The sequence below is a fragment of the Desulfurivibrio dismutans genome (assembly GCF_029210385.1).
Lineage (GTDB): Bacteria > Desulfobacterota > Desulfobulbia > Desulfobulbales > Desulfurivibrionaceae > Desulfurivibrio > Desulfurivibrio dismutans.
In genome coordinates this window covers 1-57671 of record NZ_JARGDQ010000005.1, presented here as the reverse complement: position 1 = coordinate 57671, position 57671 = coordinate 1, and the positions used below count along the sequence as shown (strand labels likewise).

The window sequence follows — 57671 nt, the reverse complement described above, 5'->3', positions numbered from 1 at the left end:
CCGCCAAGCCGGGAGGTGGAGAGCGATAATAAGCGTCACCCGGCCTTCTCCTTTGAGGCTGATTTTCTGCGCTGGATGCTCTCCGACGGCGCCGGCGCCATGCTGCTGGAAAAACAGCCGACCGCCGACGGGATCAGCCTGCGCATTGACTGGCTGGAAATTATCTCCCAGGCCCACCGCCAGGAAACCTGCATGTACGCCGGGGGAGTAAAGGAAGAAAACGGCGCCGTCAGAGGATGGCGGCAGTACGGTAACATTGAAAAGGCCCTGGCCCAAGGAGCGTTTGCCGTCAAGCAGGACGCCCGACTGCTCAACCGGGAGGTGATCAAGACCCTGGTGGGCGACAGCCTCCCTCCACTGCTGGCCAGACATGGCCTTAAAGCGGAGGAGATCGACTGGTTTCTGCCCCATTACTCCTCAGAGTACTTCCGGGCGCCACTGCACGATCAACTGGCGGCCATCGATTTCCCGCTGCCCTACGAAAAATGGTTCACCAACCTGGCCACCAGGGGCAACACCGGGGCGGCCTCATTTTACATCATGCTGCAGGAACTGTTTGCTTCCGGTCGTTTAAGGACGGGGGAAAAGATCTTCTGTTTCATCCCGGAAAGCGGCCGTTTTGCCGTGGGCTACATCCTGCTGACGGTGGTTTGACCAACTGCTTTGTTAAACAGTCCGGTGCCGACGGATAAACTCCGCCAGGGAAGCCAGCGAGGCCATGATCCGCTGACCGCTTTCCACCGACTCGATCCGCACCCCGTAACGGTTCTGGACCGCCACCACAATCTCCACTGCATCCAGGGAATCAATTCCCAGTGGCGAGTCCGGACCGACCAGGGACCGATTCATAATTTCCGCCACCTGCAGTTCCCTGGCCGGCAACCGGCAGGTCTCGACAATAAGGGGCAGCAGTTCCTCCGCCAGCGCCCTATCCTGACTTTCCATAACCCCTTCTCCCGCAAAAACGCTCTTGTTAAAAAATATCTAAGTAACCGCTCATCCGGCCAGCCAACCTGCGGACTTAACGGACTATATCCATTCAGCGGGACCGCCGGGCCGGCCAAGCCTTACGACGTGGTCAGACGCCAGGCCAGCAAGAGGTTGCCTAAGCCGAAAAGCAGCAGCCCCACCAGCTGACTGGCGGCCTCGGCCAGGCCATGGCCCCGGACCAGAACCTCATGAAAGGCGGTCAGACCCCAGTTGAGGGGCGACACCACCGCAAGCTGCTGCATAAACTCGGGCATGGCGTACACCGGCACCATGATCCCGCCCACAGCAGCGGCCAGGACAATGGAGATGGCACCGAACATGGTAACCTGCTCATAGCTGCTGCAGACGCTGCCCAACATCAAGCCGTAACCGCAGGCGGCCAGGCTGACCACCAGCACGATCAGGCCGATCTCAAAAAACACCCCCGCAATGGTGAAAGCCGGCAGGTCCAGCAGGGGAAAAAGACGGTTACCAATCAGGTAAATCAAGGCAAACTGGAACAGGCCGACCAGCATATAGGCCAGCATCTTGCCTCCCAAAAGGCTGCCAATGGCCAAAGGCATACTGCGAAAACGGAGCCAGACCCCCGCGCGCCGCTCCCAGAGCAGCCCCCCCCCAAGCGGCAGCACGGTAAAAAACATGCCGAACAGGGCCCAGGCCGGAACATTTTGCTGCACCACTCCGGGCTGCTGTTTTCCCGCCCCTTCCGCCCACTCCCGGAGCCGGAGCAACTCCTCATCCAGGGTCTCGATCCCAAAGGTCTCGTGCCGCAGGAACTCCCCGGGAATCCCCAACTGCTCCAGCCGGCTGCGAATGGTGCCGACCAGCAATTCCAGCTTCCAATCCAGTTCCACCCGGGCCATGGCCAGGCGCACCAGGGCGCCTATCTCCTGGCGAAACCCCGGCAACAGGGTCGGATCAAAATAGAGTTGCAACTCCGGCAGGGCTCCGGCGCGCTCCTCCTGGTTAACCGTCTGGCCGTCAGCTTCCTGGTCGGCGGCCACCGCAGCCAGGCGCTCCAGCCGGGCCCACAAAGCCTCGCCGGTACCGGCGGGCAGGATCAGCAGACCGCTGTGCTTGCCGGCGACCACGGCGGACCGGGCCTCGGCCGCCCGCTCCGCTGGCCAGACCAGCAGCTCGATCCCCCGATGCTGCCGCAGCAGGGCCTGCAACTCCGGCCCCAGCTCTCCTTGATCCTGGTCAATAAAAAGCATGCTCCCGGTTCGCTCCCCGGTAAGCTCCATGACATTCTGCTGCACCAGGGTGATCACCAGCACCAGGGCCGCCGGCAACAAGAAAAGGCTTAACAGCCCGGCATGATCCCGGGAGAGCAGCAACAGTTCTTTCCACACCACCGCCAGCGTCCGGCCCATGCCTCAGTCCCTCAGTTCCTTGCCGGTAAGGGCGAAAAAAAGTTCACCCAGACTGCTGTAGCCACCTTCCCGCAGCAACTCCCGGGGGCTGCCGCAGGCCATAATCCGCCCTTCGTCGATGATCGCCACCTGCCGGCAGAGCCGCTCCGCCTCTTCCAGGTAATGGGTGGTGTAAATAATGGTCATCCCTTGGGCGGCCAGGGCGACAAGTTGTTCGTGAATCAGTTGCCGAGACTGGGCATCGATTCCCACCGTGGGTTCATCCAGACAAAGAATCTGCGGCTCATGCAACAGCCCCGCTGCCAGGTTCAACCGCCGCTTCATGCCTCCGGAATAGGTGGCCACCCGCTGTTGCGCCCTGACTTCAAGACCAGCCAGTTGCAGGCCGTAGGCCACCCGCTCCTGCAGGCGCGCTCCCCGCAGACCGTACAGGCGGCCGAAAAAAATCAGATTTTCCCGGCCGCTTAAATGATCATAAAGGGCCAGATCCTGGGGAACAAAGCCCAGGATCTGCTTGGGAGGTAACGAGCCCGGGCCGGGGGCAAGCCCCGGGAAGGAGATGGTGCCGCCGTCGGGCCTGAGCAGCCCGCAAAGCAAGGCGATAGTGGTGGATTTACCGGCGCCGTTGGGCCCCAGCAGCCCGAACAGCAGTCCCCGGGGAATACGCAGGCTAAGTTGATCGACAGCGGGCCGCCGCTGGCCGGGATAACTTTTACGCAATTCCACCAGTTCAATGGCGGCCGGCAGGGCGGCAGCCGGGGCCGCTGGCGGTACTTTCCTCCGGCTCATGGCAGGGTTCCCAGCAGGGTTCGAAGGCGGCGAAAAAACTGCTCCTCCAGGGCGGCACACTGCTCAAGCCCGTCGGCCAGCGCCTGGTAGTCATCCCCGGCAGCGGGGCGGCCTTTACAAATACGGGCTGCCATCACGGCAAAATCACGCCACCGGTCACCGGCAACGGTTAAATCCCGACCAACCGCCGCCAGGGGGTCGTGGCGTAACAGCTCCCCTGCCTCCCGCAGAAAATCGGCATAAAGAAAACGAAAACCGCCGCCGCCGGTGCCGATCTCCTCCTGCATTCGCACCACGTGCCCCAAGTGCAGTTCAGCTTTGGCCGGCCCCAACCGCTGGGGCCAGCGCTTAAGCCGCCGGGCCAGGAAACGGATGCCACGAACCCCGGTCAGGGGGAAGGGCTGCAGCATGCCGCGCACCACCACCTGCAACCCAGCCTTGATGCCGGTCCGGAAATCGGGTTTTGCCGCCAGGGGATTAAGTCCATACATCCGGCCCTTGGGCGCCAAAGCGCCGGCGGCGAAGCGGGCCCGCTGCAAATCTTCAGCAGGACAGGTAACCGGGCCGGGAAACACCGGGTCGCTGATCAGGTAATCATCGCCTCGTTTGCCGTAAACCACCAGGTTGTGACCGTTGAAATGAAAGCGGTAGGCCTTGGGAAAATAGGGCAGCCAGAACACCCCGGTCTGCAGACCAACCGGCACCCCCTGGGCCAACAGGTCGTCCAGGGCCGCCATCGCCTGCGCGGGGTGGCGGAAGGTCCGCTGCCATGTTCCGAGGCCCAGGTTCTGGGTAAGACGCTTAATGATCCGGCCGACGGCCACCCGGTAGGTAACCAGCGGCAGCCCGTTAAGCCTGATGAAAGGGAAGTAGCCAAAAAAAAGACCGCCGCCAATGCCGAAGGCCATGGGCTCGGAAAGGGGAATCCCAATGTGACTGACCAAACTGGCTGCCACCCCGCTTTCGCAGTGCGCCGCCTGTCGATGCTGAAAATCAAGCTCCCGATTCACCTGCACCCTTCCCACCCTGCTGTTCATAGGCCGCTTCAGCTTCCCGCTGCTGCTGGTTATCGTAAACTGCGGCCCACAGCACCCCCCGACGCAGATCATGCTCCGTCACCCGGAAAAGCCCGGCATAACGCCGCAGCATGGCCGACTGCAATCGCCGGAATCCCATGGGGCGTAAATGCCACCTGACCCGCCAAACCGCAATACCCATATATTTTCCCAGCAGAGCAGGATCCATCTGGTTAACCACCATATAGTAATAGATAGGACTGGCTTTGCCGGCCTCAACCCGCCGGCGGGCAGCACTGATCTCCACTGCCAGGGCCTGCCAGGCCTGCTGATTAACCACATCAACGATGGCGGTGTCGGCACTGCTGATACGACAACACCCACCATCCTCCTTCCTGGCGTATTGCACCAAAGGTAAACCGCCGGTAACACCGGAAGGCCGATTATTATCCTGCACCATCAGCTAACCATCGCCTCGCTTGTAAGCGATCACGGGCACCGCATTTGCCGGCGATCAAGGCGGCACAAGTACTGATGTACGCACCGCGCCGTCCCAGCAGCCGCAACCTGCGGCACCCAGTTACCGATTACTCCATGATGGCCCCTGTGATCACCTGACCCCGCTTTAGTGACCGGTGGCCACAACCAGTAAGACATCACGAAAAAACAACTACATAACCAGATCAGAGCACAAAAGCAGCCCCAAGATAGCCGAAAACCATCGTCAAGACAAGGGCGCAGCCCCCTCAAGGACCATTGCAAAAAACAAACGGGCGGGTGACCGCCGCGCCATGCTTTTACCAAGCATGCACGACCATCACCCGCCCGTCAGTACGGCCCGGCCGCAGCAAAAAGCAGACTTATGCTAACAGATGTTTTAAAAAAATAAACCCGCCTTAAGCCCGGGCCGCGGCATTCCGAGCAGAAGCTTTTTTGACAGTCGACTTACGCACCGCCGTCCGGACTCCGGTTTTGTTTTTGGAGGCTTTACCTTTAACGTTGCCGGCTTTGACTCTGGCAACGGCCGGCTTCATTGCGGCTTTTTTGCCGGCCTCCTTGCTTTTGCCCCGTAGCGGCGATGGCTTCTTCAACCCCAGGCGCTCAGCCTCCTTCTGTTGCCTGACCTGACAGGCCAGCTCAAAGGCCTTCTCTTTGCCATGCTTACGGATGGAAACAGAGGTTTTACCCTGCCGACCCTCGGGATTAACCCAACTGACCTCGTAACGATTCAGCTTCTCATTGAGCCGCACCCCCACCACACCGCTTTGGGTGTTACTCACGGTAACAATGTGCCGATCGGTCCGGACCTTACCCAGGCTGATCTCAGTTTGATCCCGCCAGGCCAGAGCCGCCAGCAGACTGGAATAACGTCCGCCGTATTTGCCATCGGAAAAGAATTTTGAATGGGTCTTGCCCATAAAACGCACCCGCACGTACCAGCCATGGGTCCGTTTGCTATCCTGGTCAATCCTGGCGACATCTTTGTGTTTTTCAAGCATCTTTTTGGCTACCATAAACAGTTTTTCCTCTCAATACTGGTAATGATATCGGACCACAACGGCCCCTTTTCCAAACATCGTAATCTGACAGAACATTGCAGCACCAAGTGCTTCACCCAGAGATCACTGCAATTACCAGACCAAAGCCGCGCATCCCCTGCAAAAAACCATCAACTCTTTGAAATTACAACATTAACAAAAAAACATATGCCTGGCCAATAGCTGCCGGGACCACCTGACGCACCGCCGATGTCGCGTGTCGCGCGACATCGGCGGTGCGTCAGGTGCGACATCTTGTCGCACCATGTGGTGCCGGCCAAGTAACGGCAAAGTCATCCTACCCATGTAAAGTGGCCCCGAGAACAGTGACGTTAACGAATCCCGGCGGTATCCCATGGACAAGGCTTGCTTCTCTTTATTCGAGGTAGTACTATCTCGGTTTTGAACATCAAACAGAGCCCCAAGCAAGCCCATGTCCACCCACCAGAACATCCCGTTATCCGACCTACAGCCTCCCGAGGAGGCCCTGCTGCAATTGACCGGCCTGATCGCCCGCCTCAGAAGCCCACAGGGCTGCCCGTGGGACCGCAAACAAACCCCAGCAAGCTTCAAACGCTACCTGCTGGAAGAGGCCCACGAACTGCACGAGTCACTGGACGGCGACGACCTTGAGCATATTTGCGAGGAGTTGGGCGACCTGCTTTTTCAGGTTCTGTTTATTGCCGAAATGTACCGAGAACAGGGCGCCTTCACCTTAAGCGAGGTGATCAACGGCATTATCGGCAAAATGGTTCGCCGCCACCCCCACGTTTTCGGGGACCGACAAGTGGCTTCGGAGGATGAGCTGCGCCGCCAGTGGGAAGCAATCAAGGAAACCGAGAAAAAAGACAAGGGCCCACTGACTACTTGACATTACGGCCATCTTCATGGTAAGTGGTTCTTCTTTTTGAACAGCGGCCGTCAGCGGCCGCACAAGATCACCTCTTTGCCCTGGCTAAACAGGGCCGCATGCCCAAAAGGAGGAACCACGTGCGTAATTACGAGAGTGTCATTATTGTCAGGCCCAGCGCCGGCTCCGAAGCCGAGCTGACCGGAGTCATCGACAAGTACTCCGGGGTCATCACTGCCCACGAGGGGGAAATCGGCGGCATTGACCGCTGGGGGTTAAAAAAGCTCGCCTACCCCATCAGCAAGGAGACCCAGGGGGTCTACCTCCTGTTCCGCTTCACCATGTCTCCCGATGGGGTCAAAGAATTGGAACGTCTGCTGCGCATCGACGACCGGATCCTCAAATTCCTTACGGTCAAGCTCACCGGCGCCGAAGCCCCATTCACCCCCTCGGACGACGAAGAGGGCGACGATCATGAAACGGCCGACAACGAAGAGCAGAACAATGACAATGATAACGGCGAAAAAGACGCTTGATCGGTCTTTTTCCCCTTTAACCCTGAGGATATTGCAAGATGATTAAGCGTAAAAAATATTTCGGACGCCGCAAGGTCTGCCGTTTCTGCAGCGAGAAAAGCCTGGTCATTGATTACAAGGACATTAAAACCCTGCGCGGGTTCCTCACTGAACGGGGCAAGATTATTCCCCGGCGGATTTACGGTAATTGCGCCAAACATCAGCGCCAGTTGTCGGAAGCAATCAAGCGGGCCCGCCAGATCGCCCTGCTGCCATACAGCGGCAACCCGTATCTTTAGCACGGCTGGGAGCCCGGTTTGAGCAACAACAGCGGCAGACCGGCTTTCCCTGCCGGACAGCTACCGGCCTTGGCGGTTACCGCCGCCCCACTGGTGCTGCCCCTGCTGAGCCCCGGGCTTATCTGGCTGCACAGCCTGATCCCCATGGTGACCGCTTTCCAGATGGTAACCATGGGATACCAGCAGGGCCGAGCGGTGGTGATCATGGCCATGCTGGTGGCGGGGGTGGTGGCCCTGTTCAGCGGCAGCCTGCTGGTTCTGTTTTTCGGAGTGAGCATGATACCGCTGGGGTACATTCTGGCTCGGGGCATCGCCCTGGGTGAGCCCCCCAACTGGACCGGGACCAAAGGGCTGATTTACCTGATCTGTTTTTGGCTGCTGCTGGGCAGTTTTGCCGGGATCACCGGCAGCCCCGGCCCGGTTCGGGTGATCCAGGAGAGTATTGATCATACCTTGGCGGCGGTGGTGGAAGAGGAAGAGGCCGCCGCCGTGGCCATGGAGAGCCTGCGACGGGTGTTTGATCGCACTTGGCCGGCGCTGTTCACCATCTCGCTGCTCAGCCTGGTCTGGCTGAACCTGATGGCCAGTCACTGGCTACTGCGCCGCAAAGATCCGGCCTTGAGCCCCTGGCCGGAGTTCAAACACTGGCGATTGCCGGACCAGTTAGTCCTGGTGGCCGCCCTGGGGCTGTTGTTGTGGTTGAGCCGTCTTGAACCTGTGGCCTCCATCGGGCTCAATATGACGATCATTCTGGGCATGCTTTATTTCATGCAGGGCCTGGGGATCATGAGCTACATGCTGGCCCGCTGGCAGTTGCCGCCGCTGTTGCGGGGCATCTGCTACGCTCTGGTCCTGTTGCAATTATACGGCCCAGTACTGCTGGCCGTTTTGGGGCTGGCCGATGTCCACTTGGACTTGCGCCGCCGTTATACCGATAACACTGCTTAAATCCACCGGTTGTGCGTTGGCGCCAACCGGATCGCAACCTAGTATGGAGACGTGAAAAATGGAAGTAATTCTCAAGGAAACCATCGATACCCTGGGCGAGATCGGCGATGTGGTTAAAATCAAGCCCGGTTATGGCCGCAATTACCTGATTCCTCAGGGCAAAGCAATGCTGGCCAGCAAAGGCAACCTGGCCGTGCTGGCCAAACAGCAGGCGGCCATTGCCGCCCGCAAGGCCGAATACCGGGCGGTGGCGGAAAAACTGGCCGCCGGCATCGGTGCTGCCACTATTACCATTGCCCAGCGCACCGGGGAAGATAACAAGCTCTACGGTTCGGTTACCAGCGGTGATATTGCGTCTGCCCTGGCCGCCCAAGGGATTGAAGTAGACAAGAAAAAAATCATGCTGGAAGACCCCATCAAGACCCTGGGCACCCACACCATCCCCTACAAAGCCGGTTACCAGGTAACTGCCGAGATCAAGGTGGAAGTGGTCCCCGAGGAAAGCGGCCAGTAACAGAGCGGAATTCCATTTAACATGGACCACGCCCCCGGCTCCGCCATCCACCGTCTGCCACCTCAAAACGTCGAGGCGGAGCAGTGTGTGCTGGGCTCTGTCCTGCTGCAGGAAGGGGCCATGTCCAAAGCAGTGGAGGTGCTTACCCCGGAGGATTTTTACCGGGAAGGGCACCGCCACATCTTTACCGCCATGGTGGCTCTCTTTGAAAAAAGCGAGCCCCTGGACCTGATCACCGTCACCAGTTTCCTCAAAGATAGTCGTCATTTGGACCAGATCGGCGGGCCGGCCTATCTCGCCTCGCTCACCGACCAGGTGCCCATGGCGGCCAACATCACCTTTTATGCCCGCATCGTCCGGGACAAGGCCATCCTGCGCCGCCTGATTCAAACCAGCAGCGAAATCGCCGGCCGCTGTTATGAAGAGCAGGACGATATTGACGCCCTGCTGGACGAGGTAGAACAGACCGTCTTTGAAATCTCCCGCTCCAAAAGCGGCCAGTCCTACTGGCCCATGAAGACGGTGATCAACGAGACTTTCAAGATGGTGGAGTCCCTCTATGAGCGCAAGGAACACATCACCGGTCTGCCCACCGATTATCACGACTTCGACAAAATGACCGCCGGGCTGCAGCCGTCTGACCTGATCATCCTGGCGGCCCGGCCCAGCATGGGGAAAACCGCCCTGGCCATGAACATGGTGCAGCACATCGCCCTGGTCAATAAAACCCCGGTGGGGGTCTTCAGTCTGGAGATGTCCAAGGAACAGTTGGGCATGCGGATGCTCTGCTCGGTTAGCCGGGTGGACGCCCAGCGGCTGCGGACCGGTTTTTTAAGAGATCAGGACTGGCCAAAACTGACCCGGGCTTACAACATGCTGCTGGACGCCCCGGTTTACATCGACGACACCCCGGCCATTTCGGTGCTGGAGATGCGGGCCAAGGCCAGGCGGCTCAAGACCGAACACGACATCGGCCTGATCGTGGTCGATTACCTGCAACTGATGCGGGGCCGCAGCAATGTCCAGTCCCGGGAGCAGGAGATCAGCGAAATTTCCCGTTCTCTCAAGGCCATGGCCAAGGAGTTGCAAGTGCCGGTGATGGCCTTGAGCCAGCTCAACCGGAGCCTGGAGAGCCGCCCCAACAAGCGCCCCCAGCTCTCGGATCTGCGCGAATCCGGCGCCATCGAACAGGACGCCGACGTGATCTGCTTTATCTATCGCGACGAGGTGTACAACAAGGCCGAAGACAACCCCAAAAAGGGACTGGCCGAACTGATCATCGGCAAGCAGCGTAACGGCCCCACCGGTATGGTGGAACTGGCCTTCCTGGATCAGTACACCACCTTTGAAAACCTGGCCCGCCACGATTACGCCACCCAGTAAACAACGAGCCCAAGGAGCACGAGATGAGAAAATTAATTACCGCCGCCCTGGCCGCCCTGGCCTTGACCGGCGCCCAGTCGGCCCAGGCCGCCTCCTTTGACCTGAATCTGAATGATTACTCCCTCCAGGCCAAACTGGCCGGCCCGGTAAGCAGCGGCGCCCACGGTGATTCCTTAATGCACCTGCGCTTTCTCTACAATGAAAAGAAAAGCTTGACCATGACCTCCGCCGACCTGGAGTTCCAGGCGATGATCGAGAACGTGCCGGGGTTCGGCCTCGGCCTGGGGGTCGGGGTGGTGGGCGGCCGCAAGAAGAGCTCCCGGGCCAACCAGGATATCTTCGGCGTCCCGGTGGGGCTGCGCCTGTACTTTCAGCCGGCCGGAGCGGAGAACCTGGAGTTCCAGGGCAAAGTTTTCTATACCCCCAAGCTGCTCTCCTTCGCCGATCTGGACCGGATGCTGGAACGAAGAGTGCGGGCCGGCTATGCCATCAGCCCGGCAGTGCAGATCTACATCGAATATCAGCACATCCGGGCCAACTTCGACGACCTTAACAGCCGGACAATCGACGACAATGTCCGGGTGGGCTTCAAGGCCCGGTTTTGATGACCGTCCATATGTAAACTCGCAACAAGCCCGCCCAGGGATTTGTTGCTCTCCGGCATGCGCAAACGCGGCTGCCGCCTGCCCTGCAAATCAACAACCTGCAAGGCAAACTGTTGCTTGCGCGTCCGTCCTGGGCACGTTACGGACTTCCGGCGCCGTCCACATCATAATAGCGGCGGCGCAGGCGATCGCGGGGCACCCCGTGATCAGTTACGCCGCGGCACCAAAGGGGAGTGCCATCGAATTAAGCAATGCCTCGCTCCCGGGTGGGTGGAGATAAAAAAGGGGTCGGCTTGCTGCCGACCCCTTCGTTATTTGACCGGGCGTCAACACCCCATGGTTGAAGGGTTATGTCAACCCCGGGCAACCATCCGGGGTAAGGGGTGGGGTTTTTCCCTCAATAGTCTTCAATGGTGACAATATGCCCGGAAACGTTGTCATAGGAGCCGGACAGGGTTAAGTCCGCGTTGGCAAAAGTTGCCTCAATGTAACCACCGCTAAAGACAAAGCGAATCATCCCCTGCTCGGCCCCGCCAGGCCCATCGTGGATAGCCTGCGGGGTGGAGACCGTAACCGCGCCAAAGTTAACCGGATCATTATAGGTGCCACTGACCGTCTTGGCTTCAACATTGTTACCCAGATCTTCAACGGCAACAGTTGTGTTGGTATGATAGTCGTCCCCGGCGTAGCCAACCGTGATATCGACGGTATTGCTGAATTTTGTGTCACTTTCACGCACATGATCTACCGTACCGTTTAAGGTCACGGTAAAGGAATCACCATCGTCAAAATCCAGCCGCACCTGACTGAAAGTAAATTCGATTTCTTTGGGGTCATCTCCAAAGGTACCGTCAACTTCAGCCACCACGTCAACCGACCCCGAAACCACGGTCACCCCATCATCCGCAGCAAAATTATTAAATGACAAATAGGCGTCAATCACCCCTTCGACCTGGCTGATGGTAACTGACAGTCCACCTTCGCTGAAAGTTTGTGGCGTTGCCGTAACCTCCTCATTCTCCATCACCCCGCCGACAATGGCGGCAATCCCACCGGGCACCGCATCCATCTGCTCGGCAATCCAGAAAAAATCCTCCGCTAGCCGCACCGCCTTCATTTCAGCGTCGGTGAGATTGTCGTAAGCCGTATCACCGGTTCCGTTATCGTCACCATCTTTTTTACTGCTGCTGCTACTGCTGCTGCAAGCCGCCAGAGCCACCATCAGCGCAGCGCTGACCAGGGTCATCAGAAACTTGTGGGGCAATAATTTGTCGACATACATAGGCTCCTCCTTCCCGTTCACAATTACAAAAAACAGTCAACCGACACCAAACCAGCTTAACGACTGCAAATCATAATCAACTTATAGCGCCGAACGAGGCTGAAAGTCAAGACCATATCACACTGCATACCGCATACCGGGGCGGCAAAAACGGTTCCCGGCGACTCAGGCGTAGAGTTGATGCCGATCGATATAAGCGGCCACCGGCGGCGGGACCAGGGCGGAGATGTCTTCGCCGGTCTTGACCTTGCAGCGGATGGTGGTGGAAGAAACCAGAAAGGCGTTGACCGGCAGCGGGTAGAGACAGGCGCCGTGGGGGTGGGTCCAGCGGTTATGAGCCGGCTCATACTGGAAACCACCCGGCAGGCGGGTGATCAGCTCGTTGAGCTGGCCGGGGGCGCTGTCGGGGCGCTCGGCCACCAGAAAATCGGCGTAACGAAAGAGATCGGAAAAGTTTTTCCAGGTGGCCAGCTCGACAAAGGCGTCGGAGCCGATGATGAAGTAGAGGGCACAGTCGCGGTCCAGCTGCCGGCGCAGCTCCCGCAGGGTATCGACGCTGTAGGAAGGGCCGGGGCGCTGTTCCTCCATGCGGTTGACCATAAAAGCCGGCTGATCGGCCAGGGCCAGTTCCAGCATGGCGGCCCGATGGGCAAAGGGGGTAACCGGTTCGCCCAGCTTATGGGGCGGTTGGGCGGCGGGAATGAACCACACCCGGTCCAGGGCGAACTCCTGCCAGGCCGCTTCGGCCAGCACCAGATGCCCGTTGTGGACCGGGTCGAAGGTGCCGCCCAGCACCCCGATCCGCCGGAGGCGCTCAGTCATGGCCTGCCCTCCTCCCGGCACAGTTTCTCCTACTCCCGAATCTCGCCATCCCCGTAAACAATAAACTTGCAGGTGGTCAACTCCCGCAGGCCCATGGGACCGTACGCATGAAGCTTGGTGGTGCTGATGCCGATCTCGGCCCCCAAACCGTACTGGCCGCCGTCGCTGAAACGGGTGGAGGCGTTGACCATCACCGAGGAAGCGTCCACTTCGCGCAGGAAGCGCTGGGCATGGTCGTAACGGTCGGTAATGATGGTTTCGGTATGCTGGGAACCGTACTGCTCAATATGGGCCATGGCCTCGTCCAGGTCGGCCACCACCCTGACCGCCAGGATCAGGTCGAGAAACTCCATACCCCAATCGTCCGCCGTGGCGGCCTTGGCCGCCGGCAGCAGGGCCTGGGTCTGCGGGCAGCCGCGGATTTCCACCCCGGCAGCGGCCAACTGCGCCCCCACGGCGGGCAGAAAGGTTGCCGCCGCCGCTTGATGAACCAAAAGGGTTTCCAAGGCGTTACAAACCCCCGGCCGCTGGGTCTTGCCGTTGATGACAATGCGGGCGGCCATCTCCTGATCGGCACCGGCATCAACAAAGGCGTGACAGACTCCCTTGTAGTGCTTTAGTACTGGAATTCGGGAGTTCTGGGCGACAAAGCGGATAAGCCCCTCACCACCTCGGGGGATGATCAGATCGATCTCCTCCTCCCGCTGCAACATACAGGTCACCGCCTCGCGATCAGTGACCGGAATCACTTGCACGGCGGCTGCATCGATATGCTCCGCCGCCAGACAATCCTGCAGCACCCTGGCCAGGGCCAGGTTGGAATGAAGCGCTTCGGAGCCACCCCGCAGCAGCACCCCGTTGCCGGCCTTAAGACACAGGGAGGCGGCATCGACGGTAACGTTGGGGCGTGATTCGTAGATCATGCCGATGACTCCCAGGGGGATCCGCATCCGGCCCACCATAATACCGCTGGGCCGCCGCTGCATGTCGGAGATCTCCCCCACCGGGTCCGGCAGTGCCGCCACCTCCTTAAGCCCGGTCACCATGGCGTCGATCACCTTATCGCTCAAGGCCAGGCGGTCCAGCATGGCTGCCGACAGCCCCTTTTCCCGGCCGGCGGCCAGGTCTTTCTCGTTTTCCTGCTGAATATAGGCCTTGCGGGCCAGCAGCTCGTCGGCCATGGCCAGCAGCACCCGGTTTTTCACCGTGGTGGAAAGATTCGCTACCTGCCGGGCGGCCCGCCTGGTCTCCCCGGCCAGGGTGGCAATGGTATCCTCCAGGGTCATAACTCTCCTCCTGTCGCTCTTAAATGTTGTTCAATCGTCGCTGGTTATTTAGATCGTCCCCGCACTGTAATCGTTCAGCAGTGCCGCAGATTCAGGCAAGCGGTTCGGCGCCGCGTACCCCAGGTACGCAAGCCGGACCGATCGCCTGAAAGTGCGGTGCTACTGGACGATTACAAGATCACCAGGTTGTCGCGGTGGATGACCTCGTCACTGTCTTTGTAGCCGAGAATATCGGCGATGGCCGTGGTTTTCACCCCCATAATGCGCCGGATGGCGGCGGCATCATAAGAAACGAGGCCGGCGGCCAGGGGTTTGCCGGACCGGTCCAGGCAATGCACCGGATCGCCCAGCCCGAATTCACCCCGCACCTCGATGATGCCCGAGGGCAGCAGGCTTTTGCCGCCGCCCAAGATGGCCCGGCAGGCCCCGTCATCCAGCACCAGGTAACCTTTGGGGCGCAAGGTATAAGCTATCCAGTGTTTACGGGAAGGGATTTTCTGGGGAGCAGGCAGAAAAAAACTGCCCAGTTCCTCGCCGGCAAAGAGCCGCAGCAGCACGTCGGGCTCCCGGCCGGGACCGATGACGGCCGAACCGCCGTGGGAAACCACCATCCGGGCCGCCTTGACCTTGCTCAGCATGCCGCCGGTCCCCACCGCGCTGCCTCCGCCGCCAGCCATCCCTTCGATCTCAGGGGTGATGGCCGGCACGATCCGCAGGGGGCAAGCGCCGGAATTGCAGCCGGGGTCGGCACTGTAAAGGGCATCCACGTCGGTGAGGCAGATAAAGAGATCAGCCTCCAGCAGGTTGGTCACCATGGCCCCCAGGGTGTCGTTATCGCCGAACCGCAACTCCTCCACCGACACGGTGTCGTTTTCGTTGATTACCGGCACCAGGTTCCACTGCAGCAGGGTAAAGATGGTATTACGGGCGTTAAGATAGCGGTCGCGGCGGGAAAAGGCATCGTGGGTGAGCAGCACCTGGGCCACCTTGGCGCCCAGTTGCTCAAAGATTTTTTCGTAAGCCCGCATCAGGCTGCTTTGGCCCACGGCGGCGGCGGCCTGCTTCTCGCGCAGGCTTAAAGCGCGGTTACCAAGTCCCAGCTTGCGCCGGCCGGCGGCCACCGCCCCGGAACTGACCAGAATGAACTCCCGGCCACCCCGCCGCAACTGCTCGATCTGGGCGGCCAGATTATCCAGCACCGCGTAGTTGAGCCCCTCACCAGTGGTCAACACCGCCGACCCGACCTTAACCACCACCCGCCGGGCCTTATCCAGATAACAGCGCCGCTGCTGCAGCTCTGCCCCACTTGCCGTCTGCCGACTCATCTTGGCGGGAACTCCATCACTGATCCTGCCCCCCCTGCTCTTCCTGTTCTTTTTGTTCTTTTTGCCCTGCCGGCACGCCGTCCCCGCCTTCCTGCTTCGGTGCCCGCGATTCCGTCAATGAGGCCGTTGTTTCATCATCGGCCACCGCCGACAACCCGTAATCAATGGCCTTTATCAACTCCTCCAGTCCCTCTCCGGCAAGGGCGGAAACCGGCAGGATCCGGATATTTTCTGCGGCAAAACGTTGAATCAGTTGAGCCAGCTTCTCATTCCTCCCGGCTTGGTCGTCTTCCCCGGAGCTCAACAGATCGACCTTGTTCAAGACCACCAGTCGCGGACGCTGCGATAAATCCTGCTGATACAGTTCCAACTCACGATTCAACAGATGGTACTGTTCCAGAGGATCGTCGGCAGGGTCACCAGCTGTATCGCCGGCCGCCGTTCCGCCCGGTGGCGCGGCGGCTATCACCTGCAGCAGCATGCGGGTGCGCTCAATATGGCGCAGAAAGGTATGCCCCAGGCCGGCGCCCTGGTGAGCATCTTCGATCAAACCGGGAATATCGGCCAGAGTACAGGGGCGCTGACCGGGCAACAGCAGCACCCCCAACTGGGGAGACAGGGTGGTAAAGGGATAATCGGCGATCTTGGGCGTGGCGGCGGTCAGTCGGGCCAGCAAGGTGGATTTACCGGCATTGGGCAAGCCGATCAGACCGACATCGGCCAGCAGCTTCAACTCAATCCGCAGCCAGCGCTCCTCACCCGGAGTGCCCTTGGTGGCCGTCCGCGGCGCCCGGTTGGTGGCCGAAGCAAAATGAACATTGCCCCGACCGCCATGGCCGCCGTGAGCGACCAGCATCTGCTGGCCTTCTCTCACCAGATCGGCCAGCACCTCACCGCTTTCCGCGTCGCGGATGACCGAACCCACCGGCACTTTCACCCGGCAATCGGCTCCGCCGCGGCCATGCATCTTTTTGCCCCGGCCATGGGCACCATTTGGGGCGATAAAGTGGGAACGGTACTTGAAATCGAGCAGGGAATCCAGACGACCGGAAGCTTCCAGGATGACATCGCCGCCACGGCCGCCGTCGCCGCCGTCGGGACCTCCTTTGGGGACAAACTTCTCCCGCCGGAAGCTGACACAGCCATTGCCGCCGTTGCCGGCCCGAACCAAAAATTTCGCCTCATCTATAAAAGACATGGTGGGGGCCCGACAACAACCGGTTGATATAAAAAACCTAACCGCTAATCAGCAGCGCCAGTTGCCTGCTGATTAGCGGTCCGTAAACTCTCAGTCGTGCTGCTACACAATTTTACGTTACCTTCAGGCGGGATAAATGCTGACCCTTTTGCGACTGCGGCCATTGCGGCGGAAGTCTTCAAAGGTCACCACCCCGTCGACCTTGGCAAACAGGGTGTAATCCCGACCCACGCCAACGTTGCTGCCGGGATGAATTTTGGTACCGAGCTGACGGACCAGGATATTGCCGGCCTTGACCACCTGGCCGCCGAAGCGCTTGACGCCGCGGCGCTGGGAATTACTGTCGCGACCGTTTTTCGAGCTGCCGCCCGCTTTTTTATGTGCCATGACTCAAATCCTCGCAGTATCTACAGAATTTCTTTGATCTCAAGAGCGGTATAAGGCTGCCGATGCCCCTTCTTCAGGCGGTAACCCTTGCGCCTTTTTTTCTTGAAGACCAATACTTTCTTGGCTTTATCCTGCTCGACGATCCGGGCGGTTACCCGGGCGCCCTCCACCACCGGCCGGCCGACCTTGACCTCATCGCCGTCGGCAACCAGCAGTACATCTGCCAACTCCACCGTATCTCCAACTTCGCCGGCGAGCTTTTCCACCCGCAGGCGGGAGCCTGCGGCCACCTGATACTGTTTGCCGCCGGTGCGAACTATTGCGTACATAACTTCCTCCCATGCCTGGTAGAATAGATTGCAAAAAGAAACCGCCATTTATAGCCCTACCTGGCTTCTTTGTCAAGTCTTACTGCCAACTGAACTCATATTTCTCGGGGTGCAAACCCTTGATGGGCATGATCTGGATCCGTTTGCCGCATTTTTTTTCCAGATAATCAACGGTGTGGGCCTCCTCCCGGAGGAGAAGTTCGGCCACCCGGGGATGCACCCGCACGATCACCGTCTCGGCCTGCCGGCGGCAGGCCTCCCGCTCAATCTGGCGAAAAATGTCGTAACATAAGCTGCGGCTGGCCCGAATCACCCCGGTGCCGTGGCAGCAGTCACAAGGTTCACACATCAGATGCTCCAGATCCTCGCGGTTGCGCTTACGGGTCATCTGCACCAGACCGAACTCGGAAACCCGCAGGATATTAAGGCGACTCTTGTCCTTCTTGGCCGCCTCCTTAAGGGCGGTGAACACCGCTTCACGGTGTTCCTCGTCTTCCATATCGATGAAATCGACGATGATGATGCCGCCGATATTGCGCAACCGCAACTGGTAGGCAATTTCCTTGGCCGCTTCCATGTTGGCCTTGAAAATCGTCTCTTCCAGACCGTTTTTGCCCACATAACGACCGGTATTGACATCGATCACGGTAAGGGCCTCGGTGGGTTCGATGATGATATAGCCACCGCAGCGCAACCAGATTTTCCGCTCCAGGGCCCGGTTAACCTCCAGTTCAACCCCGTAGGCGTCGAAAATGGGCGGGTCTTCCGGTCCCAGTTCAACCCGCCCCTTGAGGTGCGGGGCAAAGGTTTCAACGAACTGCAGAACCCGCTGGTAGGTCTCCGGCTCATCCACCACCACCTGGTCCACCTCCGGTGAAAACACATCGCGCACCACCCGCAGGGTGATGTCCAGATCCTGGTAGATCAGTCCCGGCACCGGCGCCGTGACCGCCCGGGCCTGGACCTCTTCCCAGGTGTGCAGCAGAAACTCCATATCCGCTTCCAGCTCTTCATTGGTGGCCGTTTCCGCCACCGTGCGCACGATAAAGCCGGTGCCGGCGGGCCGCAGGGCCTCGATATCCCGCCGCAGCATCAGCCTGACATCCTCGTCTTCGATTTTACGGGAAATCCCGATATGGTCGGTCCGCGGCATGAAAACCAGATTGCGGCAAGGCAGGGTGATATGACAGGTCAGCCGGGCTCCCTTGCTGCCCAGGGGCTCCTTGCAGACCTGGACCATAATGTCCTGTCCTTCACTGAGCAGATCCTCGATGTTCTGGCCCGGATGACGCCGACAAAGGGGGTCGGTATCGTGCCCGCAGCAGGTTTCTCCACCGGTACCATCGCCGCGATCGCAGCGGGCCAACCGTTTTTCCACCTCGTTGGAGGTCACCAGCACGTCATCGACATAAAGAAAACCGGTGCGCTCCAGGCCGACGTCAACAAAGGCGGCCTGCATACCGGGCAGCACCCGCACCACCCGGCCCCGGTAGATATTGCCCACCAGCCCCTTTTCCGCGGGGTGCTCAAGGTAAAATTCGGCCAGATTGCCGTGCTCCAGCAGGGCGATACGGATTTCGTAAGGGGTGGCGTTGATCAGCAGTTGCGTTGACAAAACATGATTCCTCAGTAAATTTGATGGGCTCGCAAACCCCCCTCAGACTTATTGGTCGGCAATGCGAAAACAAGTAGTTACAAAGCGTGCCCAGTCGGCGGCGCGGCTTTTTGCGACGCCGACAAATTTGCCGGACCATCACCCCTGAGCGGGGCGAGTCCATAATTTCATTAGCCGGGCGTCAGCCAGTTGTTCGGGTGCCAGCGCACAAGCGGCGGCCACCACCTCCAACGGCTTAACCGTCGGCCGGCCGGCTTCCTGGACCAGCACCAGTTCCAAATCCCCGGATGCCTGCAGGGTAAAATCCTTAACCGCCGGCCGGATATCCAGGGTGCGGTCTGCCCCTTTACGACGCACCGTCATAACAAATTCCTTGGCCGCCAGCAAGGCCGGCGGAGTTTGCGGGTCAATCATCTCGGACAGCCCGGGCAGCCTGATGCGGTACGCACTGAGCAGGCTTGGCGGCTGTTGCCGACCGCCGGGTTCCAGAGAGAGCACGGTCAGGCCGGCGGGCAACTGCTGGCTCAAAGCCGAGCGGGCCTCTTCCAGGTCGCCTAACGGGGCGGTCAATTCCAGCCAGAGAAATTCGTCCCGACTTTCAGTTCCCAAGGGCAAAGCTGGTCCGAAGGAAACTTTGGGCGAGGGATTGAAGCCTCGGCTGAAGGCCAGCGGCCAACCCACCCGGCGCAGGGCCCGGAAAAAAACCTGCAGCACCTCCAGGTGCCCCATAAAACGGGCCTCATCCAGCCGGGAATAACTCAGGCGATAGCCCGTTCCCCGCTCCGGCTGGGGCAAGCTGGGGGCGGAACGGGAAGCAGGTACTGCATCGGAATTGTCGTAATTGGGACCAGACAGCAATTCCGGCACCCCGGGTTGAGCCCGGTGATCTGTTACGGCACCACTGTCGGCAGCGGGCCGGCGAAAAACCACCGGTTTGACGGTTTTAAAATCGCACAACCCGCACTTGCTGCAGCCGTGCACCCGGCAATCAGGGGTGTAATCCTCACTGATGGCCCGCTGATATTCCGCCGCCAGGAAATCCCGGCTGACCCCCGCATCAAGATGATCCCAGGGCAAAGGTTCCGATGCCTCCCGGCGCCGCAGATAGTGGTCAAGGTCCAGGTTGAGGCCGGCGGCAGCGGTCTGCCAGCGCTCCAGGGCAAAGTGATCGGACCAGGCGTCCAGTCGGGCTCCGTCCCGCCAGGCCTGCTCCACCAGGGCGGAGAGGCGCCGATCACCCCGGCAGAAGACCCCTTCCAGGTAGCTTTGGCGCGGGTCGTGCCATTTGAGCTTGAATTTTTTGTGCCGCAATTGCTGTTTTAAAAAATCGATCCGTTCAAAGCCCTCGGCCACCGACAACTGAGGCTCCCGCTCGAAAGGAGTGTGGGGTTTGGGGACAAAGACAGCACTGCTCACCGTCACCTGGCAACGGCCGGCGGGGCCGGTTTTTAATACCTTGTGGGCCAGCTCGACGATGGCGGCCAGGTCTTCTTCGGTTTCGGTGGGCAGACCAAACATAAAGTACAGCTTGATCAGCTTCCAACCCAAACCGAAGGCGCTGCGACCGGCGGCCAGCAGGTCTTCTTCGGTGATCCCCTTGTTGATCACCCGGCGCAGCCGGTCGCTGCCCGCCTCCGGCGCCAGGGTGAACCCGGTTTTGCGAACCCTTTTGATCTGCTCCATCATCGCCGGGGTCAAGGATCCCACTCGCATGGACGGGAGGGAAACGGACACCCGGCGGGACTCCAGGGCATCCATCAACTGCCCCAGCAGTTCGTTGATGCAGGCATAATCTCCGCTGCTCAAGGAAAGCAACGCCACCTCTTCAAAACCGCTCTGTTCCAGCTTGCTTAAAATCTCCTGCAACACCGCCGCCGGCTCCCGCTCCCGCACCGGACGATAGATGATCCCGGCCTGACAGAAACGACAACCACGGGTGCATCCTCGGGCGATCTCAACCCCTAGGCGGTCATGCACCACCCGGGTGGCCGGCACCAGGGGCGGCGCGGTGTGGTCAACCTGTTCCAGATCGGCCAGCACCCGCCGACGAACCGGCGGCAGATCGGGGCGCAGGGCTTCAGTGCCGAGAAACTTACCGGCCGCATCATAACGGGGGGCAAAAAAGGCCGGCACATAAACCCCCGGCACCGCCGCCAGGGCGGCCAGGATCTGCCCGCGGGCCAGCTGTTGCTCCCGCCCCTGCTGGATCACCGTCAGCATCTCGGGCAGCGCCTCCTCACCATCCCCCAGCAGGATGGCATCAAAAAAGTCCGCTACCGGTTCGGGATGAAAGGCGCAGGGACCGCCGCCGAGCACCAGCGGCTGGTCTTCCCGGCGGTCTTTCGCCAGCAGGGGCAGACCGGCCAGATCGAGGATGGTCAGGATATTGGTGTAACATAGTTCGTAGGGCAGGCTGATCCCCAGCACATCAAACTCAGCCAGGGGACGGCGGGACTCCAGGGAGAACAGGGGCATCCCGGTCTCCCGCAAGGCCTGCTCCAGGTCAATATCCGGGGCATAAACTCTTTCCGCCAGCCATTCCGGGCGGGCGTTAACCAGGTGATAGAGAATCTGCAGCCCCTGGTGGGACATGCCGATTTCGTAAAGATCGGGAAAGGCCAGGGCCAGGCGCAGGCGGGCCTGTTGCCAGTCCTTCCTGACCACGTTGAATTCGTTGGCACAATAACGTCCGGGGCGATTGACCCGGGACAACAGGGCGTCTATTTCCATGAAATTCCAAAAACCTCAAATTTGATGAAGTCGCAAAAAGTCGGCGATTTCACTACTCCACCGTTTCCAGGGTGTATCCGGCCGGCATCGGCAGTTGAAAATCCTCATAACCCAGGGCACAATCGGCCAGCAGATCGGACAGCACCACGCTAAGGCTCAGTCCCTGGTGACGGCGGGAATCCAGTTCAATCCGGTGGGGCAACAACCAGCCGGGGCCATCAGTATCGCCGGGCACCGGGCGGTAGTCATCATAAATGATCTCCGTGGGACGCCGCTGGTCCGGCTCGAAAAGCTGAATCCGGCGCACCACACCAGCGCCTACCGGATCAGGAAGCGGTTCAAAAAGCAGGCGCGCCCGGGGCGGCTCGGCCACCTCCAACCAATAGCCCCGCCCTGCCGGTTCCCGGTACACCGCCACGATCTCCGGCTCCAGGGGCATGCCGCCAAGCAGCCAGGCGGACAGGGATTCCGGCAGCCTTTCCGCCGCCAGCCCCTCGGGCAAGTGTCGGCTGAAGGCCTCGGCGGTGGTGGGCCCATGGTAGACAACGGCCTGGGGTACCAGGATCAGCCGGAAACTCTCACCGTCGGTGCTCAGGGCCAGGACCGGACGGCCCAGGGGATCAAGGCCGACGAATTTCATCCGGTTGGGCGCCATGGCCTGGAGGTAACCGGGCAGCACGCCGGAGCGCAGCCAGCTGCGCCATTTGATTTCAGCTTCAGCATCCAGGCATTGGGCCTGGTGCCGGTGCTTCTCCATGGCGGCCAGGAACAGCTCTTCAACCACGTGCCGCTCCCTTCCGGTCAACTCCTCCCCCATCGGTACCCGGGCGGCACAACCGGACAACAACAACCAACACAAAAATAACAGCAGCGCCGGCCGCCACCGCGGCCGGCACCCGCCACCGGCAGCCCTGAGGGATGACAAAGTTTTTTTGTGTAAGCGGTCACGGGGCACCGCATATCGCGGCACCACGTGACCGCTTACCTTGTGGCCCCTGTGATCACTTACCTTTTTACCTCTCAACATCACCGGCCCCAGTCTACCACCAGCTTTTCAAGCTTGCTTTCAATCAGGTGCCGTAGCTCCGGATCTCCTTCCGGGCCCAGCAGTTCCAATGCCCGCCGGTAGGCGGCCTGGGCCTCATCGACATGCCCCAGCTGGCGATAGGCATCACCCAGATGATCGTGGATCACCGGGTCATCATCCAGCAGTTGTACCGCCAGCTCAAGCTCTTCCAGAGCCCGGTGGTATTTACCTAGGCGGTAATAAACCCAGCCCAGGCTGTCCCGGATGGCACCATTCTGGGGTTTGAGCCGGACCGCTTCCTCGATATACTCCCGGGCCTGCTCCAGGTTATCCCCCTGGTCGGCCCATGTATATCCCACATAATTAAGGGCATGGGGATCATGGGGGTCCAGGGCGATCACCCGCTGCATTTTGGCCATGGCCCCCGCTTTATCCCCAATGCGGTCAAGGTAAACGGCATATTCAAAATAGACTTCCGGCTCCGGCCCCAGCTCGCTCAGGGCGCGCTGAAAAACCGCCAGTCCCTGCCCGGCATCATGCCATTCGACATGCAACAGGGCCAGGGTGACATAAAAGCTCAGATAACGATGGTCGGGGTCGGCCATGGCTCGCTCCAGCGCCGCCTGGGCCGCGGCCGGCTGATCGCTGCCGTGATAAATCCGGGCCAGCATCAGTACCGCCTCTTCGTAACCGTAATCGCCGGGGCGAATTTCCTCCAGCAGGCTACGGGCCGCCTCGATTTTACCCAGCCGGTAATAAGCCAGCACCAGCAGCGAACGGACCGCATCCAACCGCGGCTCATCGGCCAGGATTCCCCGGAGCAGGCTCACCGCCTCCTCATAACGCTGTTCGTCCAGCAAAATTCTGGCCATGGTCAGGTCGACCCGATCCACATCCCGGCTGTAGGAACGCAAGGCGGCCAGTTCATCCAGGGCCTCCTCCACCCGCTCCAGTCGCAGGTAAAGGTCGGCCAACAGGGAGCGAGCCCGCTCATCGGCAGGATCTTTCGCCACCATCCGGCGATAAAGCGCCAGGCTCTCCTCGTAAAGACCGGCCGCCTGATAGACCGCCGCCAACTCCTGGGCCAGAGCGGCGGACCAATTGAGTGCCAGCGCCCGTTCATAGGCGGCCAGCGCCTGCTCCAGCAGCCCCAGATCGTGGTACAGCCGGGCCAGGTAATAGTGCCCCAGAAAATAATCCGGCCGCTGGGTCACCAACTGCTCCAGAATCTCGTGAGCCTCCTGACGGCGATCACTGCTGCCGTAAATCACCCCCAACATCAGCATGGCGTTGGCGTTGCCAGGGTCCAGCGAGAGGATCTCCCGGTAGACGACAGCGGCTCGGTCGGGATCGTCAAGGGCGGTGTAAAGTTTGGCCAGCAGAGAACGGGCGGCAAGGTCAGCCGGATCAATAGCAATAATCCGGCGCACCCAGTAAATGGCCTCTTCCCGCTCCTGTTGCTGAAGCAGCAGCAATGCCAGCCGGCGCATCACATAAACCGCCTTCCGGTCGCACAACAGCGCCTGCTGGTAGGCATAACGGGCCTCATCCAAACGACCGCCCAGTTCGGCGCTTTTACCCCAGGCAAACTGAAAATAGGCGCAGGCCGGGTCCACCGCCTCTTCATAAGGCTCCAATTCCGCAGCGTAACGGGGGCCGGTGGCGGGCGCCGGGGACGGCGCCGGTTCTTTCGGCGCCACCGCTCGCGATGCACAGCCGCCGAAGGTCAGTAAAAACACCGCCAGTAAAGCAGCCAGCAATAACCTTTTAGTTACGCCCATGACTTTCCCCGGTGATCTTTTTTCTCTTCACCAACAACGCCTCCACCGCCTGCCAGATCTCCCCCTGCACCCTCGCCACTTCCCCGGACGCATCAATCCGCACCAGGTTAGGCCCGGTAAAATCGGCAAAAATAGCGGCCACCCGCCGCAGGTAATCTTCCTGTTCAAAATCGTTGAGGCACTCCCCCCGCCCTTCTCGCACTCGACTCACCCCCACGGCCGGTGGCGCCTCCAGCAGCAGCACCAGGTCGGGGCGGGGGGCAAAACTCTCGTTCATAGCCATAACCGCCGCCGGATCATGGCCGTTGGCCCCCTGGTAAGCAGCAGTGGAGTAATAATAACGGTCGGTGACCACCACCCTACCGGCCTGCAGAGACGGAACGATCAGGCGGGCAACATGCTGCCGCCGGTCTTCGACAAAAAGCCGCAGTTCCTCTGCCGGCGACAGGGACGCGCGGTTAAGGAAAAGATCGCGCAGGCGGCGGCCGTAAGGGCCGTCGGTGGGCTCCCGAGTTTCCACCACCGCCAGCCCCAGTTCGCGCAGATGGCGGGCCAGCAGTTGCTGCTGGGTGGATTTGCCGGTGCCGTCAATCCCCTCAATGGCAATCAGGATTCCCGGGTAACCCGGCGGCCGGGGTTGCCTGTCTATTTTCATCATCACCCCCCCCAGATATCAAGCCTGGTCCCGGCATCTTGCAGATCTGTTGGCCGCAATTTCAGCCGCCATGAGGCAAGCGGCCCGCAAGCTGGCAGGATCGGCCACCCCGCGACCGGCAATATCGTAAGCGGTACCGTGATCAACCGAGGTACGGATAATGGGCAGACCGATGGTAACATTGACGCCATCCTGAAAGTGCAGCAGCTTGAACGGGATCAAACCCTGATCATGGTACATGGCCACCACCGCGTCAAAATCTCCACGGCTGGCCTGATAAAAAACCGTGTCCGGCGGTCGGGGGCCGGTAAGCGACACCCCGTCGCCCAGCAACGCCGCCGCCTTGGTCATCGCCGGCACGATGATCCGCCGTTCCTCGTCGCCAAACATCCCTCCTTCTCCGGCATGAGGGTTGAGGGCAGCCACGGCCAGACGTGGCCGCGGAATGGCAAAATCACGCTGCAGAGCACGGGCAGTCAGTCGCAGCAGTCGGACCACCGCCTCTTCACAGACCGCTTCCGGCACCAGGGCCAGGGAGCGGTGAATACTGACCAGGCTGACCCGCAGCCGCGCGCCGGCCATCATCATGGCATATTCCGAGCAGTTGCACAAGGCGGCAAGCATTTCGGTGTGGCCCGGGTAGTGGTAGCCGCCGGCGTTGAGCATATCCTTGCCGATGGGACAGGTGCTCATGGCGGCCAGCTCACCGCTTTGCACCAGGGCGACGGCCTTGGTGATATATTCTCCCATGGCCCGGCCGGACTCCACCGTGGGCCGGCCCGGCAGCGGCACCGGATCAAGGGCGGAAACCGGCAACACATTCAGCGCCCCCGCTCGGGGCGGCTGCCCCGGCTGCCAAGAGCTGATTTTCACCGCCAGATCCAACCGTCGGGCACATTGAGCCAGCACCGTCGGATCCCCCAGCACCACCACTGCCGTCTCCGGCCCCGATCCGGTTTCGGCGGTCACCTCGCTCCCAACGGCCGGCCGAGCCAGCTCCCGTTCCAGGTGCAGGCGCAGAATAATCTCCGGGCCGATCCCGGCGGGACAACCCATGGTAATCCCGATCAGCAGAGGTTTTTGAGGTTGATCATGGTGTGGCGGGCTGTTCATGGCGGGCTGTAAGTCATAGCAATCGGTTATTCAGAGTTCAAAAGCATTGGGCAGGTGTTCGATTTCCGGATTGCCGCCGACGAAGGATACCGCCACCACATCAAAGCGGGCCGCCTGGCCGGCAAGCTTTTCCCTCACCAGGTACTCCTGGGCGGCCTGGGCGATCTTGCGCTGCTTGGCGGCGGTGACCGCCTCGAAAGGGGAGCCGAAGGCCGAGTTGTTGCGGCTCTTGACCTCGACAAAGACCAGTTCCTCGCGTCGGCGGGCGATGATATCCAACTCCGCCCCTTTGGTCCGATAATTACGGGCCAAAATCCGGTAACCAGCCTTTTCCAGATAGGCGGCGGCCAGTGCTTCACCCCGGCGTCCAAGCCCTTGCCGCTGCTTAGTCATGATCGCCCCGCAGGCAGTTTCCCACCGGTTTAAAGCTCCGGCGGTGAATGGGACAGGGGCCGTGCTGACGCAGCAGACGCAAGTGATCGGCGGTGCCGTAGCCCTTATGCCGGTGAAAGTTGTACTGGGGATAGCGGAGATGGTATTCGGCCATGATCTCGTCCCGCCGAACCTTGGCGATAATGGAGGCGGCGGCGATGGAAGCACTGCGGGAGTCCCCCTGGACCAAGGCCTGCTGGGGCAGAGCCAGGGGAAGCTGGTGTTTTCCGTCAATCAGCAGGAAGTCGGGCCTGATGGCCAGATCAGCCACCGCATGTTGCATGGCCAGCAACGAGGCCTGCAGAATATTCAAGCGATCAATGTCAGCGGCGACAACCACTCCGACTCCCCAGTAAACCCCGGGAAGAGCAACAATTTCCGCCGCCAGCTCACAACGCAATTCAGGTTTAAGCTGTTTGGAGTCACGGAAGCGGCTTGCCTGGCAACCCTCCGGCAACACCACACAGGCGGCCACCACCGGACCGGCCAGGGGGCCGCGCCCGGCTTCATCGGTTCCGGCCACCAGCCGGTACCCATGGGCCTTGAGGGAACGCTCAAAGGCCAGAGAGTCGATCTCCTCCGACTCCCTGGACCAAAGAACTCGTGGCGCCGCCATGCAGAGAAATCAGCGAATGTCGCGTTCGCGAATACGGGCCGCCTTGCCGCGCAGGTTGCGAAGATAATAGAGGCGCGAGCGACGAACCCGGCCGTGGCTGACCACCTCGACCTTCTCCACTTGGGGGGTATGCAGAGGAAAGGTCTTCTCCACTCCGACCCCGTGGGACACCTTGCGCACGGTGACACTGGCGCCGATGTTGCCACGGCGGCGGCGGATAACCACCCCCTGGAAAACCTGAACCCGTTCCTTGGTGCCCTCAACGATCCGAAAGTGGACCTTGATGGTATCACCGGGCCGAAAGTCCGGATGGTCGTGGCGCAGCTGTTCCTGTTCAATCTGGGCAATCGCGTTCATTACTTTTTCCTTTTGCTACGGTTACTGTAACCCCAAACAAACACCGCCGGTGCGGCCAGGGTTAACATATTAATATCACCAAACAACAACCTATTTATTTTTATCGGCGCCGTAATAAGCGGCACGCCGACCAGACACGATTAGTAACTGCTTAATCACGCGTCAACGGCCAACCTGCTTGGCAGGTGGCGCAAAGATTTTTTTAAAAGCACCCCCCGGCAGGCATATACAAAAAAACCGGACCAACTCAGGTAAACGTCCAGCAGTGCCGCAAGGTGCGGCACTGCTGGACGTTTACCGGGCCAACAGGCGGTCGAGGATGATAGCCGCCGCCGCCCGCACCGGCAGGTGGTTGTAATCGCCACCCAATTCAATGGGCGGCAGAAAAGCATCCACCTCGGCCAAGGCCTCGGGGGCCAGCCCCCAGGCCGTGCCCAGCAGAATCAAAGCCGGCTGCCCGCCGGCCAACCCCTGCCGCACCACCCCAAAATCCTTGGTCAGCGGCTGCTTCCTGGCGCTGGTGGCCAACACCAAAGGACGTTGCTGGCGGGCTGTCCGCACCCGATCGTAAAGGGCCGCCAGGTCCGGCACCACCCTTACCAGCTCCAAAGCCTCTTTGCGAGCCGGGTTCAACTGCCCGCCCCGCCCTTCCAGCCAGTGGGCCAGCAGTTCCGCCACCAGGGTCTGCTGGTCATCATATGGGGTAACCAGATAATATCTTCTTACCCCATATGTCCTGGCGGTTCTGGCGATATCATGGATATCCAGGTTGGTCACCGCCGAGCCGATCACCTCCCGGCGGCGGTTGAACACCGGATAGTGAACCAGCGCAATATCCAGCAGCGCCCCCGGCTGTGTCTCGACCACCGTTTTTCCCCCGTAATCGTTCAACAGGACCGCATTTACAAGCGCTCAGGCCAGATCAATCCCTTCTTTAGCCAACAGCCGGCGCTCAGCCGGGGTAAAATCGGCGGCTTTCAACAAATCCGGCCGCCGCTGCCGGGTGCGGCGTACCGCTTCCACCAAACGCCAGCGGGCAATGGTGGCGTGGTCCCCGGAAAGCAGCACTTCGGGAACCTCCATGCCTTCAAAATTGCGCGGCCGAGTATACTGGGGATACTTCAGGCCGCCACGACTGCCCAGGCTGAAGGTATCGTTGGCCGCCGAATCACCGCAGCCCAGCACGCCGGGCAGCAGCCGCACGACACAATCCAACAACGCCAGGGCCGCCGGTTCACCGCCAGTGAGGATATAGTCGCCCACCGACACTTCGCAATCCACATAGGCCAGCCGAAAACGCTCATCCACTCCTTCATAGCGGCCGCAGACCAGAATCAACTGTTCTTCCCCGGCCAGTTCGGTGGCCAGTTCCTGGTTCAGAGTCCGCCCCTGGGGGCTGAGCAACACCACTTTCGCCGCGCCAGACTCCCCGCGCACGTGGTGCACCGCCGCGGCCAGCGGTTCAGGCTTCATCACCATCCCTTCGCCACCGCCGAAAGGGCGATCATCGGTCATGGCATGTTTATCGACGGTAAATTCCCGGATATCATGCCGCCCCACTCTGACCAGGCCGTCCTGGATGGCCCGGCGCAACATCCCACAAGCCAGTGGCGAGTCAAAAAACTCCGGGAAAATGGTCAAAATATCAAAGCGCACGGCCATCTTCCAACAAGCCGGGGGGGGGCGTCAGCAGCAACCCGGTCGGCTCACCGCTTTCATCATAACGGACCGCCATAAACTCCGGATGAGCCGGCACCAGATACTCCCTTTGCTGCTCGTCGACAATGACCAGCAAAGGGTGGGCGGCGGTCAGCATAAAATCCGTCACCAGACCGACCAGGCGGTCATCCTCGGTGTGAGCCGCCAGCCCCACCAACTGGTGCCAGTAAATTTCATCCGCCGCCAGGGCCGGCAGCTCCCCGGCGGTCAGGGCCACCACTCGGTCCCGCAACGCTTCCGCCTGGTCCCGATCGTTCACGCCGGCCAGGCGAATCATTAAAGCCCCGCCCTGCTCGCGGACCGCCAGCAAAGTATAAGCCCGGGGCGGGCCGTCGCTCTCGGCAGTCAGCAGAAACAGTTCGTCCAGGTCGGAAAAGTCCAGAGGCAAGCCTGCAAAGGGCAGCACCTTCAGCTCACCCTTAATCCCTTGGGGTTTGACCACCCGACCGATTTCCACCAGTTCACCCCGCTGGATGCCGGTAAAAACAATGCGCAAGGCTTACTCCACGATTTCCAGGCGGACCTTGCGCTCCTGGTCGGCCACCGCCGTCAGCAGGGTCCGGATGGCCCGGGCCGTGCGGCCCTGGCGACCGATGACCTTGCCCAAATCCGGCTGGGCAACACGCAACTCCAGCAACAGGGTTTCTTCCTGCTCGGTCTCGTCGACCGTAACCGCCTCGGGGTTGTCCACCAGCGCCCGGGCGACAAAACCGACCAACTCCCGCATGGCCGGCTTATTCCGCGGCCGCGGCCGGCTGCTGGGCCTGGGCACCCTTGAGCAGGCTGCGCACGGTATCAGTGGGTTTGGCCCCCCGGGACAGCCAGTCCTCTACCCGGTCCTGCTTAATCTGCACGGCAGCCGGCTTCTGCATGGGATCGTAGGTGCCAATCACTTCCAGAAAACGACCGTCACGCTTGGCTTCTGAATCCGCCACTACGATCCGGTAAAAGGGTTTCTTCTTCCTGCCCATGCGGGTCAGACGGATACGCACTGCCATGTTGTTTCCTCCACTTGATTGTTACTGCTGAACGTTTAAGCTTTTTATAGCCTTTATATTTCGTTGTGCAAACTTCAACAAAACTGAATGATTGCCGATTATTGTCGCACCGTTGCGCGGTTAGCGCGCCAGCCCTTTGGGCCGCTTGCGTTTCTTTTTGGCCCCACCCATCATACCACCCAAGCCGCCGGGCTTGCCACGCATTTTCTTCATCATTTTAAGCATTTCGGTGTAACTCTTGATCACCTTGTTGACATCCTGCACCTGGGTACCGCTGCCTTTAGCGATCCGGGCCCGGCGGGAGGCGTTGATGATGGCGTGGTTGCTCCTTTCCTTCTTGGTCATGGAGTTAATCACCGCCTCCACCTTGGTCAGCTCCCGCTCATCGGGCTTGGGCATGTTCTGCAACTGCTTGAGCCGCCCCATGCCGGGGATCATGCCCATGATCTGTTCCAGGCTGCCCATTTTGCGAACCTGCTTGATCTGATCAAGAAAATCCTCCAGGGTGAAACCGTCCTGGCGGAGCTTACGGTTCAGCTCCTCGGCCTTCTCCTGGTCGATGGTGGCTTCGGCCTTTTCAATCAGGGAAAGGACATCACCCTTGCCCAGGATCCGGGAAGCCATCCGATCGGGATGAAAAACCTCCAGGGCATCCAGTCCCTCACCCATACCCACGAACTTGATGGGCCGGCCGGTGGCCTTCTTGATGGACAGAGCCGCCCCGCCGCGGGCATCACCGTCGAGCTTGGTCAGCACCACCCCGGTCAGAGAAAGATCCTGGTGGAACTTGTCGGCCACCGCCACCGCGTCCTGGCCGGTCATGGCGTCGGCGACCAGGAGAATCTCGGCCGGCTGCAGCGCGGTCTTGATCCGGCCCAGCTCATCCATCAGCTCCTGGTCCACATGGAGCCGGCCGGCGGTATCAACCAGCAGGATATCGCAACCCTGTTCACCGGCTCTGGCCACCGCCTGGCGGCAGATATCCACCGGATCCTGATCGGAGCGGGACGGATGTACCGGCACGGCCAGTTCCCCGGCCAGCACCGTCAACTGATCAATGGCGGCGGGCCGGTAAACGTCGGCGGGAACCAGGTAGGGTTTTTTACCCTCACTCTTCAGACGCCGGGCCAGCTTACCCGAAGTGGTGGTCTTGCCGGAACCCTGCAGGCCGACCATCATGATCACCACCGGCTTGCGCCCCCCCAGATCCAGGTCAACGCTGCTGCCGCCAAGCAGTTCCACCAGTTCCTGGTGGACGATCTTGATTACCTGCTGGCCCGGGGCCAGGCTTTTAAGCACCTCACGTCCCACCGCCTTCTCGGTGACCGTGGCGATAAAATCCTTGACCACCCGGAAGTTGACATCGGCCTCCAGCAGGGCCAGGCGCACCTCCCGCATGGCCTCCCGAATATTTTCTTCGGTGAGGGTACCGTGGCCGCGCAGATTCTTGAAAACGTCCTGCAGACGCTGGGAAAGAGTGTCAAACATGGTTTAAGCCATCAACTCCTGGAGTTAAAACCGGCAGTACCCCACAGCGGATACACTGCCAGGAAACGGGCAAACATACTTGGAAGCAAGGACAATGTCAAGAAACAAGAAACCCTGCTTGTCCGGCGCCGGCCGTTATGTAATTATGTAAACGATTTGCGACGCCGATAAATTTGCAACCGAGGTGAAATCATGCCCAGAACATTGATCTGCCTGCTGGCACTGTTGCCCTTGTTTCTACTGCCCCCTTCAGCCTGGGGCGGGCGGCTGCAGCATCCTCTACTTACGGCAATGGCGCCGCCGGACGCCGCCCTGGCCCGACAGGCCCTTACCGTTCAGCCCGCCGAACTGCCCGCCCTGCTCGCCGCAGAAGGACACGGTGAACTGACCATCAGCGCGCCTGATCGGTTTGTTTATGCCATTACCGACGGCGCCGCCATGCCATACCGCTACCGGGACGAAAACGGCGAAGAGCGTCGCCAGCAGGCTTTTGCGACCATAACCGCCACGATCAACCACCAGCTTCCCAACCTTGGCGCCATCGACGGCGAACTGTTTGCCGTGGCCCGTTACCGGCTGATTAACAACCACCGGGCCGATTTGTCCACCTACCCGCCGACGGTGACGGATATCGCCGACAATTACTCTTATTCCTTTGCCGAAGGCGGCCTGGTCACCGGCTTAAGCCATACCAAGACCAAGGAATTTTTGTTTGATTTCGCCGCCGAACCGATTCCCGTCGGCATCAGTGACCTGACCCTCATGGTGGTCTTCCTGGTCCCGGCGGAACATGGGCGGGAGAGCGTGCTGGCGGTTGGCATGCAGGATTTGAGCGAGCCGGACCACCATGTTTTCTGGAACTCATCGGACCAGGTCGTAATCGACCAGAAACTCTATGCCGCAGAGCAGATCATAAGTGATCCCGAACTTTTCAACTATGTCGACTTCAACAACAACGGCATCCTCAATGAAGAAGGGGAACCGTACATCGCCCCTTATCCGGTGAGTTTTAAGGTGAACTTTACCGCCCGGGATCCAAAGAAAACCGGTGCCCCCTGGTATCGGGCCGCCGCCATCAACAACCTGCCGCCGGCCAGGCACAGCCGCCTGATCATTCTCACCGACCAGCCGGACCCACAAACCAGCTGGGTGACCGTGATCTCCTACGACAACCCCCGCGATCCGACGGCCCACGCTGTCAACCATTACGCCTTCCAGAGCGCCGCCGTACGGGCCACCCCCAGCCTGTCGGCCACCCCTCTGACCCCGGCAGATTATGCCTATCGAGGCATCCGGCAGCACCATTTCCTGGCCGAATTTCACTGCAGTATCATTGACCGAGCGGTGATGCTGGACCCCGATCCCTGCCCCGAGTTCGGCCAGGAAAGACCGCTACCGCAGAATCCTGATCCTCACCCGGTGGAGCTTTATACGCCGTAAACGTCAACCGTCGGCGGCCGGGCAAACTACAGATTGCGCAGCACCTCTTCCACCCCGGTCGGTGTATCGACCTGCATAATGGTGCACCCAACATCGGCGGGCACGATTTTTTTGACCAGGCCGCTCAAGACATTCTTGGGGCCCACTTCGATAAAACAGCGTACCTGTTCAGACAGCAGCCGCTGCACAATCTCATACCAGCGGACGGAGGCGGCAATCTGGCGGGCCATGGTGGCCCGAATCTCAGCCGCACCAGTCTCCGGGGCGGCGGTAACGTTGAAAAGCACCGGAGTCTGCGGCGCCTTGACCGGCAAGTCGGCCAGCAGGTTGCGAAAATCATCCACCGCCCCGGCGATCAATTCGCTGTGCCAGGCGCCGCTGACCTTAAGCGGAATTGACTTGCCGCCCTTTTCCTTGACCAGTTCAGCCGCCGCCGCCAGGGCCGCGGTGTCACCGGAGATCACCACCTGGGCGGCAGAGTTGTGGTTGGCCACCGCCAGCCGCCCGTGGGCGCGGGCTTCGGCAACGATCTCTTGCACCACCTCGATCTCCAGCTTAACCACCGCCGCCATGCCACCAGGATTGGCCGCCGCTTCCCGCTCCATCAGTCGTCCGCGATGGGTGACCAGCTTGATGGTATCGGCCAGGCTCAACACCCCGGCAGCCTGTAACGCGGCGTATTCCCCCAGGCTGTGGCCGACAAAATAATCCGCCCTAACCCCTTTGGCGGCCAGGGCCTGCCAGCAGACCAGATTGACGGCGGTCATGGCCGGCTGCAAATGCAGGGTGCGAGTCAGCTCTTCCTCCGGCCCTTCCAGGCAGAGCTTTTTCAACGGCAACCCGCTGATTTCTTCCGCCTGCGCCAGCAGCTTGCCGGCCCCGGAGTCAGCCTCGAGAAACTCCCGTCCCATGCCGATGTACTGGGAGCCCTGACCGGGAAACATAATGGCAATTTTACTACTCATTGCAACTCTCCTTAACTAAACCACCTTGTCCACCTGATGCTCCTCCGGCGGCTGACGCCAGGCGGCAATCAGAAAAAACAGCACCCCGATGGTGATGGCGCTGTCGGCGATGTTGAAGGCAGGCCAGTGGTATTCCCGCCAGTAAAAATCGAGAAAATCGGTGACCTCGCCCAGCCGGACGCGATCCAGCAGATTGCCGATGGCCCCGGCGGTGATCAGGGCCAGGGCATAGAGGTAGAGCCGACCGTGATAACGCACCTGACGATAAAGCACGACCAGCAGAATCAGAGCCAAAACGGTGGCACCGATGAAGAAAAAGCGCCGCCAGGCCGGAGTGCCGTCAGCCAGCAACCCGAAGGCGATACCGGGGTTGGTGTAATGCACCAGGTCGAACAAACCGGGAATAATCTCCCGGCTTTCATAAAGGGCCAGCTCGGCCCTGATCCACCATTTGCTGACCTGGTCGGCGACCAGCAACACCACCAGCACGGCCAGCGGACCGACATGATCCTGCCAGCTTCTCACCCGATGGCCCCCCGGCAGCGGTGGCAGATGGCTGGATGTTCCTGGTCCTCGCCCACGCTTTCCACCCGCATCCAGCAGCGTTGGCATTTATCGCCCGGGGCCGGGCGGACCAGGACCTGCAGGCCGGGGATCTCTTCGCTGTGGAAGATGTTTGCGGCCTCGGCCGGCAGCGTTTCCTCCCGGCGCATGACCGAAACGATGGTCACCAGTTGCAGGGTGTCCCAGTTGGCATTAACAAACTCGGCCCACTGGCCATCGGCGGCCACCACCACCTCGGCGTCCAGGGAGTGGCCGATTACCTTGTCCCGGCGGGCGATCTCCAGGGCCCGGGTAAGCTCGGAGCGCAGGGTGAGAATCTTGTCCCACTTGGTCAGCAGTTCCTGGTCGGCCAGGCGTTGGGGCCGGGCCGCCGGGAAGGCGGCCAGGAAGACCGATGTCTCCCGGCGCTCATCGGCGGGCAGGTACTCCCAGGCCTCGGCGGCCAGGAAGGAGAGGATGGGGGCCATCAGGCGCAGCAGGCCGTCGGCGATCTCGTACATCACCGCCTGGGCCGCCCGGCGCTGGGGGTGGTCGGCGGGCATGGTGTAGAGCCGGTCCTTGACGATGTCCAGGTAGAGGGCGCTGAGGCTGACGGTGCAGAAGTTGTAGAGGCCGTGGTAGACTTGGTGAAACTCGAATTTTTCGTAACCGGTTACGGTCTTTTCCTTGAGCCGCTCGAAGCGGGCCAGGATCCAGCGGTCCAGTTCGTCCATCTCGGCCTCCGGTGGGGAGCCGGGGGCGGCGGGGTCGAAGTCGTGCAGGTTGCCCAATAAAAAGCGGACGGTGTTGCGGATCTTGCGGTAGGCGTCGGCCAGTTGCTTGAGGATGTTGTCCGAAATCCGGATGTCGTCCCGGTAATCCTCGGAGGCGGTCCACAGGCGCAGGATTTCCGCCCCGTGCTGGTCAATGATCTGGCTCGGGGCGATGACGTTGCCGATGCTCTTGGACATCTTCTTGCCCTTGCCGTCCACCACGAAGCCGTGGGTGAGCACCGCCTTGTACGGGGCCGCGCCCCGGGTGCCGACCGCCGCCAGCAGGGCGCTTTGGAACCAGCCCCGGTGCTGGTCGCTGCCCTCAAGATACAGATCGGCGGGGCTTTGCAGCTCATCGCGCTGCTCCAGCACGGCGGCGTAGCTCACCCCGGAGTCGAACCAGACATCCAGGATGTCCTCTTCCTTGGTGAGGTTGGTGGAGCCGCAGGCGCAGCGGGCATCCGGGCCGATAAAGTCAGCAAGCGGCCGGGCAAACCAGGCATCGGCGCCTTCCTTGGTAAAAAACTCGGTGATTTTGGCGGCAATCTTTTCATCGTTGAGCACCTTACCGCAGTCCCGGCACCAGACGGCGGTGATCGGCACGCCCCAGGCCCGCTGGCGAGAGAGACACCAGTCCGGCCGGCCGGCCACCATGCCGTGGATGCGCTCCCGGCCCCAGCGGGGAATCCAGTCGGCGCCGTTGATGGCGCTAAGCGCCTTTTCCCGCAGGGTGGTCTGCTCGCCGGCGATATTGGCCGGGATATCCATGCCGATGAACCACTGCTCGGTGGCCCGGAAGATCACCGGTTTTTTGCAGCGCCAGCAGTGGGGGTAACTGTGGGAAATTTTCTGCTCCCCCAGCAGGGCGCCGCTCTGCCGCAAATCGGCGATAATCTGCTTGTTGCCCTTGAGGATGAACATGCCGGCGTAGGGGCCGCCCTCGGCGGTGAAGTGCCCCTTGTCATCCACCGGCGAAAGCACCGGCAGGTCGTGCTTGAGCCCGCTCAGGTAGTCCTCGCGGCCGTGGCCCGGAGCGGTGTGCACGCAGCCGGTGCCGGTTTCCAGGGTGACGTAATCGGCGCCGATGATTAGGGAGTCGCGCCCCATGAAGGGGTGCAGGCAGCTTTGCCCCAGCAGGTCGGCGGCAGCCAGGGTGGTCAGCACCCGGAGGTCGGTCAATTCGCAGGTAGTGGCCACCTGTTCCACCAGTTCCTCGGCCATGATCAGGATCTCGCCGTTCACTTCGACGGCGGCATAGGTGAAGTCCGGGTGCAGGGCCACCGCCACGTTGGCCGGCAGGGTCCAGGGGGTAGTCGTCCAGATCACCAGGAAAAGGTTCGGCAGCCCCGCATCTTGCGGCGATCGGTCCGGCTTGCGTACTGGGGTACGCGGCGCCGGCCCGCTTGCCGCAACCTGCGGCACTGACGAACCTTTTCCGTCTTGGTTAGCCCCAGAGGACAGATTTGAAATCTGTCCCCGATCAAGTTCGTCTTGGGTCGCCAGAAGCTCGGGATAGCGTTCCGCCAGGGCCGTGGCCGCTGCCGGTTGCAGGGGAAATTTCACATAAATCGATGGGGAGGTCTGGTCGGCGTACTCCACCTCGGCCTCGGCCAGGGCGGTGCGGCAGGAGGCGCACCAGTGCACGGGCTTGCGGCTGCGGCTGACCAGGCCATTCAAGAGAAAATTGTTGAACTCCCGGGCGATTGCCGCCTCGTAGCGGTAGTCGATGGTGAGATAGGGCTGTTGCCAGTCGCCCAGCACCCCCAGGCGCTGGAACTCGGCGCTTTGCACGGCGATCCATTTATCGGCGTAGCGGCGGCATTTTTCCCGGAAATCAAGCTTGTCGATTTCGGCCTTCTGCTCCCCCAGTTCCTTGTCCACGTTAAGTTCGATGGGCAGGCCGTGGCAGTCCCAGCCCGGCACGTAGGGGCAGTGGTAGCCGCTCATGCGCTTGGACTTGAGGATGATGTCCTTCAAAATCTTGTTCAGGGCATGGCCCATGTGCAGGTGACCGTTGGCATAGGGGGGGCCGTCGTGCAGCACATAAAGGGGGCGATCGGCGGTGGCCCGGCAGAGGTTTTCATACAGCCCCTCCTCTGCCCATTTTTTCAGCATCTCCGGCTCACGCCGGGCCAGGTTGGCCTTCATGGGAAAATCGGTCTGCGGCAGGTTGAGGGTGGAACGGTAATCCATATCGATCAGCCTTGATAATTTGATCTTGATAAACGATTATGTTGCCGGCCGAATTAATGTCATCAACAGGCCGGGATGGAAATTAACCATGATGCACGGCAAAGAATCAGGTAAAATACCACCTTGCCCCAAGTTTGCAAGGGAAAGAACCACCGGTAAAACCGGTTAACGGAGGGAAAAATGCCGAAAATAATCGCCATGGCCGGCAAGGGGGGAGTGGGCAAGACCACCGTCACCGCCCTGCTGCTCAACTACCTGCTGGCCGAGAAAAAAACCCCGGTGCTGGCGGTGGACGCCGATGCCAACGCCAACCTCAACGAACTGTTGGCCCTTGAAGTGGGCCTGACCATCGGCCAGGTGCGCAAGGAGATGAAGGGTGATTTGCCGCCCCATATCACCCGTGACCAGTACATGGAGATGAAGGTCCACCAGGCCCTGGTGGAGGCCCCCGGCTTCGACCTGCTGAGCATGGGCCAGCCCGACGGCCCCGGCTGTTATTGCTCGGCCAACCAGTTCCTGGCCATGACCATGGATCACCTGGCCGGCAACTATGAATACATCCTGGTGGACAACGAGGCGGGGATGGAACACCTGAGTCGCATGAACCTGCGGGTCATCGACCTGCTGCTGGTGGTCTCCGACCCCTCGGCCCGGGGGATCATGACCGCCGGTCGGATCGCCGGCCTCACCGAGCCGCTGGGAATAGCACCGGGCAAAAAATGCCTGCTCATCAACCGCGCCCCGGCCGCCCCCGATGCGGCCCTGACCGCCAAAATCGAAGAAACCACCCAAAGCAGCGGCCTGGAACTGGCCGGCCTGCTGCCCCAAAGCGAAACTTTAGCAGCCTGGGAACTGGCCGGCCGCTCCTACCTGGAACTGCCGGCCGGCGAGCCGGTGCTGCCCGCCGCCCGAGAGATTTTCAGCCGGATTCTGCCTTGAAGCAAAATTGAACAACGAAAACAGGCAACGATCAAGCGCGCCCAGCCGGCGGCGCATTCAATGATGACGACTAATACAGCAAAAATTGTAAAAATCACCCCAACAAACAAACCAGGCCCGACGGGATGCTTCCCGGCCGGACCTGATTGTTTCGTAATCGGGGACGGATAGCCTGGGACAGACTTCAAACCTGTCCCCGGGCTTAGCCTACCGCTTGATGTTGATCAACTCGCTAAGCATCTCGTCGGTGGTGGTGATCATCTTGGAGTTGGCCTGAAAACCGCGTTGGGTGGTGATCATCTTGACAAACTCGTTACCCAGGTCGACGTTGGACATCTCCAGGGAGTTGGGGGCAATTTCGCCCAGGCCGTTGGTGCCGGGTTCACCGGTTACCGGTGCCCCGGACTGGGTGGTGGCCCGGAAGATATTGCCGCCCACCTTATGCAGTCCCTGCAGGTTGGCAAAATCCGCCAGGGCCACCTTGGCCTGCATCAGCACCTGACCGTTGGAGAAATTGCCGGTGATAATGCCGGCGGTATCCACCGACACCGACTGCAGGAAGCCGGCGGCAAAGCCGTTCTGGTCCTGATAAATGGTGGTGGAACTGTTGGCGTACTGGGTGGTGAACATCGCCTCGGTATCGCCGAAACGGTTGTTGACCACGGTGCCCATCTGGCTGCCGTTACGCTCGGGGCTGCCGGAAATCACATGAAATTCGTCAAAATCCGCCGAGGTCGGACCAAAAATTCCTGGCGTTGTATCATCTCCGACCATACCATTGTAATCAACAATTCTGAAATTAAGCTGACTGGCCTCATCGCCCCCGGGGTCGGCCACCCGGTCTCTGATCACCAGCCGACCCGTGGAATCGATGTAGGCATCCACGTCATACTCATCGGAAAGATGGTTAAGGAAACCCTGCACCGTGCTGTCCGGGCTCTCCTCAAAATTATCGTAAGTGCCCTCAATCGCCGTGCCGTCACGGAGCATAATTTCATAGGTTATTTCCGCAGTGGCAAAATCGTTGATGGCGGGAGTAGCAACTCCATCAACATACACCGCATCCCAGCGGGTCGCGGCGCTGATCACCGATGGCGGGTCAGTATCGGTGTCCGTATCATAGGGAGCGCTGTAGGCCTGGGCCGGAGCCACCACCTCCCGTTTGGTGGTACTGACGTTGATGGCGCCATCACCAAAGGGATTAACTGTGGCAAAATCCGCGACCGCATCGGTAACGCCAATATTGGTTATGGACATCTTGGAGTATCCGCCGGGAGCCCGCAGGGTTAAACGGCCATCGGCGTCGACCCCGGCCGATACCGCCCCGAACGCACCGGCAAGCTGGTCCAGAAAACCGCCATCGGCCCCCAGCCTGGTGGTGCTGTGCGGAATCACATAGGAAAAGCTTGCCGGCCGCCCTTCATGATCAAAACCCTCCACGGCAATGGTCACATGTTGATCGTTGGGGTCAGTTAAAACAGGGTCATAACCCTCGGGGATCACCCGGCGCCCTTCACTGTCCCGTACATCACCCCAGCGGCTTTCGGTGGTGATGGGGTTATCGGTGGTGATATCGATGGCCCCGTCACGGGAAACCAGGATCTGGGGCTCGGTACTGCTGCCGTCAAAACGGGCCCCGAAGTTCAGGGCGATGGTTTGCGGGTCACCGGTGAAGTTGGCGTCAAAAACCGGATAATTGCCGCTGTCATCCAGGCGATTGGACCGGTTGGTGTGGCGGTCGGGATCGACCCGGCCGTCGGCCGGCACATCCCAGGTATCGATGGTGGTGATGTTGCCGTTGTTGTCAAAGTTCACCACGCCGTACATCAAGGCGCCGGCGCCCCGGTGGGCCGGATTCTGGGGATTGTACTGCTCATCGGGGGCATAGGTCTGTTTTTCAGCCTCACTCAACTCCCGCCGATCAGAAGCCGGATCGGTGGTAATCAGAAAATCCCACTCGTTTTCCTTGGCGGTGCGATCAAAGTAGATGGTCAGATCACGAGCCACCCCTTTGGAGTCATAAACCTTGAGCGAGGTGGTGTACTGATAGTTGACAGCGGCAATGGGATCTTCCGCCGTGCCGTTCCAGGAATCGTACAACGGCGCGGGAGAAGCCGGGTCGACCCGGGCGTCGAGGTTGACGATCAGGTCCACCTGTTCGGTCCGCACCGGTGGGGTGGAGCGATCCATCCTGATATCGCCGATGGTACCTTCAATCTGACCCGTATTTTTGTCTACCCCCCAGCCCTGCACGAAGTGGCCGCCGGGGCTGGTCAAGAAACCATGCTGATCGAAGCGGAACTCCCCGGCCCGGGTGAACATGTCCGACTCGGCACTGTCAGTGCCCCGCAGCATGAAAAAGCCCTCGCCGCCGATGGCCATATCGGTGGGAGTCGAGGTGGACTCGAACGAGCCCTGGGCAAAAAGCCCGTCCACCGTGGTCAGGGTGACGCCGCGCCCCACCTGGGCGGTGCCGGCGGCGGTGGACACCGACTGGGAAAGTACATCCTGGAAGGTGGAGCGGCTGGCATTGAAGGCCACGGTGTTGACGTTGGCGATGTTGTCGCCCAAGACGCTCATTCCGTTACCCATGGTACTAAGGCCGCTGATCCCGGCGTAAAGTGAACCTGAAAGACTCATGATCGTTCCTCCTGCTGTTTATCTGTCCCCTGACGGGATTGTTGTTGTACCGCTAACCCATTAAGCCCATTAAAATATCTTCTTCCTCGTCACCGGAATCCTGACCGGTATCACTGTCCTGACCGGGCAAGCCGCTGCTGTTTTCATGGACATTGATGATGTCGCTGACATATTTCTGGATATAACCGCTGACGGTGATGGCGGCCCGGCCGGAATCAAACTCCAGGCCGGTGACCTTGCCGGACGCCCGCTGTTCCACCGCCACTTTGCTGCCATCGCCGGCCAGGGCGTCCACCTTGTAGATGTACATGCCATCCGGCACCTCCTGGCCGCTGTTATCCTTCCCATCCCAGGCCAGGGTGTTCTGACCGGCACTCTGGAAACCATTATCGATGGTCCGCACCAGCTGGCCGGCGGCATTGTGGATATAAACCACCGAGAAGGGGGCATCCTGTTCCAGCACATACGAGGTTCTGGCCACCTGGCCATCGGTAACACCGATCTCGTTACCCTGCGTTTCAATGGTCTTGCCAATCAGGCTCAGCAGTTGCAAGTTGTTCTGGGAGGTGGTGTAGTTCAACATCTTTTCCATGTTGTCGCTCATCTTCATAGTGGCTTCCATGCTGGAGAAGTGCGCCAGCTGGGAGGCCATCTCGTAGCTCTCCATGGGCTTCATGGGGTCCTGGTGCTGAAGCTGAGTGATGAACAGGGTCATGAAGTCCTGGCGGTCCAGGGAGCTGCTGCCCACCGGCTTGAGGTGGCTGCCCTGGTCGGCCATGGGAATATCGGGGCCGTATCCTGCGCTGATCATGGTCATGGTATGGTCTCCTTAGTTTTCAGGCGAAAAGATCGATTCCACCGGGCCGATCGGTGGTGGCGGGGCGCTGGTAGAGCACTTCTTCGGGCACCTCGGCCAGGGATTCGCGGCGGACCATGCCGCCGTTGTGGTTGGTCCAGGCGGCGGTGAAACGCTGCCAGGCCTCACCGGAGTTGTCCCGCTCCTGCTGGTCGACAGACACCATGCACTCGCCCAGCACAAAGCCCCGGCGTTCCAGGTTGTCCTTGAACATCTCCATGTTCTTTTCCAGGATTTCTTTAACTTTGGTGCTTTCCAGACCAAAAGAAAGGGAGACCTGGTTGTCGCGGATCATCATTTCCACCCGCACCTCGCCCAGCTCACGGGGATAGAGATGCATCACCAGATGGTGCTCGTTGCGATTCAAGCCACCCACCACCCCGGAGGCAATGCGGTTGAAGACTTGCTGCTCCAGTTGAGCCTGCTGGCGCGGGGCCTGGTTCATGGCGCGCAGGATTTCCAGGCGGTTATTGTCGGCGGGGCTGTCGGAAGCGCCGGCCAGGGCCTCGGCGCCGCGCTCATCGCCCCGGGCCTCGAGTTTCATTTCGTTTAAGAAGAGACGGCCGGAGATCAACTCATCACTGTCCTTGCTGTTGAGCAGGCCGGCTTCGGCCAGGGCCTGGCGCACTTCCGCCCGGCCGGCGCCCTCTTTGTTCAGGGCGGCAATTTTTGCCCCGGTGTTAAGTTCATCCTTGAGGGCAAGAAACTCTTCCTTGAGGGAGAGTTTCTTGTCGGCGGTTAACTTCTCCAGCCGGACGGTGGCCATGTCCACGCTTTCCAGCAGTTTGTCGTAAATTTTGGCAGCGGCGGCCTGCACCGCCGGGGTCCAGCCCGGCCGCTGCTCGTTGAAACCGGCTTGCTGGAAGATCTTTTTCATCTGGGCCAGAAAGGCGGGGATTTCGGCCCGGGGCCGAGCATCCTGGATTTCCGCCACCCCGCGGGCCAGCAGCTCCCGGAAGCGGTCCAGATCAAGCTCCAGCGGCTGATTGGGGCGCTGTGGCTGATCCCAGGGGGCGTGCAGTTCCGGCAGCAACTCCCGCTGCAGGGCCCGGGAAACCCCGGCGTTGTCCAGCACCGCCAGTAACTGCTCGGCATCCCAGCCCTTCAAGGTGATTTTACCGTTCAAATTCAGCTCATCCAGATCCAGGTCGGCCAGGCCTTTAAGGAAAGCGGCCAAGTCCAGGGTGTTGTCGCCCCGCACCGCCTGTTCACCAAGCCGCTCCACGGTGGCGGAATCCAGGTCCAGCTGGTTGAGCAGCATCTGCAGGTAGGGCAGATCGGTTTCCGGTACCGGCACCGGCTGGTTTTGCTCCATGTTCAGGAAGTGCTTGGAAAAAACGGCCAGGAACTCAGAGATTTCAAACTCACCGCCATTGGCGGCAAATTTTTCCATGAGCGCTGCGGCCTGCTTCTCGTCCATGCCGGCCAAGGCGGCCAGCAGGCTTAACTCGGCGGTATCCTCAATTTCAAAAGTCCAGTCGCCGGGGCCGGTGGTCACGTCTCGGGCTTGGTCACCGATCAGGCCGAGATACTCGCCCAGCAGGGCGACCAGTTCCAGCCGAGCCCCTTCACGACTATGATCGGTGGTTTGGTCGACGAGCTGATTGGCTGTCGTGGCATCATTTTTCCTGTCGGCTGAAGCCTTTTGGGAGTCATTTCTCTTCCTTGCGGCACTTGCTTCTGCGGCAGCCTGCCCGGAGGCTCGGTTACGCCGGGCTTCGGCGGCCCGTATCTCGGCCTGACGGCCTCCCAAAACATTACGCTCGTCACGCTGGCCGTCAGCCAGCTTGCGATCCAGGTGGCCGGCAAAGTTGGCTTCATCGGCGGAGCGCGCCCCCCGGGGACGCCCCCCAATCTCCATTCCTTCAGCCTTGGCCACGGGAATCATCAAGGTTTTCACAGTTCTGAACTCCATTGGTCAAAATTTTACCGGCTCAGCCAGCCCAACCTGCAACTCTTGCACAGCCCCAGAAGCAACCTTCGTGCCAACCTCAACACAGAAACCATCAACATAAACCAAACACCTGTAATAATGACATAAAATAAAAACAAAAAAACTCAACCACCCCCTGCCCCCCACCCCAAACGGCCCCCTGACGTCCTCACGAGGTCCAAACAGGACATTTTTGCCGGGCTGCCGCAAATCCCCTATAAATAGAGAGAAATCAGCAAGGAACCGCCACCGCTAATATCTTTGATAAAAAGCCATGAACAAAAAATAGAAAAAGGAAGGGTAAGAGAAAGAACAAAACAGGAAAGAAAAAAGATTACTGTCCAGAGCACCCCATCTTGCGGTGATCAGGTCGGCTTGAGTACCTGATGTACGCTACGCCGACTTGGCTTACCGCAACCTGGGGCACTGCTGAACAGTTACGTGCCAGAATGAGCTGGATAGTTACGAAAAAGGGGGAAAAAAGAGGGAGAAAAAAAGAAAACGTCCAGCAGTGCCGTAGCTTGCGGCAAGCGGCCCGGCGCCGCGCACACTGGTACGCAAGCCGGGTCGATCGCCGCAAGATGCGGTGCTGCTGGACGTTTTCCTAAAGGAGGCCGAGTTGGCGGCTCAACCTCACCGCCTTGGCCCGTTCCAGCCGGGGCAGGATATCGGCCACCAGGTCATTGGGCATTCCCCGCAAAATCTCCAGGGAATCACGATCATCCATTTCATCGAGTAACTCCGCCACCCGCGCCGGTCGCATCTCCCGGTAAACCCGGATCAAATCCCGGAAGGCCTGGTCCTTGGCGGCGGTCAGGCCGTCCAGGGTGGCCCGGGCCTCCTGCTGCAACTCCAGCAGGCTTTCCAGTTCACCCCGAACCTCCGCTTCCATCTCGGCCAGTTCCTGCTCCCGGCGGTCAATTTTTTCCTCCCGGGCTGCAAGCTCTCGCTCCTTATCCCGCAGGCGGACCGAGTGGGCAAGTTCTTCCTGGCCGGCCCGGACCGGGCGGGTCTGGGCCTCCACCCCGACGGTCTCCAGCAGGCCGAAGACCAGCAGCACCCCGATGACGGTAATCAGTTTTGCCTTCAAAAGCTCACCTCTAAGCTCGTTTAAAACGCAGGATCATCTGCTCGTCAAGCTCGTTTTGCTCCCGCAGACGCTCTTCCTGGAGATATTTTCCGTAATCCCGCTCCCGGGTCTTTTCCATTACCTTGCGCTGCTGCACTTTGCCCTGCAATTCCAGGCGGGCCTGTTCCACCACCTCCAACTGGGTGGCCACGGCCCGTTGCTGACTGGCCAGATCCCGTTCACGCCGCTCGATTCCCTCCACGTACATGCTGTAAAAGGGGGCGACCATGGGTTTTTGCTTGCGCTCCTCAAAGGAATTGACGGCCTCGACCAGTTCCCGTTCCAGCTGTTGCAGGCGTTCCTGCTGGCGCACCAACTGGGTCTGGGCCCGGACCATCTTCTGGCGGGCCAGCTCTTCCAGGTTGCGACGATACCCCAGCACACTCTCAAAACGAAACTGGTAGGCCATACTTTGTTCCGCCTATTTTTTGAACAGGGCCTGCAACTGCGCCGCGCTGTCTTGAAAGATTACCCGATCGTTGACGGGTTGCCGCAAGTAGCCATTCAGTTTGTCGATCATGGCAATGGCATTGTCGATTTTGGGGTTACTGCCCTTGGCATAGGCCCCGATGTTGATCAGATCCTCGGAACGGCGGTAAAGAGCCAGCACTTCCAGGAAGCGATGGGCCGCCTTGACCTGCTCTTCGGAAACCACGTCGCTCATGCAGCGGCTGACACTGCCCATCACCTCAATGGCCGGATAGTGGCCCTGGCTGGCCAGGTCGCGACTGAGCACGATGTGGCCGTCGACGATGGATCGCACCGCGTCGGCAATGGGCTCGTTCATATCGTCGCCTTCCACCAGGACGGTAAAAATGCCGGTGATGCTGCCCTTGCCCTGGCAAGTGCCGGCCCGCTCAAGCAGCTTGGGCAACTGGCCGAACACCGAGGGGGTATAACCCCGGCTGGTGGGTGGCTCACCTATGGCCAGGCCCACTTCGCGGCCGCTCATGGCATACCTGGTCACCGAGTCCATCATCAGCACCACGTCTCGGCCCAGATCGCGGAAATACTCGGCCACCGCCATGGCCAGATAGGCCCCCCGCATCCGCACCAGCGGCGGCTGATCGGAGGTGGCCACCACCACCACCGAACGAGCCAGGCCCTCGGGCCCCAGGTCGCGCTCAATGAAGTCCTTGAGCTCCCGCCCCCGTTCGCCGATCAGGGCAATCACGCTGATATCAGCGGCGGTATGGCGGGCGATCATCCCCATCAGGGTGCTCTTGCCCACCCCGCTGCCGGCCATAATCCCGATGCGCTGGCCTTTGCCCAGAGTGAGCAGACCGTTGATGGCCCGCACGCCCACGTCCACCGGCTCGGTGATCCGCTCCCGGGTCATGGGGTTCAATGGTTCGGCATAAAGGGGATAAAAAGACTCGGCGGGCAATGGACCGTTACCGTCCATGGGCTGCCCCAGACCGTCAATGATCCGCCCCAGCAGCCCTTGGGAAACCGGCACTCGGGCCGCCCCCTCCACCAGGCGAATGGCCCCGCCGGGCTCGACCCCACGCATTTCACCCAGGGGCATCAACAGCACCTTGCCCTCGCGAAAGCCCACCACCTCCGCCGGCACTTTGGCCCGGCCGCGAAACACATCGATCTCGCAGATACTGCCCACGGGAATCCCGGGCCCTTCGCTTTCGATGACCATCCCGATCACCTGGCTGACCCGGCCGCCGACGGTGAACAGCGAAGTTTCACGGGCGGCGGCGATAACAGGGCTGAAGTCCATGGGCATGTTTACTGAAGTCCGGAAGATGGGGCCGATTTCTCGGAGGGAAGATCCGGGTTTTCCTGCTTGTGATCCGCCTCGCCCCGATTTTCCTGCGGCGACTCCGCTTCGGTCGCTGCCTCATTTGGCACGTCCTCTGGAGTCACCACCGCCGAAACCGCCTCTTGGAAATAATTTTCTTCGGATCCCGGAGGCGCCGATATTTCTTCCTCCGCCACTGCCGTTTCATCGATATCATTGGCCCGATCCGACCAGACGGCGGCCAGTTCCGCTTCGGCGGGCGGCTCTTCATCTTCACCGGCATGGGCCGCCAAAACCGCCTCAAAAGCTTGACTAACGGCCTGATAAAGCTTTTTCCGGCTGTTGTCCATGGTGGCGTCCACCTCGCCGAAGGCGCTTTTCAGCAAGCATCCCCCCCGTGCCACTGCGGGATCTTCCACCAGTTCGATGCGATTTTTGCCGCCCAGCAGAGTCGGATCACGCAGACCAGCCTCCCGCAAATCCCGTAGATCCTCTGGGTTAATGCAGGCCTGCACCGAAGAGTTTTCCACCACAAAACCGGTGGCCTTTTGCAGGCAGGACTTAATTACCTCGGGGTTGGTGGTAACCTCATGGTGCACCAGGCAATCGGTCATGGCCTGCACCAGGACCAGCAGATCTTCGCGGTAGCGTTGAATGATCGCCCCGCGCTGCAGTTGAATCTCGGCCAGCAGCTTTTTCAACTCCGCCAACCGTTCACTGTACTCTTTTTTGGCTTCCGCCCGGCCTTTACGTTCTCCTTCCGCCCGGCCTTTTGCCAGGGCCTCCTGTTGCAGGCGCTCGGCCTCTTCCCTGGCCGCCGCCAGGATCTCGGCCGCCTCCCGGCGGGCCAGCTCCACCTGATCGGGTTCTGCCGGTTCCGGCTCCACCGGCTGGTTCTGCTCACCATCCTCCCGCCTGGGGCCGGCATTGGTGTGAGTGCGCTGCCACAGCTCCGCAAAACTGAGAAACTCGGAGGCCTGCGGCGGCGCCTGCTCCGTGGCACCAGTCAGTTCCACAAACTCGCTGGTAGCCGGATTTTTGCGCTTTTTAGACAAACTCGTCCTCCCCGGCACCAACCATCAACTGCACCTTGCCTTCCTGTTCCAACCGTTTGGCAACCTTGATAACGGCCTGCTGGGCCGCTTCCACGTCCTTGATTCTGGTCGGACCCATAATTTCCATGTCGTCTTTGAGCAACTCCACCGCCCGGGAAGACATGCTGCCGAATATTTTCTCTTTAAGCTCATCGGAAGAGATTTTCAGGGCCACCTTAAGATCATCGGTGCTTACTTCTTTAAGGATGGCCTGGATACCGCGATCGTCAACGCTGAGCAGATCTTCAAAGACGAACATCAGGCGCCGGATTTCTTCGGCCATGGCTTCGTTCTGCTCCTCGACCCCTTCCAGAATAGCCGCCTCCATGGCCCGCTCGGCGTTGTTGAGCAGTTCCGCCACCGAATCCACCCCGCCCAGGCGCTGCCCTTCCATGCCTTCCACCGCCAGCAGTTCATCCTGCAGCACCCGGTCGACATCCACCAGGATCTCCGGGCCGACTTTGTCCAGTTCGGCCATTCGCATCACCACCTCCACCTGGGTGGCTTCGGGCAGCTCAGCCACTACCTGGGCCGCCTGATTGGGCTCCAGGACCGACAGCACAAGGGCCACGGTCTGGGGATGCTCATTACGCAGGAAGTTGACCAGGATTTTCGGCTCCAGTTTACGGGCCTTTTGAAACAGGGTCAGTTTCCAGTCGGAACGGATATCTTCCAGGATCTCGTTGGCCTTGTCCCCGGACAAGGCATTTCTCAAAGCATGCTCCAGCAGATCGTTGCCGGAGAGAAAAAGGTCGGCACCGCCCACATCACTTTTGAACTCCTGCAGCAATGCCTCCAGCTCCTCCTTGTCGATCTTGTCGACTTTGGCCATCTGCCGGCCCACCAGTTTGATCTCCTCCGGCGCCAGGCGCTTGAACACCTGGGAGGTAAACTCCTCGCCCACGGTAAGCAGGAAAATCGCCGCCTTCTCAGGCCCGGTCAGATTGCTGCCACCGACGTCCTTTCTGCCCTTACTGGTAACTGCCATTCCTTAAACCTCCTCCCGCAACCAGCGCCTCACCAGATCGGCAGCCCGATCGGGGTCACTCTGGGCCAGTCGATAGATCCGCTCCTGATCAGTCAACCCCTTAGGACCAAGGGTCAGATCCTCTTCTTCCTGTTCCCCGGCCCCGCCCCCGGCCCTCGACGCCGTCATCTGGGCGGCCCGTTTAGCCTCCAGGTCCTTGGCGGCCAGCAACCGCAGGAAGGGCCGAACCACAAAGAGAATCACCGCCAGGGCAATCAACAGGTAAACCACGGGCATGGCCAGCCACTCGGCCAATTCCCGCCACTGCTCCATGGGGTCCACCTCCGGATCTTCCAGCGCGGACAGGGCAAAAGCCATGGAAACCACTTCCACCTGATCGCCCCGTTCTTCATCATAACCCACGGCATTACGCACCAGCCGTTCAAAATACGCCATCTCTTCAGAGGAACGTGGACGATATTCTAAAGTCGTTCGCCCATCTTCGTCAACCACCCTCTCATAGGTGCCATCCACCATGACCGCCACCGACAGGCGCCGGACGCCACCACCGGTTTCCTGAACCTGCCGGGTCTGCCGGCTGATTTCATAGTTTCGGGTGACATTGCTGCGTTCATAAGCGCTGCCGGTAACGGCTCCGTCTTCTCCGGCAAAGGTGGCCAGTTCCCCCTTGACCCCGGGAATCCCCCGGGCCCGCTCACCACGCTCATCGGTTTCGGAGAGAATCTGCTCACTGCGGATTACCTGTTCTTCCGGGTCAAAAATTTCTTCGGTGAGGTTGACCCGACTGAAGTCGATATCGGCGGTGACACTGGCCCGTACCCGGTTGACTCCCACCACCTCTTCCAGCATGGATTCAACCTTGCGACGGGCGGCGGTCTCCACACTGTGCTGAAATTCCAGCTGGGTGCCGGAAAGCACCGAATCAAGATCACCGCGTTTGCGATACAGCAAACGACCAGCGGTGTCCACCAGGGTAATGTTTTCATCACTGAGACCCGGCACCGCCGACGCCACCAGGTTGACGATACTCTGAACCTGGTGCTGGCTCAACTGCTCCCTTCCCCGCATGCGAACACTGACCGAAGCGGTGACCGGTTTCTCGTCCTCGATAAAGACCGACTCCTTGGGGGTGGCAATATGCACCCGGGCCTCCTGGACCTGCTGGAACTGGCGAATGGTCCGGGACAGCTCCCCCTGCAGAGCGCGCTGAAAGTTCAGCCGGTTGACAAAATCGGTGGTACCCAGGCCCACTTCATCGAAGACCTCAAAGCCCACTCCGCCGCCCCGGGGCAAACCTTCGCCAGCCAACCCCAGGCGTACTTCATAAACCTGGCCGGCGGGCACCAAGATGGCCTCACCGGTGTCCGACAAGCGGTAAGGTACATTAATCTCCCGCAAACGCTGCACAACTTCGGCAGCGTCTTCCTGGGTAAGGCCGGAGAAAAGCACCCGCTCATCCATCTTGGTCCCCACCGTGGTCAGGGCCACCAGCCCGCCGAAAACCACCGCCACCACCACCGCCGCGGTGATTTTTTGCATACCGCTCAAACCATTGAAAATGGAGACAATCTGCTCAAATATTTCCCTGGGCCCAGCCATCCTTTCAATCCTCTCTCAGATAACACAACAGCCAACCGTCCAACCAATGCTTTACCCGTCACCGGTCCAAACTAAAGCTGCATCCGCATCATTTCCTGGTAGGCATCCAACCCCTTCTGGTGCACCTTGGTCATCAGGCGCATGGAGATACTGGACTTTTCCACTGCGATCATGGTCTCATGGATGTTGGAATGCTGCCCGCTGACCAACCCCTCGGAAAGGCTGTTGGCTTCGGCCTGCCGTTCACTGACCACATCAACCGCCTTATTAAGGATCTCGCCAAAACCGGACACCGCATCTCGGGCGGCCGGCTGTGGCTTGGTCCCAAGCTCTCCCACCCCCACCGGCATCATCGGCTGCAGATTCATTCCTTTAATCATCGTCAATTTCCTCGCTGTCTATTTAACGGTAGCGCTATCTGCTTATGTCCATGGCTCTGGCTGCCATTTCTTTGACGGCATCCAGGGCGGCCACGTTGGCCTCATAGGAGCGGCGGGCATTCATCATGTCCACCATCTGCTCGGCCACGTTGACGTTGGGGTAAAGGACAATTCCGGACTCATCGGCGTCGGGATGGGTGGGATCGTAAACCTCCCGGAAAGGAGCCTGATCCTCCACCACTTCCGCCACCTCCACCTTGCGTAGACGGGAAGCCGCCCCCTGCAGGGCTACCCCGAAATCACGGTCCAGGGGTTTGGCCTCGAAAACCACCGATTTGGCCCGGTATGGACCGCCCTCCATGGTCCGGGTGGTATTGGCGTTGGCCAGGTTCATCGAGGCGATATTAAGCCGGCTCCGCTCGGCCTTCAGGGCCGAGCCGCTGATTTTCATCGCTGTCAAAATATCCATGGCTATTTCGCTCCTTCGTCAATTATATGACGCAATCCTTCAAATTTTTTGGCGATCAGTTGCGTCGCCACCTGATACATCATCTGATTTTCCGACAGTTTCAGCATCTCTTCATCCAGGTCCACCGGCCGCTCTTCTTCCCGGAATTGCCCGGCCCGGGCTGCTTCCACCGGATCGACGGCGAGATGGCGAGGGTTGGTCCGGGCCATCTGACCCTGGCCGCTGACCACCCGCTCCATCACCCGTTCAAAGGGGAAATCCTGGACCTTGTAACCCGGGGTTTCGAGGTTGGCGATGTTGGACTGAATCATCCCCTGACGCTCGTTGCGCAGGTTCAGGGAATGGTGCATTACTTCAATGGTACCGCCGAACAGTTTGTTGATGGGCATGACGTCCTCCTTGCTGCTTGCTGCGGGGATCAACTGTTGCCCATAACTACTTGCAAACAACGTGCCAAAGTAACGCCAAGTCACCCCGTGCTGGGACGAGGGCACCCCCTAAAGCATTCCCTGGTTACGATATTCGTTCAACTTGTTGCGCAGGGTGCGCACGCTGATACCCAGCATTTTGGCGGCATGGGTACGGTTGTCAGCGGTCTGCCGCAAAGCCTGCAGGATCATCTGCCGTTCCACGTCCCGCAGGCTGCGTCCGGCCAGGATGGGATCAAGGTCAGGCTCCGGAGCGGAGGAGTTGGCAGCCTCCCGACCGCGATCATGGGCAGAGTCAGAGGCGGGATCAGGCTCCGGTGGAGGTTCCGGAACCGGAGCGAAATCGGTAGCGGACTCCGGAGCCAACGGTTTCGCCGCCGGGGCGGTTGCCGGCTCCGGCGGTAATTCGTCATCCCAGAAGTCCCAAAGTTCCAACTCTGCACCGGTGCTGAGCAGCACCCCCCGCTCCAGCAGGTTTTCCATTTCCCGGACATTGCCCGGCCAATCGTACTCCAGAAAACGCTGCCGGGCGGCGGCGGAGAGCTTTTTCAACGGTTTACCGTAGCGCTGGCTGTGTTTTTCAATAAAAAAATCCGCCAGCAGAAAAATATCATCGGGGCGTTCCCGCAAATCCGGCAAGCGAATGGGAATGACGTTGAGGCGGTAATACAGATCCTGGCGAAAAGTCCCCCCTTTCACCGCTTCGGCCAGATCCCGGTTGGTGGTGGCCACCACATGCACATCCAGCTTAACCGGCTCCTTGCCGCCCAGCCGATCCACTTCCTCTTCCTGCAGAACCCGCAGCAGCTTGGCCTGCAGATGCAAGGGCACCTCGCCGATTTCATCCAGCAGCAGGGTACCGCCGTGGGCCAGCTCAAATTTACCTTTTTTGGCCATCACCGCCCCGGTGAATGCACCTTTTTCATGGCCGAACAGCTCGCTTTCCAGCAAGCCTTCCGGCAAGGCGGCACAGTTAAGAGCGACAAAGGGGCCGGCCTTGCGATCGGAAACATGGTGGATAAACCGGGCAAAGACCTCCTTGCCGGTACCCGACTCCCCCAGCACCAGCACCGTGGCCTTACTGGAAGCCACCGCCCGGGCGCGCTCCAGCAGCCGCAGAAAATGGCGGTCACGACCAATCACCGTCCGGGCTCCCTCTTGGGTCGGGCCGTCTACCGCCGGCGCCGGCCCGACCCCGGCGGCGACGGTGGCCGAAGCCGAAGGCGGCCCTTCCCGGAAGACCTTTTTAATCGTCTCCTCAATCACCTCAACGGGAAACGGCTTGAGAATGTAGTCCACCGCTCCCTGCTTCATGGCTTCCACCGCCGTTTCCACCGTGGCGTAACCAGTGATGATCACCACCGGCAAACCGGGGCGGACGGCCTGCACCTTCTGCAGCATCTCAATGCCGTCCATCTCCGGCATCCGGATATCGGTCACTACCAGATCGGGGGCTTCGCTTGCCACCATCTCCAGGGCCATGCGACCGTTTTCCGCCACCTTGACCTCGTAGCCGCCACGGCTCAAAGCCTCATAGAGGGCGACCCGCATATTCTGTTCGTCATCAACAACCAGGATCTTTCGGCTCTTTGCGCCCATTTTTTATTCCCAAGTTACATTTTCGGGCAGGAACACCTTAAACACCGAACCGCGGCCAGGAACGCTGTCCACCCTGATAAAGCCCTCATGGCTCTCGACTATATGGTGGACAATGGCCAGCCCCAAACCTTTGCCGCCATCCTTGGTGGAAAAAAAGGGATCAAAGATCTTATCCCGCTCCTCGGCGGCAATCCCCCGCCCCCGATCAATCCATCGAATCTCCAGCAACGGCGGACTATGCCGGCTGCCGGGCAGACTGCGGGTAACCAATTCAACCTCACCACCCCGGGGCATGCTTTCAAGGGCGTTGAGCCCCAGGTTGAGCATCATCTGCTCCAGCATGGCCGGATCACCACTGATCTCCTCCCGCCGGTGGCCATAATTGGCGGTAAAGCGGACCCCGCTTGTCTCACCCAAGGGAACCAGAGCAGCCAGAACTTTTTCCAGCCATGGCTTGACAGCCATGATCTTCTTTTCCGGACGGGGTTGGGCCGCAAAGGTCAAGACGTTGTCCAGCAGGTGGTTCATGGTCCTGATAGCGGCCAGCATCTGCCCGGTGATCCGCCGGTAATCGGGATCATCTCCCAGATCACGCTCCAGCATGGAGGCATACAGCTCCAGGCCGCCCAAGGGGTTGCGCAGTTCCTGACTCAAAGAAACGGCCAGATCTTTAATGGCGGCAAACCGTTTGCGACGATGCAGGTGATCCTCCACCATGGCCGGATAGGTTACATCTTCCAGGGAGAGAAAAAAACCACCCACGTCAAAAAAGGGGCTCTGCAATTCATTGCGGGCAATCAGCAGGTAACGGGGCCCGCTGCTTCCCCGGTCATCTTCCTGTTCCGCCAGCAACCGGCCGCCGGCCCGCCGCAAAGGCTCCAGAGCCGACTCTTCCAGCGCCAGGGCACGTCCCAACAACTCCCAGCAGGAGCGTCCGGCAATGGAAACCCCGGCAACCCCCAACATGACGGCGGCCTGCCGGTTGGCGGCCAAAAGCCGTCCCTGACGGTCGGCCAGCAGCAGGCCGCCGGGAATACTCTCCAGCATGGCAAAGAAAAATTCCCGTAACTGGTCGGCCTTATCAAACTGTAACTGACTCATTCAAAAAGGCTCTGCATCCGGGCCGTGGCCAAGTTAATCTCCAGTTGGTTGAGATAATTTTGCGCCATGCCAGCATACATGCCGTCGGGACCGGCCGCAGCCGCCTGCAAACGCTCCCGGGCTGCTTCAGCCTCAGTGCGTTCGGCCAGCAGACGGCCGAGATAAAGACTGGCAGCCTGGTAATCGGTGCCACTGGTGGGCATTTCATCCTCCAGGGCGTTCTGATAGGCGGCCTCGGCCAGCTCAAAAAACTCTTGGCGGCGCAGACCGTCACCGGTGCGGCGGAACCACCGCTGCAGGGCCTCTGGCTCCAGCCACCGCTCGGCTCGGAAACGCTCCAGCACCAGACTCATCTCGCCAAACATGGCCAGGGACTCCAGGGTGGTCAGGTAAGCCCGGACATGAGCCTCCCGCCCCCGGGCGGGGGGCTCCATGGTAAAGGCCTGGCGATAAAAATCCAGGGCTTCATCGTAACGGGATTCGGCGGCCCGCAACCGGCCACTGAGGTAATACACCTCCGGCATTTCCGGCTTTCCGTCATAAATCCGGCGCAGATGAGCCAGCAGGCGATCGGCGGCGTCATAATCCGCCATGGCGAGGTAGACCACCGCCCGGCGATGGTAAAGGTCGCCCAGTTCCTCCCGGTTCATCTCGCCGCCCAGGGCCCGGTAATAAACCACCGCAGCCTGCTGATAAAGGGCCAGTTCCTCAAAGGCCTGGCCGATCAGGTAACGCAGACGCCCGGGTTCATAGGCGGCGACATGGGGAAATTCGTTGAGATAAAGCTGGTAGATGCGCTGATAGTCCTGTTCGGCCAGCAGGGCCTCCACCAGAAAAACCAGCAAATCACCGCTCCGATTGACGCCGGTCAGGGGGTCAGGACCGGGTTCGGCATGGCGCACGTAGCTGCGGGCCATTTCCCTGGCCGAGGAGATCTCGTCTCTTTCCATATAACGTTGATAAAGTGCGTAACGGGCGTCCCCGGCAATGGGTTCGTGACCAAACCGGTCGATAACCTGGTGAAAAATATTATCGGTGGCCGGCCCTGGCACATCCCGCCGGACGGCGGTATCATCCGGCCGCCGCCGGGCCTGATCCTGGTATTCGGCCAACCGGAAGCGAGCCAGCAGCACGGCCCGCTCCCCCGGCCTTCCTTCATCCAGCACCCGGTTATACAACCGCCGTGCCGTTTCGTGTTCACCTTGGCGCCGCCGGCTTTCTCCCAGTTCAAAAAGGGCCTCTGGCCGCTGCGGTGAATCGGGCGCCAGGTTGATGAAGGCAAAAATCTGTTCTCGTCCCTCTTCCTCCCGGCCCACCCGCAAATAGGCCTGACCCAGCAGCAGCAGGAAATCCTGGTTCTGCAAATGATAATCGGCGGGCGCCACTCGCTGCAGTTCCTGGAAAGTAGCCAAGGCGTCCCAATAGTCTCCTCGAAGACCGTAGGCCTGAGCCAGGCCGGTCATGACTTCCAGCCGGAATTCCAGATCCGGATCATCGGCCAGTTCCTTGAGAATTTCGATGGCCTCATCCACTCGGGCCACTTCTATGAGGGTGCGGGCCTGCCAGTGCCGGGCCCGGGGCACCAGTTCCGAGGCAGGATAACGTTCGACAAAGAGCCGAAAGTAGGTGAGCGCCTCCCGCAGGAAGCGCATGTAAAAATGGGCGATTCCCATCTCCAGGTAGGCCTCTTCCGCTTGCGGAGAATCGGGGTACTCCACGGTAAAACGGCGAAAAAGATCCCTGATCCGTTCCCAGTCTGGATCGGGCTCGATGGCGGCCAGTTTTTTACGCGACGTGGCGGCTCGCCAGAGAGCTTCTTCGGCAAACGGAGAAGCCGGGTGCTCACGGTGCAAGCGCTCAAAGTCAATGGCCGCCCGCCGCCAGTCCTCCTGCTCAACGGCGCCAACAGCACTCTCCCACAGCTCCTGCACCGTGGCCGCCCGGGCCGCCGCCCCCGGAGCCATCAATCCCAGGCAACAAAGCGCCAGCAGCATAACCGGCGCCAGCAGAAGCCGGCTTTGCCGACCGGCCAGCCAACCTCGAGGTGACTTATAAAGCATCTTCAGGGCCGTTGAGGCGATATCGTTTCATCTTCTCCAGCAGGGTGGTACGATTGACATTGAGCAGTTTGGCCGCCCGGTTCTTGACCCAACCGGTCTGTTCCATGGCTTGGACAATCAGTTTTTTTTCAAAATCGGCCACCACCTCGCTCAGCACAAAGCCGGCCGGGGGAATCGGGCCCGAACCGGCCGGTGACTGTTCGACCAACACCGCACTGGCAGAATTTTCCCGGGCCGCCAGTGCCGGATCCGGCGCCATGCCGGCCAGCAGGCGCTCAGGCACATCCTCCCGTCCCAGTTCCCGGCCGGCAGCGAGAATTACCATTCGCTCCACGGTGTTTTCCAGTTCCCGGACGTTGCCCGGCCATGGGTAGCGCTGCAGGCATTCCAGAGCCTCGGGTCGGATCTTCTTGATCTTCTTACGGCGGTTGGCATTGAAGCGGGCGATAAAATACTCCACCAGCAAAGGGATATCGGATCCCCGCTCCCGCAGCGGGGGGGCATCAACGGGGATGACATTGAGGCGGTAATAGAGATCCTCCCGAAAACGCCCCTCCTTGACTTCGTGCTCCAGGTTCCGGTTGGTGGCCGCCACCACCCGGAAATCCGAACTGATGGTGCGGGTTCCCCCGACCCGCTCAAATTTTTTCTCCTGTAGAACCCGCAGCAGTTTAACCTGCAGCATGGGGCTCATTTCCGCGATTTCGTCTAAAAAAACCGTGCCACCATGGGCCAGTTCAAACCGGCCGGGACGAGCCCGGACCGCGTGGGTAAAGGCCCCCCGCTCGTGCCCGAAAAGCTCACTCTCC

At 60.3% G+C, this 57671-nt stretch carries 57 protein-coding genes (1 of these 57 running past the window's edge); 10 read left to right on the top strand and 47 right to left on the bottom strand.

Annotated elements, in window-relative coordinates; translation table 11 throughout:
- Positions 1–654, top strand: partial view of a beta-ketoacyl-ACP synthase III gene (locus tag P0N66_RS07060; RefSeq protein WP_431190027.1) — the 3' portion only. The gene continues 498 nt to the left of window position 1, outside the view; only the last 654 of its 1152 coding nucleotides appear in the window; its start codon lies off the left edge, out of view; the stop codon is at positions 652–654.
- A 12-nt stretch (positions 655–666) separates the two neighbouring features.
- On the opposite strand, the gene P0N66_RS07055 is transcribed toward P0N66_RS07060, so the two are convergent.
- The 6 genes from P0N66_RS07055 to P0N66_RS07030 form a co-directional block, all read right to left on the bottom strand.
- A complete protein-coding gene (locus tag P0N66_RS07055; protein ID WP_275803747.1) occupies positions 667–945 on the bottom strand; it encodes a phosphopantetheine-binding protein in 279 nt (92 codons plus the stop codon).
- A gap of 122 nt (positions 946–1067) precedes the next feature.
- Entirely contained in the window at positions 1068–2363 is a 1296-nt protein-coding gene (locus P0N66_RS07050) for an ABC transporter permease (protein WP_275803745.1), read from the bottom strand.
- Positions 2364–2366: 3 nt separating this feature from the next.
- Entirely contained in the window at positions 2367–3152 is a 786-nt protein-coding gene (locus tag P0N66_RS07045; protein WP_275803742.1) for an ABC transporter ATP-binding protein, read from the bottom strand.
- Complete coding sequence (gene darH / locus P0N66_RS07040; RefSeq protein ID WP_275803740.1) at positions 3149–4162, bottom strand: BtrH-related acyltransferase DarH; 1014 nt, start codon at positions 4160–4162, stop codon at positions 3149–3151. The genes P0N66_RS07045 and darH overlap by 4 nt, the downstream gene beginning before the upstream one ends.
- A complete protein-coding gene (locus P0N66_RS07035; protein WP_275803738.1) occupies positions 4146–4628 on the bottom strand; it encodes a DarG family dialkylresorcinol biosynthesis protein in 483 nt (160 codons plus the stop codon). Before P0N66_RS07035 ends, darH begins: the two co-directional genes overlap by 17 nt.
- A 436-nt stretch (positions 4629–5064) precedes the next feature.
- Positions 5065–5682: an AP2/ERF family transcription factor gene (locus P0N66_RS07030; RefSeq protein ID WP_275803736.1), complete on the bottom strand. Its 618-nt coding sequence runs from the start codon at positions 5680–5682 to the stop codon at positions 5065–5067.
- Positions 5683–6139: 457 nt separating this feature from the next.
- Between P0N66_RS07030 and P0N66_RS07025 the strand changes: the two genes are divergently transcribed.
- The 7 genes from P0N66_RS07025 (at position 6140) to P0N66_RS06995 (ending at position 10820) form a co-directional block, all read left to right on the top strand.
- Complete coding sequence (locus P0N66_RS07025; protein ID WP_275803733.1) at positions 6140–6577, top strand: MazG nucleotide pyrophosphohydrolase domain-containing protein; 438 nt, start codon at positions 6140–6142, stop codon at positions 6575–6577.
- A 119-nt stretch (positions 6578–6696) separates the two neighbouring features.
- Positions 6697–7092 (top strand): 30S ribosomal protein S6, encoded by a 396-nt coding sequence (gene rpsF / locus P0N66_RS07020; RefSeq protein ID WP_275803731.1) that lies wholly within the window; start codon positions 6697–6699, stop codon positions 7090–7092.
- Between the two features lie 38 nt (positions 7093–7130).
- On the top strand, positions 7131–7370 hold the full coding sequence (rpsR, locus tag P0N66_RS07015; protein ID WP_275803729.1) for a 30S ribosomal protein S18: 240 nt from the start codon (positions 7131–7133) through the stop codon (positions 7368–7370).
- 18 nt (positions 7371–7388) lie between these two features.
- Positions 7389–8318, top strand: a complete 930-nt coding sequence (locus P0N66_RS07010) for a DUF2232 domain-containing protein (protein WP_275803727.1) — start codon at positions 7389–7391, stop codon at positions 8316–8318.
- A 58-nt stretch (positions 8319–8376) separates the two neighbouring features.
- Complete coding sequence (gene rplI / locus P0N66_RS07005) at positions 8377–8832, top strand: 50S ribosomal protein L9 (protein ID WP_275803725.1); 456 nt, start codon at positions 8377–8379, stop codon at positions 8830–8832.
- Between the two features lie 21 nt (positions 8833–8853).
- Positions 8854–10215 carry a replicative DNA helicase gene (dnaB, locus tag P0N66_RS07000; protein ID WP_275803722.1) on the top strand — a complete coding sequence of 454 codons (1362 nt, stop codon included), beginning with the start codon at positions 8854–8856 and terminating at the stop codon, positions 10213–10215.
- Between the two features lie 23 nt (positions 10216–10238).
- Positions 10239–10820, top strand: a complete 582-nt coding sequence (locus P0N66_RS06995) for a YfaZ family outer membrane protein (protein WP_275803720.1) — start codon at positions 10239–10241, stop codon at positions 10818–10820.
- Between the two features lie 397 nt (positions 10821–11217).
- Here the strand turns inward: P0N66_RS06995 and P0N66_RS06990 are convergent, their stop codons facing one another.
- The 22 genes from P0N66_RS06990 to ffh form a co-directional block, all read right to left on the bottom strand.
- Positions 11218–12102 (bottom strand): hypothetical protein, encoded by an 885-nt coding sequence (locus tag P0N66_RS06990; RefSeq protein ID WP_275803718.1) that lies wholly within the window; start codon positions 12100–12102, stop codon positions 11218–11220.
- A gap of 165 nt (positions 12103–12267) precedes the next feature.
- Positions 12268–12924: a nicotinate-nucleotide adenylyltransferase gene (gene nadD, locus P0N66_RS06985; protein ID WP_275803716.1), complete on the bottom strand. Its 657-nt coding sequence runs from the start codon at positions 12922–12924 to the stop codon at positions 12268–12270.
- A gap of 29 nt (positions 12925–12953) precedes the next feature.
- Positions 12954–14210 carry a glutamate-5-semialdehyde dehydrogenase gene (locus P0N66_RS06980; protein ID WP_275803714.1) on the bottom strand — a complete coding sequence of 419 codons (1257 nt, stop codon included), beginning with the start codon at positions 14208–14210 and terminating at the stop codon, positions 12954–12956.
- 170 nt (positions 14211–14380) lie between these two features.
- Positions 14381–15535 carry a glutamate 5-kinase gene (proB, locus tag P0N66_RS06975; RefSeq protein ID WP_275803712.1) on the bottom strand — a complete coding sequence of 385 codons (1155 nt, stop codon included), beginning with the start codon at positions 15533–15535 and terminating at the stop codon, positions 14381–14383.
- Between the two features lie 16 nt (positions 15536–15551).
- Positions 15552–16733, bottom strand: a complete 1182-nt coding sequence (obgE, locus tag P0N66_RS06970; protein ID WP_275803710.1) for a GTPase ObgE — start codon at positions 16731–16733, stop codon at positions 15552–15554.
- 123 nt (positions 16734–16856) lie between these two features.
- A complete protein-coding gene (gene rpmA / locus P0N66_RS06965) occupies positions 16857–17120 on the bottom strand; it encodes a 50S ribosomal protein L27 (RefSeq protein WP_275803708.1) in 264 nt (87 codons plus the stop codon).
- A 20-nt stretch (positions 17121–17140) separates the two neighbouring features.
- Positions 17141–17449 carry a 50S ribosomal protein L21 gene (rplU, locus tag P0N66_RS06960; RefSeq protein ID WP_275803706.1) on the bottom strand — a complete coding sequence of 103 codons (309 nt, stop codon included), beginning with the start codon at positions 17447–17449 and terminating at the stop codon, positions 17141–17143.
- Positions 17450–17528: 79 nt separating this feature from the next.
- On the bottom strand, positions 17529–19064 hold the full coding sequence (locus P0N66_RS06955) for an Rne/Rng family ribonuclease (RefSeq protein WP_275803703.1): 1536 nt from the start codon (positions 19062–19064) through the stop codon (positions 17529–17531).
- 138 nt (positions 19065–19202) lie between these two features.
- Complete coding sequence (locus P0N66_RS06950) at positions 19203–21794, bottom strand: TIGR03960 family B12-binding radical SAM protein (RefSeq protein WP_275803701.1); 2592 nt, start codon at positions 21792–21794, stop codon at positions 19203–19205.
- A 52-nt stretch (positions 21795–21846) separates the two neighbouring features.
- Positions 21847–22578, bottom strand: coding sequence for a hypothetical protein (locus tag P0N66_RS06945; RefSeq protein WP_275803699.1), 732 nt, complete (start codon positions 22576–22578; stop codon positions 21847–21849).
- 242 nt (positions 22579–22820) lie between these two features.
- Positions 22821–24602 carry a tetratricopeptide repeat protein gene (locus P0N66_RS06940; protein ID WP_275803697.1) on the bottom strand — a complete coding sequence of 594 codons (1782 nt, stop codon included), beginning with the start codon at positions 24600–24602 and terminating at the stop codon, positions 22821–22823.
- The gene (tmk, locus tag P0N66_RS06935) at positions 24589–25260 is read right to left on the bottom strand and encodes a dTMP kinase (protein ID WP_275803695.1); all 672 of its coding nucleotides are present in this window, start codon (positions 25258–25260) and stop codon (positions 24589–24591) included. Before tmk ends, P0N66_RS06940 begins: the two co-directional genes overlap by 14 nt.
- Before the next feature lie 15 nt (positions 25261–25275).
- Positions 25276–26370: a 4-hydroxythreonine-4-phosphate dehydrogenase PdxA gene (pdxA, locus tag P0N66_RS06930; RefSeq protein WP_275803693.1), complete on the bottom strand. Its 1095-nt coding sequence runs from the start codon at positions 26368–26370 to the stop codon at positions 25276–25278.
- 30 nt (positions 26371–26400) lie between these two features.
- On the bottom strand, positions 26401–26763 hold the full coding sequence (locus tag P0N66_RS06925; protein WP_275803691.1) for a YraN family protein: 363 nt from the start codon (positions 26761–26763) through the stop codon (positions 26401–26403).
- Positions 26756–27418, bottom strand: coding sequence for a ribonuclease HII (gene rnhB, locus P0N66_RS06920; protein ID WP_275803689.1), 663 nt, complete (start codon positions 27416–27418; stop codon positions 26756–26758). The genes P0N66_RS06925 and rnhB overlap by 8 nt, the downstream gene beginning before the upstream one ends.
- A 9-nt stretch (positions 27419–27427) precedes the next feature.
- The gene (gene rplS / locus P0N66_RS06915; protein WP_275803687.1) at positions 27428–27775 is read right to left on the bottom strand and encodes a 50S ribosomal protein L19; all 348 of its coding nucleotides are present in this window, start codon (positions 27773–27775) and stop codon (positions 27428–27430) included.
- Positions 27776–28069: 294 nt separating this feature from the next.
- Complete coding sequence (locus P0N66_RS06910) at positions 28070–28642, bottom strand: RNA methyltransferase (protein ID WP_275803684.1); 573 nt, start codon at positions 28640–28642, stop codon at positions 28070–28072.
- Positions 28643–28687: 45 nt separating this feature from the next.
- Entirely contained in the window at positions 28688–29431 is a 744-nt protein-coding gene (trmD, locus tag P0N66_RS06905; protein WP_275803682.1) for a tRNA (guanosine(37)-N1)-methyltransferase TrmD, read from the bottom strand.
- Positions 29421–29990: a ribosome maturation factor RimM gene (gene rimM / locus P0N66_RS06900; RefSeq protein ID WP_275803680.1), complete on the bottom strand. Its 570-nt coding sequence runs from the start codon at positions 29988–29990 to the stop codon at positions 29421–29423. The genes trmD and rimM overlap by 11 nt, the downstream gene beginning before the upstream one ends.
- A gap of 3 nt (positions 29991–29993) precedes the next feature.
- Positions 29994–30221: a KH domain-containing protein gene (locus P0N66_RS06895; RefSeq protein ID WP_275803678.1), complete on the bottom strand. Its 228-nt coding sequence runs from the start codon at positions 30219–30221 to the stop codon at positions 29994–29996.
- A 7-nt stretch (positions 30222–30228) separates the two neighbouring features.
- Positions 30229–30492: a 30S ribosomal protein S16 gene (rpsP, locus tag P0N66_RS06890; RefSeq protein WP_275803676.1), complete on the bottom strand. Its 264-nt coding sequence runs from the start codon at positions 30490–30492 to the stop codon at positions 30229–30231.
- A gap of 120 nt (positions 30493–30612) precedes the next feature.
- Positions 30613–31980: a signal recognition particle protein gene (gene ffh, locus P0N66_RS06885; protein WP_275803674.1), complete on the bottom strand. Its 1368-nt coding sequence runs from the start codon at positions 31978–31980 to the stop codon at positions 30613–30615.
- A gap of 192 nt (positions 31981–32172) precedes the next feature.
- Between ffh and P0N66_RS06880 the strand changes: the two genes are divergently transcribed.
- A complete protein-coding gene (locus tag P0N66_RS06880; RefSeq protein ID WP_275803672.1) occupies positions 32173–33420 on the top strand; it encodes a hypothetical protein in 1248 nt (415 codons plus the stop codon).
- A gap of 26 nt (positions 33421–33446) precedes the next feature.
- On the opposite strand, the gene fabD is transcribed toward P0N66_RS06880, so the two are convergent.
- Genes fabD through ileS form a run of 3 tightly spaced genes read right to left on the bottom strand, consistent with a single transcriptional unit; the run spans position 33447 to position 37894 of the window.
- Entirely contained in the window at positions 33447–34385 is a 939-nt protein-coding gene (gene fabD / locus P0N66_RS06875; protein WP_275803670.1) for an ACP S-malonyltransferase, read from the bottom strand.
- Between the two features lie 15 nt (positions 34386–34400).
- Complete coding sequence (gene lspA / locus P0N66_RS06870; RefSeq protein ID WP_275803668.1) at positions 34401–34910, bottom strand: signal peptidase II; 510 nt, start codon at positions 34908–34910, stop codon at positions 34401–34403.
- Positions 34907–37894, bottom strand: coding sequence for an isoleucine--tRNA ligase (ileS, locus tag P0N66_RS06865; protein ID WP_275803666.1), 2988 nt, complete (start codon positions 37892–37894; stop codon positions 34907–34909). Before ileS ends, lspA begins: the two co-directional genes overlap by 4 nt.
- 180 nt (positions 37895–38074) lie before the next feature.
- Between ileS and P0N66_RS06860 the strand changes: the two genes are divergently transcribed.
- Positions 38075–38833: an ATP-binding protein gene (locus tag P0N66_RS06860; RefSeq protein ID WP_275803664.1), complete on the top strand. Its 759-nt coding sequence runs from the start codon at positions 38075–38077 to the stop codon at positions 38831–38833.
- A 207-nt stretch (positions 38834–39040) separates the two neighbouring features.
- Here the strand turns inward: P0N66_RS06860 and P0N66_RS06855 are convergent, their stop codons facing one another.
- The 16 genes from P0N66_RS06855 to P0N66_RS06780 all read right to left on the bottom strand — a co-directional run.
- On the bottom strand, positions 39041–41473 hold the full coding sequence (locus P0N66_RS06855; RefSeq protein WP_275803662.1) for a flagellar hook-basal body complex protein: 2433 nt from the start codon (positions 41471–41473) through the stop codon (positions 39041–39043).
- 52 nt (positions 41474–41525) lie between these two features.
- On the bottom strand, positions 41526–42290 hold the full coding sequence (locus tag P0N66_RS06850) for a flagellar hook assembly protein FlgD (RefSeq protein WP_275803660.1): 765 nt from the start codon (positions 42288–42290) through the stop codon (positions 41526–41528).
- 19 nt (positions 42291–42309) lie between these two features.
- The gene (locus P0N66_RS06845; protein ID WP_275803658.1) at positions 42310–44229 is read right to left on the bottom strand and encodes a flagellar hook-length control protein FliK; all 1920 of its coding nucleotides are present in this window, start codon (positions 44227–44229) and stop codon (positions 42310–42312) included.
- 637 nt (positions 44230–44866) lie between these two features.
- Positions 44867–45352, bottom strand: coding sequence for a MotE family protein (locus P0N66_RS06840; RefSeq protein ID WP_275803656.1), 486 nt, complete (start codon positions 45350–45352; stop codon positions 44867–44869).
- A 10-nt stretch (positions 45353–45362) separates the two neighbouring features.
- Complete coding sequence (fliJ, locus tag P0N66_RS06835; protein WP_275803654.1) at positions 45363–45800, bottom strand: flagellar export protein FliJ; 438 nt, start codon at positions 45798–45800, stop codon at positions 45363–45365.
- Between the two features lie 12 nt (positions 45801–45812).
- Positions 45813–47129: a FliI/YscN family ATPase gene (locus P0N66_RS06830; RefSeq protein WP_275803652.1), complete on the bottom strand. Its 1317-nt coding sequence runs from the start codon at positions 47127–47129 to the stop codon at positions 45813–45815.
- 2 nt (positions 47130–47131) lie between these two features.
- Positions 47132–48199, bottom strand: coding sequence for a FliH/SctL family protein (locus P0N66_RS06825; protein ID WP_275803650.1), 1068 nt, complete (start codon positions 48197–48199; stop codon positions 47132–47134).
- Positions 48192–49226 carry a flagellar motor switch protein FliG gene (gene fliG, locus P0N66_RS06820; RefSeq protein ID WP_275803648.1) on the bottom strand — a complete coding sequence of 345 codons (1035 nt, stop codon included), beginning with the start codon at positions 49224–49226 and terminating at the stop codon, positions 48192–48194. The genes P0N66_RS06825 and fliG overlap by 8 nt, the downstream gene beginning before the upstream one ends.
- A gap of 3 nt (positions 49227–49229) precedes the next feature.
- Entirely contained in the window at positions 49230–50825 is a 1596-nt protein-coding gene (gene fliF / locus P0N66_RS06815; protein ID WP_275803646.1) for a flagellar basal-body MS-ring/collar protein FliF, read from the bottom strand.
- A gap of 71 nt (positions 50826–50896) precedes the next feature.
- The gene (fliE, locus tag P0N66_RS06810) at positions 50897–51205 is read right to left on the bottom strand and encodes a flagellar hook-basal body complex protein FliE (protein WP_275803644.1); all 309 of its coding nucleotides are present in this window, start codon (positions 51203–51205) and stop codon (positions 50897–50899) included.
- A 34-nt stretch (positions 51206–51239) separates the two neighbouring features.
- On the bottom strand, positions 51240–51674 hold the full coding sequence (gene flgC / locus P0N66_RS06805) for a flagellar basal body rod protein FlgC (protein WP_275803642.1): 435 nt from the start codon (positions 51672–51674) through the stop codon (positions 51240–51242).
- A gap of 2 nt (positions 51675–51676) precedes the next feature.
- Complete coding sequence (gene flgB / locus P0N66_RS06800; RefSeq protein WP_275803640.1) at positions 51677–52063, bottom strand: flagellar basal body rod protein FlgB; 387 nt, start codon at positions 52061–52063, stop codon at positions 51677–51679.
- Between the two features lie 108 nt (positions 52064–52171).
- Positions 52172–53701, bottom strand: a complete 1530-nt coding sequence (locus tag P0N66_RS06795; RefSeq protein ID WP_275803638.1) for a sigma-54-dependent transcriptional regulator — start codon at positions 53699–53701, stop codon at positions 52172–52174.
- A 3-nt stretch (positions 53702–53704) separates the two neighbouring features.
- Positions 53705–54802 carry a two-component system sensor histidine kinase NtrB gene (locus tag P0N66_RS06790; RefSeq protein WP_275803636.1) on the bottom strand — a complete coding sequence of 366 codons (1098 nt, stop codon included), beginning with the start codon at positions 54800–54802 and terminating at the stop codon, positions 53705–53707.
- Positions 54799–56862 (bottom strand): tetratricopeptide repeat protein, encoded by a 2064-nt coding sequence (locus P0N66_RS06785; RefSeq protein WP_275803634.1) that lies wholly within the window; start codon positions 56860–56862, stop codon positions 54799–54801. Before P0N66_RS06785 ends, P0N66_RS06790 begins: the two co-directional genes overlap by 4 nt.
- On the bottom strand, positions 56852–57671 hold an 820-nt coding region (locus P0N66_RS06780; RefSeq protein WP_275803632.1), incomplete at its 5' end, for a sigma-54 interaction domain-containing protein. The genes P0N66_RS06785 and P0N66_RS06780, both read right to left, overlap by 11 nt.

What these genes read in the sequence shown, in the direction of transcription:
- P0N66_RS06940 (WP_275803697.1), bottom strand. Translation starts at nt 24,602, where the DNA reads ATGGGCGTAACTAAAAGGTTATTGCTGGCTGCTTTACTGGCGGTGTTT.
- P0N66_RS06995 (WP_275803720.1), top strand. Translation starts at nt 10,239, where the DNA reads ATGAGAAAATTAATTACCGCCGCCCTGGCCGCCCTGGCCTTGACCGGC.
- fabD (WP_275803670.1), bottom strand. Translation starts at nt 34,385, where the DNA reads ATGAGTAGTAAAATTGCCATTATGTTTCCCGGTCAGGGCTCCCAGTAC.
- rpsR (WP_275803729.1), top strand. Translation starts at nt 7,131, where the DNA reads ATGATTAAGCGTAAAAAATATTTCGGACGCCGCAAGGTCTGCCGTTTC.
- rpsP (WP_275803676.1), bottom strand. Translation starts at nt 30,492, where the DNA reads ATGGCAGTGCGTATCCGTCTGACCCGCATGGGCAGGAAGAAGAAACCC.
- P0N66_RS06795 (WP_275803638.1), bottom strand. Translation starts at nt 53,701, where the DNA reads ATGGGCGCAAAGAGCCGAAAGATCCTGGTTGTTGATGACGAACAGAAT.
- tmk (WP_275803695.1), bottom strand. Translation starts at nt 25,260, where the DNA reads ATGATGAAAATAGACAGGCAACCCCGGCCGCCGGGTTACCCGGGAATC.
- P0N66_RS06950 (WP_275803701.1), bottom strand. Translation starts at nt 21,794, where the DNA reads ATGGAAATAGACGCCCTGTTGTCCCGGGTCAATCGCCCCGGACGTTAT.
- P0N66_RS06830 (WP_275803652.1), bottom strand. Translation starts at nt 47,129, where the DNA reads ATGCCCATGGACTTCAGCCCTGTTATCGCCGCCGCCCGTGAAACTTCG.
- rplI (WP_275803725.1), top strand. Translation starts at nt 8,377, where the DNA reads ATGGAAGTAATTCTCAAGGAAACCATCGATACCCTGGGCGAGATCGGC.
- ffh (WP_275803674.1), bottom strand. Translation starts at nt 31,980, where the DNA reads ATGTTTGACACTCTTTCCCAGCGTCTGCAGGACGTTTTCAAGAATCTG.
- P0N66_RS07045 (WP_275803742.1), bottom strand. Translation starts at nt 3,152, where the DNA reads ATGAGCCGGAGGAAAGTACCGCCAGCGGCCCCGGCTGCCGCCCTGCCG.
- P0N66_RS06925 (WP_275803691.1), bottom strand. Translation starts at nt 26,763, where the DNA reads ATGACTAAGCAGCGGCAAGGGCTTGGACGCCGGGGTGAAGCACTGGCC.
- dnaB (WP_275803722.1), top strand. Translation starts at nt 8,854, where the DNA reads ATGGACCACGCCCCCGGCTCCGCCATCCACCGTCTGCCACCTCAAAAC.
- rnhB (WP_275803689.1), bottom strand. Translation starts at nt 27,418, where the DNA reads ATGGCGGCGCCACGAGTTCTTTGGTCCAGGGAGTCGGAGGAGATCGAC.
- rplS (WP_275803687.1), bottom strand. Translation starts at nt 27,775, where the DNA reads ATGAACGCGATTGCCCAGATTGAACAGGAACAGCTGCGCCACGACCAT.
- flgB (WP_275803640.1), bottom strand. Translation starts at nt 52,063, where the DNA reads ATGCCCATCAACAAACTGTTCGGCGGTACCATTGAAGTAATGCACCAT.
- P0N66_RS06990 (WP_275803718.1), bottom strand. Translation starts at nt 12,102, where the DNA reads ATGTATGTCGACAAATTATTGCCCCACAAGTTTCTGATGACCCTGGTC.
- P0N66_RS06855 (WP_275803662.1), bottom strand. Translation starts at nt 41,473, where the DNA reads ATGAGTCTTTCAGGTTCACTTTACGCCGGGATCAGCGGCCTTAGTACC.
- flgC (WP_275803642.1), bottom strand. Translation starts at nt 51,674, where the DNA reads ATGGATATTTTGACAGCGATGAAAATCAGCGGCTCGGCCCTGAAGGCC.
- nadD (WP_275803716.1), bottom strand. Translation starts at nt 12,924, where the DNA reads ATGACTGAGCGCCTCCGGCGGATCGGGGTGCTGGGCGGCACCTTCGAC.
- fliG (WP_275803648.1), bottom strand. Translation starts at nt 49,226, where the DNA reads ATGGCAGTTACCAGTAAGGGCAGAAAGGACGTCGGTGGCAGCAATCTG.
- proB (WP_275803712.1), bottom strand. Translation starts at nt 15,535, where the DNA reads ATGAGTCGGCAGACGGCAAGTGGGGCAGAGCTGCAGCAGCGGCGCTGT.
- rpmA (WP_275803708.1), bottom strand. Translation starts at nt 17,120, where the DNA reads ATGGCACATAAAAAAGCGGGCGGCAGCTCGAAAAACGGTCGCGACAGT.
- P0N66_RS07035 (WP_275803738.1), bottom strand. Translation starts at nt 4,628, where the DNA reads ATGGTGCAGGATAATAATCGGCCTTCCGGTGTTACCGGCGGTTTACCT.
- fliF (WP_275803646.1), bottom strand. Translation starts at nt 50,825, where the DNA reads ATGGCTGGGCCCAGGGAAATATTTGAGCAGATTGTCTCCATTTTCAAT.
- ileS (WP_275803666.1), bottom strand. Translation starts at nt 37,894, where the DNA reads ATGGATTACCGTTCCACCCTCAACCTGCCGCAGACCGATTTTCCCATG.
- P0N66_RS07030 (WP_275803736.1), bottom strand. Translation starts at nt 5,682, where the DNA reads ATGGTAGCCAAAAAGATGCTTGAAAAACACAAAGATGTCGCCAGGATT.
- fliJ (WP_275803654.1), bottom strand. Translation starts at nt 45,800, where the DNA reads ATGGCCTACCAGTTTCGTTTTGAGAGTGTGCTGGGGTATCGTCGCAAC.
- P0N66_RS06850 (WP_275803660.1), bottom strand. Translation starts at nt 42,290, where the DNA reads ATGACCATGATCAGCGCAGGATACGGCCCCGATATTCCCATGGCCGAC.
- P0N66_RS06785 (WP_275803634.1), bottom strand. Translation starts at nt 56,862, where the DNA reads ATGCTTTATAAGTCACCTCGAGGTTGGCTGGCCGGTCGGCAAAGCCGG.
- fliE (WP_275803644.1), bottom strand. Translation starts at nt 51,205, where the DNA reads ATGATTAAAGGAATGAATCTGCAGCCGATGATGCCGGTGGGGGTGGGA.
- P0N66_RS07050 (WP_275803745.1), bottom strand. Translation starts at nt 2,363, where the DNA reads ATGGGCCGGACGCTGGCGGTGGTGTGGAAAGAACTGTTGCTGCTCTCC.
- P0N66_RS06880 (WP_275803672.1), top strand. Translation starts at nt 32,173, where the DNA reads ATGCCCAGAACATTGATCTGCCTGCTGGCACTGTTGCCCTTGTTTCTA.
- P0N66_RS06860 (WP_275803664.1), top strand. Translation starts at nt 38,075, where the DNA reads ATGCCGAAAATAATCGCCATGGCCGGCAAGGGGGGAGTGGGCAAGACC.
- P0N66_RS06790 (WP_275803636.1), bottom strand. Translation starts at nt 54,802, where the DNA reads ATGAGTCAGTTACAGTTTGATAAGGCCGACCAGTTACGGGAATTTTTC.
- pdxA (WP_275803693.1), bottom strand. Translation starts at nt 26,370, where the DNA reads ATGAACAGCCCGCCACACCATGATCAACCTCAAAAACCTCTGCTGATC.
- rplU (WP_275803706.1), bottom strand. Translation starts at nt 17,449, where the DNA reads ATGTACGCAATAGTTCGCACCGGCGGCAAACAGTATCAGGTGGCCGCA.
- obgE (WP_275803710.1), bottom strand. Translation starts at nt 16,733, where the DNA reads ATGTCTTTTATAGATGAGGCGAAATTTTTGGTTCGGGCCGGCAACGGC.
- P0N66_RS06895 (WP_275803678.1), bottom strand. Translation starts at nt 30,221, where the DNA reads ATGCGGGAGTTGGTCGGTTTTGTCGCCCGGGCGCTGGTGGACAACCCC.
- P0N66_RS07055 (WP_275803747.1), bottom strand. Translation starts at nt 945, where the DNA reads ATGGAAAGTCAGGATAGGGCGCTGGCGGAGGAACTGCTGCCCCTTATT.
- P0N66_RS07025 (WP_275803733.1), top strand. Translation starts at nt 6,140, where the DNA reads ATGTCCACCCACCAGAACATCCCGTTATCCGACCTACAGCCTCCCGAG.
- P0N66_RS06980 (WP_275803714.1), bottom strand. Translation starts at nt 14,210, where the DNA reads ATGACCCTGGAGGATACCATTGCCACCCTGGCCGGGGAGACCAGGCGG.